The sequence below is a fragment of the Polynucleobacter sp. GWA2_45_21 genome, assembly GCF_001830325.1.
Taxonomy (GTDB): domain Bacteria; phylum Pseudomonadota; class Gammaproteobacteria; order Burkholderiales; family Burkholderiaceae; genus Polynucleobacter.
Genome location: NZ_MHZG01000007.1, coordinates 1 through 57,268 on the forward strand (window position 1 = coordinate 1; position 57,268 = coordinate 57,268).

General features: G+C 46.8%; 54 protein-coding genes and 3 pseudogenes (1 of these 57 cut by a window edge). 36 read left to right on the top strand and 21 right to left on the bottom strand.

The genetic code is table 11. From position 1 onward, the window contains the following. On the bottom strand, positions 1–397 hold a 397-nt coding region (locus A2X74_RS06470), incomplete at its 3' end, for a transposase (RefSeq protein WP_299764964.1). Between the two features lie 111 nt (positions 398–508). After that, positions 509–1,276: a fumarylacetoacetate hydrolase family protein gene (locus tag A2X74_RS06475; RefSeq protein ID WP_293626278.1), complete on the bottom strand. Its 768-nt coding sequence runs from the start codon at positions 1,274–1,276 to the stop codon at positions 509–511. Positions 1,277–1,332: 56 nt separating this feature from the next. Here A2X74_RS06475 and A2X74_RS06480 point away from each other — a divergent pair, with 56 nt between their 5' ends. Continuing rightward, the gene (locus A2X74_RS06480) at positions 1,333–2,268 is read left to right on the top strand and encodes a reductase (RefSeq protein WP_293626280.1); all 936 of its coding nucleotides are present in this window, start codon (positions 1,333–1,335) and stop codon (positions 2,266–2,268) included. Here A2X74_RS06480 and A2X74_RS06485 read toward each other — a convergent pair. After that, positions 2,265–3,269, bottom strand: coding sequence for a polyprenyl synthetase family protein (locus tag A2X74_RS06485; RefSeq protein WP_293626282.1), 1,005 nt, complete (start codon positions 3,267–3,269; stop codon positions 2,265–2,267). The two genes, A2X74_RS06480 and A2X74_RS06485, sit on opposite strands and share 4 nt — an antisense overlap. Positions 3,270–3,344: 75 nt before the next feature. Between A2X74_RS06485 and rplU the strand changes: the two genes are divergently transcribed. The 4 genes and pseudogenes from rplU to proB form a co-directional block, all read left to right on the top strand. Then, positions 3,345–3,656, top strand: a complete 312-nt coding sequence (gene rplU / locus A2X74_RS06490; RefSeq protein ID WP_041484800.1) for a 50S ribosomal protein L21 — start codon at positions 3,345–3,347, stop codon at positions 3,654–3,656. 33 nt (positions 3,657–3,689) lie between these two features. After that, positions 3,690–3,950: a 50S ribosomal protein L27 gene (gene rpmA, locus A2X74_RS06495; protein WP_015420374.1), complete on the top strand. Its 261-nt coding sequence runs from the start codon at positions 3,690–3,692 to the stop codon at positions 3,948–3,950. A gap of 87 nt (positions 3,951–4,037) precedes the next feature. Then, the gene (gene obgE, locus A2X74_RS06500) at positions 4,038–5,132 is read left to right on the top strand and encodes a GTPase ObgE (protein WP_293626291.1); all 1,095 of its coding nucleotides are present in this window, start codon (positions 4,038–4,040) and stop codon (positions 5,130–5,132) included. Between the two features lie 29 nt (positions 5,133–5,161). Continuing rightward, positions 5,162–5,938 (top strand): annotated as a pseudogene (proB, locus tag A2X74_RS06505) (glutamate 5-kinase); the annotation flags it as partial. 31 nt (positions 5,939–5,969) lie between these two features. Here the strand turns inward: proB and A2X74_RS06510 are convergent. Both A2X74_RS06510 and A2X74_RS06515 read right to left on the bottom strand, forming a co-directional pair. Next, positions 5,970–6,536, bottom strand: coding sequence for a CNP1-like family protein (locus A2X74_RS06510; RefSeq protein WP_293626293.1), 567 nt, complete (start codon positions 6,534–6,536; stop codon positions 5,970–5,972). Further along, the gene (locus A2X74_RS06515; protein ID WP_293626295.1) at positions 6,533–7,132 is read right to left on the bottom strand and encodes an RNA pyrophosphohydrolase; all 600 of its coding nucleotides are present in this window, start codon (positions 7,130–7,132) and stop codon (positions 6,533–6,535) included. The genes A2X74_RS06510 and A2X74_RS06515 overlap by 4 nt, the downstream gene beginning before the upstream one ends. A 50-nt stretch (positions 7,133–7,182) precedes the next feature. On the opposite strand from A2X74_RS06515, the gene A2X74_RS06520 reads away from it, so the two are divergent. Continuing rightward, positions 7,183–8,925 carry a proline--tRNA ligase gene (locus tag A2X74_RS06520; RefSeq protein WP_293626297.1) on the top strand — a complete coding sequence of 581 codons (1,743 nt, stop codon included), beginning with the start codon at positions 7,183–7,185 and terminating at the stop codon, positions 8,923–8,925. A gap of 19 nt (positions 8,926–8,944) precedes the next feature. On the opposite strand, the gene ffh is transcribed toward A2X74_RS06520, so the two are convergent. Beyond that, positions 8,945–10,327, bottom strand: a complete 1,383-nt coding sequence (gene ffh / locus A2X74_RS06525; protein WP_293626299.1) for a signal recognition particle protein — start codon at positions 10,325–10,327, stop codon at positions 8,945–8,947. A gap of 20 nt (positions 10,328–10,347) precedes the next feature. On the opposite strand from ffh, the gene ccsA reads away from it, so the two are divergent. The 5 genes and pseudogenes from ccsA (at position 10,348) to A2X74_RS06550 (ending at position 17,271) form a co-directional block, all read left to right on the top strand. Then, positions 10,348–11,196, top strand: a complete 849-nt coding sequence (gene ccsA / locus A2X74_RS06530) for a cytochrome c biogenesis protein CcsA (RefSeq protein ID WP_293626301.1) — start codon at positions 10,348–10,350, stop codon at positions 11,194–11,196. A 4-nt stretch (positions 11,197–11,200) separates the two neighbouring features. Further along, positions 11,201–12,016 carry a 1,6-anhydro-N-acetylmuramyl-L-alanine amidase AmpD gene (ampD, locus tag A2X74_RS06535; protein ID WP_293626303.1) on the top strand — a complete coding sequence of 272 codons (816 nt, stop codon included), beginning with the start codon at positions 11,201–11,203 and terminating at the stop codon, positions 12,014–12,016. A gap of 274 nt (positions 12,017–12,290) precedes the next feature. After that, positions 12,291–15,254, top strand: a complete 2,964-nt coding sequence (locus tag A2X74_RS06540) for a ribonucleoside-diphosphate reductase subunit alpha (protein WP_293626305.1) — start codon at positions 12,291–12,293, stop codon at positions 15,252–15,254. 45 nt (positions 15,255–15,299) lie between these two features. Then, complete coding sequence (locus A2X74_RS06545; protein WP_293626307.1) at positions 15,300–16,487, top strand: ribonucleotide-diphosphate reductase subunit beta; 1,188 nt, start codon at positions 15,300–15,302, stop codon at positions 16,485–16,487. Positions 16,488–16,822: 335 nt separating this feature from the next. Further along, positions 16,823–17,271: pseudogene (locus tag A2X74_RS06550) on the top strand (histone H1-like DNA-binding protein). 81 nt (positions 17,272–17,352) lie between these two features. Here the strand turns inward: A2X74_RS06550 and A2X74_RS06555 are convergent. From A2X74_RS06555 to A2X74_RS06585, 7 genes and pseudogenes are all read right to left on the bottom strand, one after another. Further along, complete coding sequence (locus tag A2X74_RS06555) at positions 17,353–18,312, bottom strand: carbohydrate kinase family protein (protein WP_293626309.1); 960 nt, start codon at positions 18,310–18,312, stop codon at positions 17,353–17,355. Positions 18,313–18,370: 58 nt separating this feature from the next. Continuing rightward, a complete protein-coding gene (locus A2X74_RS06560) occupies positions 18,371–18,943 on the bottom strand; it encodes a DUF3426 domain-containing protein (protein ID WP_293626517.1) in 573 nt (190 codons plus the stop codon). A 54-nt stretch (positions 18,944–18,997) separates the two neighbouring features. Further along, positions 18,998–19,918, bottom strand: a pseudogene (prmA, locus tag A2X74_RS06565) (50S ribosomal protein L11 methyltransferase); the annotation flags it as partial. Positions 19,919–19,945: 27 nt separating this feature from the next. Next, positions 19,946–21,316 carry an acetyl-CoA carboxylase biotin carboxylase subunit gene (gene accC / locus A2X74_RS06570; protein WP_215334274.1) on the bottom strand — a complete coding sequence of 457 codons (1,371 nt, stop codon included), beginning with the start codon at positions 21,314–21,316 and terminating at the stop codon, positions 19,946–19,948. A 52-nt stretch (positions 21,317–21,368) separates the two neighbouring features. After that, on the bottom strand, positions 21,369–21,833 hold the full coding sequence (gene accB / locus A2X74_RS06575; RefSeq protein WP_293626314.1) for an acetyl-CoA carboxylase biotin carboxyl carrier protein: 465 nt from the start codon (positions 21,831–21,833) through the stop codon (positions 21,369–21,371). A 29-nt stretch (positions 21,834–21,862) separates the two neighbouring features. Beyond that, positions 21,863–22,318 (bottom strand): type II 3-dehydroquinate dehydratase, encoded by a 456-nt coding sequence (gene aroQ, locus A2X74_RS06580; protein ID WP_293626316.1) that lies wholly within the window; start codon positions 22,316–22,318, stop codon positions 21,863–21,865. Positions 22,319–22,567: 249 nt separating this feature from the next. Further along, positions 22,568–23,095: a TlpA disulfide reductase family protein gene (locus A2X74_RS06585; RefSeq protein WP_293626319.1), complete on the bottom strand. Its 528-nt coding sequence runs from the start codon at positions 23,093–23,095 to the stop codon at positions 22,568–22,570. Between the two features lie 26 nt (positions 23,096–23,121). Between A2X74_RS06585 and mpl the strand changes: the two genes are divergently transcribed. The 6 genes from mpl to mtgA are packed head-to-tail and all read left to right on the top strand — an operon-like array spanning position 23,122 to position 29,805. Then, positions 23,122–24,528, top strand: coding sequence for a UDP-N-acetylmuramate:L-alanyl-gamma-D-glutamyl-meso-diaminopimelate ligase (mpl, locus tag A2X74_RS06590; protein WP_293626321.1), 1,407 nt, complete (start codon positions 23,122–23,124; stop codon positions 24,526–24,528). Between the two features lie 5 nt (positions 24,529–24,533). Beyond that, complete coding sequence (gene fabG, locus A2X74_RS06595; protein ID WP_293626519.1) at positions 24,534–25,262, top strand: 3-oxoacyl-ACP reductase FabG; 729 nt, start codon at positions 24,534–24,536, stop codon at positions 25,260–25,262. A gap of 2 nt (positions 25,263–25,264) precedes the next feature. Next, complete coding sequence (locus tag A2X74_RS06600) at positions 25,265–27,253, top strand: RNB domain-containing ribonuclease (protein WP_293626323.1); 1,989 nt, start codon at positions 25,265–25,267, stop codon at positions 27,251–27,253. Further along, on the top strand, positions 27,237–28,097 hold the full coding sequence (locus A2X74_RS06605) for a TonB family protein (RefSeq protein WP_293626325.1): 861 nt from the start codon (positions 27,237–27,239) through the stop codon (positions 28,095–28,097). Before A2X74_RS06600 ends, A2X74_RS06605 begins: the two co-directional genes overlap by 17 nt. 41 nt (positions 28,098–28,138) lie before the next feature. Further along, positions 28,139–29,047 (top strand): shikimate dehydrogenase, encoded by a 909-nt coding sequence (aroE, locus tag A2X74_RS06610; protein WP_293626328.1) that lies wholly within the window; start codon positions 28,139–28,141, stop codon positions 29,045–29,047. Between the two features lie 17 nt (positions 29,048–29,064). Then, positions 29,065–29,805, top strand: a complete 741-nt coding sequence (gene mtgA / locus A2X74_RS06615) for a monofunctional biosynthetic peptidoglycan transglycosylase (RefSeq protein WP_293626330.1) — start codon at positions 29,065–29,067, stop codon at positions 29,803–29,805. Between the two features lie 27 nt (positions 29,806–29,832). Here the strand turns inward: mtgA and pyrF are convergent, their stop codons facing one another. Then, positions 29,833–30,678 (bottom strand): orotidine-5'-phosphate decarboxylase, encoded by an 846-nt coding sequence (pyrF, locus tag A2X74_RS06620; RefSeq protein WP_293626332.1) that lies wholly within the window; start codon positions 30,676–30,678, stop codon positions 29,833–29,835. A gap of 74 nt (positions 30,679–30,752) precedes the next feature. Here pyrF and corA point away from each other — a divergent pair, with 74 nt between their 5' ends. Further along, on the top strand, positions 30,753–31,724 hold the full coding sequence (gene corA, locus A2X74_RS06625; protein ID WP_293626334.1) for a magnesium/cobalt transporter CorA: 972 nt from the start codon (positions 30,753–30,755) through the stop codon (positions 31,722–31,724). A gap of 18 nt (positions 31,725–31,742) precedes the next feature. On the opposite strand, the gene A2X74_RS06630 is transcribed toward corA, so the two are convergent. From A2X74_RS06630 to thiL, 3 genes are read right to left on the bottom strand one after another with little or no spacing between them, the layout of a single operon-like run. Continuing rightward, positions 31,743–32,267: a CinA family protein gene (locus A2X74_RS06630; protein WP_293626335.1), complete on the bottom strand. Its 525-nt coding sequence runs from the start codon at positions 32,265–32,267 to the stop codon at positions 31,743–31,745. Then, complete coding sequence (locus tag A2X74_RS06635) at positions 32,264–32,845, bottom strand: phosphatidylglycerophosphatase A (protein ID WP_293626337.1); 582 nt, start codon at positions 32,843–32,845, stop codon at positions 32,264–32,266. The genes A2X74_RS06630 and A2X74_RS06635 overlap by 4 nt, the downstream gene beginning before the upstream one ends. Beyond that, entirely contained in the window at positions 32,842–33,864 is a 1,023-nt protein-coding gene (gene thiL, locus A2X74_RS06640; RefSeq protein ID WP_293626339.1) for a thiamine-phosphate kinase, read from the bottom strand. Before thiL ends, A2X74_RS06635 begins: the two co-directional genes overlap by 4 nt. Before the next feature lie 72 nt (positions 33,865–33,936). On the opposite strand from thiL, the gene A2X74_RS06645 reads away from it, so the two are divergent. Further along, on the top strand, positions 33,937–36,276 hold the full coding sequence (locus A2X74_RS06645; RefSeq protein ID WP_299764985.1) for an NADP-dependent malic enzyme: 2,340 nt from the start codon (positions 33,937–33,939) through the stop codon (positions 36,274–36,276). Between the two features lie 138 nt (positions 36,277–36,414). Next, positions 36,415–37,035 carry a barstar family protein gene (locus tag A2X74_RS06650; RefSeq protein WP_215302474.1) on the top strand — a complete coding sequence of 207 codons (621 nt, stop codon included), beginning with the start codon at positions 36,415–36,417 and terminating at the stop codon, positions 37,033–37,035. Between the two features lie 33 nt (positions 37,036–37,068). Here the strand turns inward: A2X74_RS06650 and A2X74_RS06655 are convergent, their stop codons facing one another. After that, the gene (locus tag A2X74_RS06655) at positions 37,069–37,830 is read right to left on the bottom strand and encodes a 16S rRNA (uracil(1498)-N(3))-methyltransferase (RefSeq protein WP_293626369.1); all 762 of its coding nucleotides are present in this window, start codon (positions 37,828–37,830) and stop codon (positions 37,069–37,071) included. A gap of 43 nt (positions 37,831–37,873) precedes the next feature. Between A2X74_RS06655 and tkt the strand changes: the two genes are divergently transcribed. Continuing rightward, positions 37,874–39,868: a transketolase gene (gene tkt, locus A2X74_RS06660; protein ID WP_293626371.1), complete on the top strand. Its 1,995-nt coding sequence runs from the start codon at positions 37,874–37,876 to the stop codon at positions 39,866–39,868. Positions 39,869–39,928: 60 nt separating this feature from the next. Continuing rightward, entirely contained in the window at positions 39,929–40,957 is a 1,029-nt protein-coding gene (gene gap / locus A2X74_RS06665) for a type I glyceraldehyde-3-phosphate dehydrogenase (RefSeq protein WP_215376785.1), read from the top strand. Between the two features lie 114 nt (positions 40,958–41,071). Here the strand turns inward: gap and fur are convergent, their stop codons facing one another. Next, positions 41,072–41,530, bottom strand: a complete 459-nt coding sequence (gene fur, locus A2X74_RS06670) for a ferric iron uptake transcriptional regulator (protein ID WP_293626521.1) — start codon at positions 41,528–41,530, stop codon at positions 41,072–41,074. 43 nt (positions 41,531–41,573) lie between these two features. On the opposite strand from fur, the gene A2X74_RS06675 reads away from it, so the two are divergent. The 10 genes from A2X74_RS06675 to hemL all read left to right on the top strand — a co-directional run bounded on the left by A2X74_RS06675 (position 41,574) and on the right by hemL (position 52,424). Beyond that, positions 41,574–42,293: an outer membrane protein assembly factor BamE gene (locus tag A2X74_RS06675; protein WP_293626376.1), complete on the top strand. Its 720-nt coding sequence runs from the start codon at positions 41,574–41,576 to the stop codon at positions 42,291–42,293. Positions 42,294–42,360: 67 nt separating this feature from the next. Next, positions 42,361–43,161 carry a 4-hydroxy-tetrahydrodipicolinate reductase gene (dapB, locus tag A2X74_RS06680; RefSeq protein ID WP_293626378.1) on the top strand — a complete coding sequence of 267 codons (801 nt, stop codon included), beginning with the start codon at positions 42,361–42,363 and terminating at the stop codon, positions 43,159–43,161. A gap of 54 nt (positions 43,162–43,215) precedes the next feature. Continuing rightward, the gene (leuS, locus tag A2X74_RS06685; RefSeq protein WP_293626381.1) at positions 43,216–45,888 is read left to right on the top strand and encodes a leucine--tRNA ligase; all 2,673 of its coding nucleotides are present in this window, start codon (positions 43,216–43,218) and stop codon (positions 45,886–45,888) included. Positions 45,889–45,922: 34 nt separating this feature from the next. Next, on the top strand, positions 45,923–46,450 hold the full coding sequence (lptE, locus tag A2X74_RS06690) for an LPS assembly lipoprotein LptE (RefSeq protein WP_293626383.1): 528 nt from the start codon (positions 45,923–45,925) through the stop codon (positions 46,448–46,450). 19 nt (positions 46,451–46,469) lie between these two features. Further along, positions 46,470–47,531 (top strand): DNA polymerase III subunit delta, encoded by a 1,062-nt coding sequence (gene holA / locus A2X74_RS06695; RefSeq protein WP_293626385.1) that lies wholly within the window; start codon positions 46,470–46,472, stop codon positions 47,529–47,531. Between the two features lie 33 nt (positions 47,532–47,564). Further along, positions 47,565–48,851, top strand: coding sequence for a glutamate-5-semialdehyde dehydrogenase (locus A2X74_RS06700; RefSeq protein ID WP_293626387.1), 1,287 nt, complete (start codon positions 47,565–47,567; stop codon positions 48,849–48,851). Between the two features lie 62 nt (positions 48,852–48,913). Then, positions 48,914–49,339, top strand: coding sequence for a CopD family protein (locus tag A2X74_RS06705; RefSeq protein ID WP_293626389.1), 426 nt, complete (start codon positions 48,914–48,916; stop codon positions 49,337–49,339). A 77-nt stretch (positions 49,340–49,416) separates the two neighbouring features. Then, entirely contained in the window at positions 49,417–50,892 is a 1,476-nt protein-coding gene (locus tag A2X74_RS06710; RefSeq protein WP_293626394.1) for a THUMP domain-containing protein, read from the top strand. 14 nt (positions 50,893–50,906) lie between these two features. Next, complete coding sequence (locus tag A2X74_RS06715; protein WP_011902084.1) at positions 50,907–51,077, top strand: rubredoxin; 171 nt, start codon at positions 50,907–50,909, stop codon at positions 51,075–51,077. A 54-nt stretch (positions 51,078–51,131) separates the two neighbouring features. Then, positions 51,132–52,424, top strand: coding sequence for a glutamate-1-semialdehyde 2,1-aminomutase (gene hemL, locus A2X74_RS06720; RefSeq protein WP_293626399.1), 1,293 nt, complete (start codon positions 51,132–51,134; stop codon positions 52,422–52,424). A gap of 35 nt (positions 52,425–52,459) precedes the next feature. Here hemL and A2X74_RS06725 read toward each other — a convergent pair whose 3' ends face one another. Both A2X74_RS06725 and A2X74_RS06730 read right to left on the bottom strand, forming a co-directional pair. Continuing rightward, positions 52,460–53,299: a symmetrical bis(5'-nucleosyl)-tetraphosphatase gene (locus tag A2X74_RS06725; protein ID WP_293626401.1), complete on the bottom strand. Its 840-nt coding sequence runs from the start codon at positions 53,297–53,299 to the stop codon at positions 52,460–52,462. A gap of 36 nt (positions 53,300–53,335) precedes the next feature. Further along, the gene (locus tag A2X74_RS06730) at positions 53,336–54,826 is read right to left on the bottom strand and encodes a deoxyribodipyrimidine photo-lyase (protein ID WP_293626403.1); all 1,491 of its coding nucleotides are present in this window, start codon (positions 54,824–54,826) and stop codon (positions 53,336–53,338) included. Positions 54,827–54,905: 79 nt separating this feature from the next. Between A2X74_RS06730 and A2X74_RS06735 the strand changes: the two genes are divergently transcribed. The 4 genes from A2X74_RS06735 to pyrR form a co-directional block, all read left to right on the top strand. After that, positions 54,906–55,724, top strand: coding sequence for a YdcF family protein (locus tag A2X74_RS06735; protein WP_293626404.1), 819 nt, complete (start codon positions 54,906–54,908; stop codon positions 55,722–55,724). A gap of 159 nt (positions 55,725–55,883) precedes the next feature. After that, a complete protein-coding gene (locus tag A2X74_RS06740) occupies positions 55,884–56,423 on the top strand; it encodes a YqgE/AlgH family protein (RefSeq protein ID WP_293626523.1) in 540 nt (179 codons plus the stop codon). Further along, positions 56,416–56,841: a Holliday junction resolvase RuvX gene (gene ruvX, locus A2X74_RS06745; RefSeq protein ID WP_293626407.1), complete on the top strand. Its 426-nt coding sequence runs from the start codon at positions 56,416–56,418 to the stop codon at positions 56,839–56,841. The genes A2X74_RS06740 and ruvX overlap by 8 nt, the downstream gene beginning before the upstream one ends. A 1-nt stretch (position 56,842) precedes the next feature. After that, positions 56,843–57,268: the 5' portion of a bifunctional pyr operon transcriptional regulator/uracil phosphoribosyltransferase PyrR gene (gene pyrR / locus A2X74_RS06750; RefSeq protein ID WP_293626525.1), read on the top strand. Its footprint extends 81 nt past the window's final position; only the first 426 of its 507 coding nucleotides appear in the window; its start codon is at positions 56,843–56,845; its stop codon lies beyond the right edge, outside the window.

Sequence of the window (57,268 nt, forward strand, 5' to 3'; positions counted from 1 at the left end):
AAGAAGGTTTGGCTAAAAGCGCTTGGATCTCATGACGTTTAGGCATCGATGGGCGTCCCCGAGGTTTGGGTTCTAGGGCTGTAATACCACCTTCATTGTAGAGGCGTTGCCAAACCAAAATGGTACTAGGGGAGGCAATATTAAAGTGGGCGGACGTAGACCGCGGGGATGCGCCGTAGGCCCTCATGTGCTGGAGCACCAATAGTTTGAACTGTGGGGTGTACTGTTGATAACCCCTCTTTTGGAGACCAGATATTCCATGTAGTTTATGGGTCAAAACCCATTTACGGACATCGGTGGTATTAAGGCCGTAATGATTGGCTACCCTCAGGTAGCCTCCATCCCTTAGATAATCATTAACTACTTTTAGCTTGAACTGAGTGCTGTGTTTGCTCATGAAGCTGACCCCTTTGAGTTGGATTGGGTGTCCAACTTTTGTGGGTCAGTTCAAAACATGGTGAGGGTTTTTCTTTTAAAACTTTCATTTTAAATCAACTGATCTGATGATTTATTCGAAGCGATTATCTAGGCGTCCAACCCCATCAATGATGATGCTGACGTTGCTGCCGGGCTTCATTGAGCCAACACCAACAGAAGTGCCGCAGGCAATGATGTCACCAGCTTGCAGTGGGACATCTTGAGAGATCAGGCTAACCAATTTTGCTGGCGGGAAAATCATGTCAGCGATGGGATAGTTTTGACGCTCTTGCTCATTCAAAATAGTTTTAATTGTTAACTTGCTTGGATCTACATCAGTAGTGATGTAAGGGCCAAAGACGCCAAAAGTATTGAAGCTCTTAGAGCGTGTCCACTGTGCATATCCAGGATCGCGATTCAAAATTTCAATTGCAGTGACATCGTTAATGCAGGTGTATCCAAAAATGGCAGCGGCCGCTTGTGTTTCATCCACTTCATGGCATGCTTTGCCGATGACAATCCCGAGCTCACCCTCATAGACAACTTTTCCAGAGTAAGACTTTGGAGTGCGAATGGTTTGATTAGCTGCCAAGAAAGAGTTATTGCCTTTCAGGAAATACAAAGGCTCTGCCGGCACGGCATGCTCAAGTTTGGTAACCAACGCATGAAAGTTATCTACCATGGCAACCATTTTGGATGGAGTGCAGGGGATGTCGATGGTGACATCAGATAGCTTTAATGTCTCGCCAGTAGCTTGGGGATTGTTAAATAGATCGCCGGTGTACACAGCAATCTGATCGCCCTGTACTTGACCTAAACCGGATTTGCCTTGATGTTGAAATCTGAGCCATTGAGCCATAATGAATTCTCCTGATAGTTAATATTTGATAGGCAATATCTTACAGGGATGAATGAATGACTAAGAATTCTGAATTGCAATTTGCACCTGAATTGGATCAGCCAGTTCGTTATATTGAGCGAACCCGTAATTACTATCTAGGTTTGGGGTATGAAACCCCCTATGTTTGGGCGCATTACATGGATGTGGCCTTTACTCCATTGCAAAAGCCACTAAATCAATCGATCCTAGGCCTAGTCACTACAGCAGTTCCCTTTGATGCCAGTAAAGGCCCGCAAGGATCAGGCGCTCCCTATAACGCAGCTGCTAAGTTTTATGACCCCTACACTCGCTCAATTGATGAGGATGCAGACTTGCGTATTGCTCATGTTGGGATTGATAGGCGCAATGCAGACATGCAGGATAGTAATTGCTGGTTCCCATTAGGCGCAGCTAAACGTGCTGTTGTTAACGGACGCATTCAGTCCCTGTCTAAACATTTTTACGGTCTACCCACAAATCGTAGTCAACGCCATACCCTCGAGATTGATGCGCCCTTGATCCTGAGTAAGTTGCGCGAAGACCATGTTGATGTTGCCGTGTTAATTCCGAATTGCCCGATTTGCCATCAGAGCCAAAGTTTATTGGCGCGATATTTGGAGGGGGCTGGCATACCGACAGTCATCATGGGGGCAGCGAAAGATATTGTCGAATATTGCGGTGTGCCCCGTTTGCTCTTTAGTGACTTTCCGCTGGGTAATGCTGCAGCTCTGCCCAATAATATTCAATCGCAAGACTCCAATTTTGAATTGGCTCTTCGCTTATTAGAGGGCGCTCCAGCCGCCCGAACAACGGTGCAATCCCCTTTGGTTTGGGCTTCAGACCCTTCATGGAAATTGGATTATTCCAATCTAGAAAGGCTTAGCGCAGAGGAGATTAAGCGCTTGCGTGATGAGGCGGAAAAAGCGCGCATTACTGCACGCGATATCAGGGTAAAAAGTGTTGGCGCCTAGGTTTGCCTAGACAAAGAGTATTTGCACAAGGCATGTAGTGCGGTTGTCGCCTCATTTTGGGGAAAGTCTTTGAGGCATTCGAGTGCAAGATTTACTTCTCGCTTCGCAGCCGCTTGGGTGTAATCTAAGGCACCAGAATTTTGAACTGCACTCAGAATCTGTTGAAAGACGTCATCAGGCAAGTCTTGATTTTGTTCGATTGCCGCTCGAACTAGTAGGCGCTCTTCAGTGCTGCCATTTTCCAGAAGATAGATGAGTGGGAGCGTTGGCTTCCCTTCTCTCAAATCATCCCCAGCATTCTTACCCATTTGTGAGGCATCTGCGGTGTAATCCAAAAGGTCATCCATTAACTGGAAGGCGGTGCCAATATGACGGCCAAAAGCAGCGGCCTGCTCTCGGTAAGCATCTGAAGCTTTTGCCAAAATTGCCCCAAGCTCAGTAGAGGCCTCAAATAATTTAGCTGTTTTATAGCGAATCACCCGTAAATAGCTCTCTTCGTCTACTTCGGGGTCATTCATATTGAGAAGCTGTAAAACTTCGCCCTCGGCAATCGTATTGGTTGCATCAGACAGGATTTCCATCACCCGCAGATCATTGGGCCCAACCATCATCTGAAAGGCCCTGGAATACAAAAAATCGCCCACCAGCACGCTGGCAGCATTGCCAAAAGCAGCATTGGCAGTCTCACGACCCCTTCTCAGGGTCGATTCGTCGACAACATCATCATGGAGTAGGGTGGCTGTGTGGATAAATTCCACTACGGCCGCCAGTTCTAGGGCATGGGGGGTTTCTTTACCATTAGCTAAGGCTTTGCTGACTAGGAGCAAAAGGGCGGGTCGAACCCGTTTTCCGCCTGCCTGGATGATATAAGTGGAGATTTGGTCAATTAAGGCGACTTTTGAGGCTAGTCGCAGGCGAATAACTTCATCTAAGGCCTTGAAATCTAAGGCGATTGGGGCCAGAATTTGGCTTAATTCATTGGTTTTGACAGTGCTCGTCATGCAAGATATAATAATGGGCTTAGCTCATCCAGGGTGGATTAGCTTAAATGTAGATATTAATTGAGGTTTCAAACCATGTACGCGGTCATAAAAACCGGTGGCAAACAGTATAAAGTTGCTGCAGGCGAAAAATTGAAAATAGAACAGATACCAGCGGAAATCGGCAGCGAAATCACTCTTGACCAAGTCTTAGCCGTAGGCGAAGGCGCTTCACTCAAATTGGGTGATCCATTGGTTAATGGTGCAGCTGTGATGGCCACTGTCGTCTCCCAGGGACGTCACGATAAAGTGACAATCTTTAAGATGCGCCGTCGCAAGCATTATCAAAAGCACCAAGGCCATCGTCAGAATTACACAGAAATTCTGATTAACACGATCAAAGCCTAATTTAGGCTAACGGCTAAATAGCAGGAGAAAGATATGGCACAGAAAAAAGGCGGCGGCTCGACACGAAATGGCCGCGACTCAGAATCGAAACGCTTAGGCGTTAAAGTTTTTGGCGGCGAGCAAATCAACGCTGGCAGCATCATCATTCGTCAACGTGGTACACGAGTACATCCGGGTATGAACGTTGGTATTGGTAAAGATCACACTTTGTTTGCCTTAGTTGACGGACAAGTGGAATTTGGCGTTAAGGGTGCTTTGAAGAAGGCCCAGGTTTCAGTTCTTCCGCGTTCATAAGACGCCTGACTGAGACACGTTTGATTCAGATTTATTCCGAATTTAACTCTTAGGAACAGGCCTCGCTAAGCGAGGCCTTTTTTATTCATGAAATTTATAGACGAAGCTCGTATTGAAGTCATAGCTGGCCAAGGTGGCGCCGGGAGTGCCTCCATGCGCCGCGAAAAGTTTATCGAATTCGGTGGACCCGATGGTGGCGATGGCGGTAAAGGCGGAAGCGTATGGGCAACCGCAGATCGCAACATCAACACTTTGATTGACTATCGTTACGCTAAAACGCACACCGCAAAAAATGGTGAGCCTGGACGTGGCGCTGATTGCTATGGTCGCGCAGGTGACGATATTGAGTTGCGCATGCCAGTAGGCACCATCATTTCTGATTACGAAACTGGTGAACCAATTGCTGACTTAACCAACCACGGTGAGCGCCTTTGTTTGGCGCAAGGCGGTGTTGGTGGCTGGGGAAACATTCACTTTAAGAGTAGTACAAACCGCGCTCCTCGCCAAAAGACGAATGGCAAAGAGGGCGAGCGTCGCAAGCTCAAACTGGAATTAAAAGTATTGGCTGACGTAGGTTTGCTGGGTATGCCGAATGCCGGAAAATCGACTTTGATTACGGCTGTATCTAATGCACGTCCAAAGATTGCAGACTATCCATTTACAACGTTGCACCCCAATTTAGGTGTGGTGCGTGTTGGTGCTGAGCGTAGCTTTGTAATTGCTGATATTCCTGGATTGATTGAAGGTGCTGCAGAAGGTGCTGGCTTGGGTCACCGCTTCTTAAGACACTTACAACGTACTGGTGTGTTGTTACATTTAGTAGATATTGCACCATTTGATGAGAATATTGATCCAGTGGCAGATGCTGTTGCTATCGTGAATGAATTGCGTAAGTACGACGAAGCTTTGGTTGAAAAGCCGCGCTGGTTAGTGCTGAACAAAGTCGACATGATTCCCGAGGAAGATCGCAAAAAAGTGGTTGCGGACTTTATTAAACGCTTTAAGTGGAAGGGTCCTGTTTTTGAGATCTCCGCTTTAACGGGTTTGGGCTGCGATAAGCTGTGCTATTCATTGCAAGATTATTTAGACTCTATTCGCAAGGATAGGGATGATGAGGATGAGCGCGCTGCGGATCCTCGTTATCAAGAGCAAGTTCAGCCAGAAGATAAAGCACCAGATTAATTAGCAGTCATTTGAGATCCGTACTTTATATGAACACTCAGAAAGCGAAACGAATCGTAGTGAAGGTAGGTTCAAGTCTAGTCACCAATAATGGTGAGGGCTTGGATCGTGCCGCAATCGGCATGTGGGCAGAGCAAATGGCCGCCTTGCTGGCTGCTGGGCATGAGGTGTTGATGGTCAGTTCCGGTGCAATTGCTGAAGGCATGCAACGTCTTGGTTGGAGTAAGCGTCCGCAGGAAATTCATCAACTACAAGCTGCAGCTGCAGTTGGTCAGATGGGTTTGGTGCAGGTCTATGAAAGTTGTTTTGCGCGCTTTAATTTACGTAGCGCACAAGTGTTGCTGACGAATGCAGACTTGGCGCATGCTGAACGCAATGCAAATGCCAAAGCGACTTTAGACACTTTGCTAAAGCTAGGCGTTGTTCCCATCATCAATGAAAACGACACCGTAGTTACCGATGAAATTAAATTTGGTGATAACGATAGCTTGGCTGCTTTAGTGACCAACTTAATTCATGCAGACTTATTAGTGATCTTGACTGATCAAGGTGGATTGTTTACTGCTGATCCACGTCAAGACGCCTCTGCCACTCTTTTGAGTGATGCTACTGCCGGCGATCCAGCTTTAGAAAAGATGGCTGGTGGTGCCGCAAGCGAGCTGAGTAAGGGTGGTATGTTGACCAAAGTGTTGGCTGCGAAAGTTGCAGCTCAAACAGGTGCTGCAACCGTCATTGCCTCTGGGCGCGAGCCTCAGGTTCTTACCCGCCTACTGAATGGTGAAAAAATTGGTACCTGCCTGACCGCTGCTTGAGTATCAAAACCCAATCATTACTCTTCTAATTAATCACGCCAAATGAATTGGTGGGCTTTGTCCCGCCAGTAAATCCATTGGGATTCAGTGACTGAATAACATTTTTTATGTTCTTCTCTTGACTGTTAAAGTTGCAGAATGCACCTTGCGCCAATGCAGCTTGATAACGATTTGGTGTGTGGTCTTTGATTGGGTTCCAGCTGGAAAGGGGATTTTCTTTCCAGACATTGGATTCAAAGGTGCCATAGAGGCGCCATTGGAATGAGTCACAACGAATGCCTTCGTATTGAATTTGGCTGTTGCCATTAGGGCTCGTCAAAATAACGATGTATCTAGTAATGCCATCGTTCCCAATCAAAATGGAGTTGGTGTCGACTGCAAATTTAAAAATTGTCTGCTGTGAGACGTAAAAAGGTTGAATAGTTGCTTTATTAGGAGGATTCAGCGGCATTGCTGTTGTACCCTCTTTAAAAACCATCGGCGCAAAAGGATCAACACCACTCTCTAGGGGGTCACCAGCGCAGCCCGCTAAGGCTAAACCCAAAGTCAGGCTGAGGGTAGAAAGTCGAAGACTGCGAATAGAGAGTTTCATGATGGCTTATCAGTAGGTTTTGCTTCTTTGGACTCATCTTCTTGACCCCCATATAGGGATTGAAGTAAATCGAGCGGAGAGCCCCAAGCAAGTTGTTGCATGCGTATGCCACGAGACAAATAGCGTGCAAGCTCGGAAAGGGCTAATTGATAGACCTCGCGTTTGAAGTCAATTACGGTGTCTAGTTGAATCCAAAAAGGAACCCACCGCCAAGCATCAAATTCTGGATGTTCTGAAGCGCGCAGATGAATATCGCTGTCTAAGCCGACTAGGCGCAGCAAAAACCAGATTTGTTTTTGACCTCGATAGCTGGCTCGATGGGTTTTGGAGGCATGTTGACGACGCAGGAACTCCTCTGGGACGTCGTAACGAAGCCAGTCCCTGGTCCGTCCAATAATTTGGACATGTTCTGGCAGCAAGCCCACTTCCTCATGCAATTCGCGGTACATGGCCTGCTCTGGGCTCTCACCATGCTGAATCCCGCCCTGCGGGAACTGCCACGAATGCTGCCCAACGCGTTTTCCCCAGAAAACCTCGTTATGGCTGTTGAGGAGGACTATGCCGACATTGGGTCGATACCCTTCACGGTCAAGCATGAGATCGTGCCTCAAATCCTTTAAAATCAACGATTTGATTATATCCATACATGAAAGCTTCACAGTCATTTCTCGCCACGCTAAAAGAAGCCCCTTCCGACGCTGAGGTGGTTTCGCACAAACTCATGGTGCGTGCCGGTTTAATCCGCAAGCTCAATGCTGGCATCTACAACTATTTACCTTTGGGATTGAAGTCCATTCGCAAGGTGGAGAACATCATCCGCGAAGAAATGAATCGCGCTGGTGCAATCGAATTGCTAATGCCAATGATTCAGCCTGCAGAGTTATGGCAAGAGACTGGGCGCTGGGAAAAGATGGGCCCAGAGTTACTCCGTATTAAAGATCGCCATGACCGTGACTTTTTAATTCAACCAACCTCCGAAGAGGTAGTGACTGATTTAGCGCGTAACGAAATCAAGAGTTACAAGCAGTTGCCGGTTAACTTCTATCAAATTCAGACGAAGTTTCGTGATGAGCGTCGACCACGTTTTGGAATCATGCGTGGTCGTGAGTTCAGCATGAAAGATGCCTACTCCTTTGATCGCGATGCCGAGGGCTTGAAGAAGTCTTATCAAATCATGTTCGATGCTTACACTCGCATCTTCAAGCGTATGGGCTTGAAATTCCGCGCAGTAACAGCGGATAACGGTGCTATTGGTGGATCAGGTAGTCAAGAGTTTCATGTGATTGCTGATACCGGTGAAGACGCAATCGTATATTGCCCAAATTCTGATTACGCTGCCAACCTTGAGGCTGCAGAATCAGTCTCGTTAATTGCGGCGCGTGCTGCTGCAACTCAGGCACTGACTAAAGTTGCGACACCAAATCAAACAAACTGCGCTGATGTAGCCAAGTTTTTAAACTTGCCACTAGAGCAGACTGTGAAGTCATTATTGTTTGCTGCTGATCAGGAAGAGGGCCCAGCTAAATTATTTATGGTGCTGGTGCGTGGTGATCATGAGCTCAATGAAATCAAGGCAAGCAAGATTCCTGGCATGGCGGAGTCACGCTTTGCAAGTGAAGCTGAAATCAAGCAAGCCTGTAATGCTCCAGCAGGCTACTTAGGCCCTGTTGGAATTGCTGCTGATGTAACCGTGGTTGCAGATCGTACCGTGGCTAATATGTCTGACTTTGTATGTGGTGCTAATGATGCCGGTCATCACTTAACCGGTGTGAACTGGGGTCGTGATTTACCAGAGCCTTTGGTAATGGATTTGCGTAATGCTGTAGTGGGAGATCCCTCTCCTGACGGTAAAGGTGTTGTTGATATTTGTCGCGGTATTGAAGTGGGCCATGTGTTTCAATTGGGCACACGCTATTCTGAGGCGATGGGTTGTACTTACTTGGATCAGCAAGGCAAAGCGCAGCCAATGGTGATGGGTTGTTATGGCATTGGTGTTACGCGTTTGCTAGGCGCTGCAATCGAGCAGGGTAATGATGAGCGCGGAATTATTTGGCCGATTTCAATGGCACCATTTGAAGTGGTGATCTGTCCAATGGGCTATGACAAATCCGAAGCTGTCAAAGTTGCTGCCGATCAATTACACGATGAGTTACTAGCTGCAGGTGTAGATGTGGTGCTCGATGATCGTGGAGAGAGGCCGGGCGCGATGTTTGCCGACTGGGAATTAATTGGCGTCCCATTCCGCGTGGTGATTGGTGATCGTGGCTTGGCAGATGCACAAGTGGAATTTAAAGGTCGCACTGATGCTGAATCAGAAAACATTCCACTGTCAGAAATTAAAGCAAAAGTGATTACTGCGGTTGATGCTGCTAAGAAACTTGTTTCTTAAATTCAAGCGTTTATAGCTGTTATTTTTTAAAGAGCCCGCCAAGTCCTTTGGCGGCTCCTTTTGCAGTCATGGATGCCATGGTGCGTGCCATCTTGCCGCCCTTAAACTGCTTCATCATGGTTTGCATTTGCTCAAACTGTGCCAGCAGCCGATTGACTTCTTGAACTTCCACACCCGCACCAGCCGCAATGCGACGTTTACGGGTGGCTTTTAGTAACTCTGGTTTTGCACGCTCTTTTGGTGTCATGCTGTCGATGATGCCGCGCATGCGTCGTGTTTGTTTATCAGCAGCACTTAAATTGGTTTTGGAGGCCGCTTGTGCCATATGGCTTGGTAACTTATCCATCAAGCTAGCCATGCCCCCCATCTGCTGCATTTGCACCAGTTGATCTCTGAAGTCACCCAGATCAAACCCGCCTTTAGAAATCTTAGTTGCTAATTTTTCTGCTTTGGCAACATCAACGTTTTGTTGGGCTTGCTCAACCAGGGCAAGAATATCGCCCATACCCAAAATACGACTTGCCATTCTCTCGGCATCAAATGCTTCGAGGCCATCCATCTTTTCGGCAACGCCAATGAATTTGAGTGGCACCCCAGTAACCTGACGCACTGAAAGTGCAGCACCACCACGTGAGTCACCATCGAGCTTGGTGAGGATTACACCAGTGAGTGGGAGTGCTTCATGGAATGCTTTAGCTGTGTTGACAGCATCTTGACCCAACATCGCATCAACCACAAACAGTGTCTCGATCGGATTGAGGTTCGCGTGCAAGGTTTTGATTTCTTGCATGAGTGCTTCATCAATACCAAGACGACCTGCTGTATCGACTAAGAGCACATCAAAATAATGACGGCGTGCCCAATCAAGGGCTGCAGCAGCGATTTCACTTGGCTTTTGATTGACATTGCTTGGAAAAAATTCAGCCCCAACTTGTTTGCTAACGGTCTCTAATTGCTCGATAGCTGCAGGACGATAGACGTCACAGGAGACGGTGAGTACTTTCTTTCTCTTCTTTTCTTGAAGGAACTTGGCTAATTTACCTACTGAGGTAGTTTTACCGGCACCCTGCAAGCCTGCCATCAAGATCACAGCCGGAGGTTGAGTGGCTAAATTGAGTTCACCACTTTGCGAAGTATCCCCACGCATGACTTGGGTTAGTTCGCGCTGTACAACTCCTACTAAAGCTTGGCCCGGGCTGAGGCTTCCAACCACGTCTTCACCAAGGGCTTTAAATTTGATTTGCTCTAGTAAAGATTTAACGACCGGAAGCGCAACGTCCGCTTCCAGCAAGGCCAGGCGGATCTCGCGCAGCATCTCTGCGGTGTTTGCTTCAGTAAGGCGGGCTTGTCCCCGCATTGTTTTAACAACACGAGATAGGCGGTCGGTGAGATTCTCTAGCATTTATCGATTAGACTTTCCAGATGGATATTTTAGGTTACTCAGGCTCCGGATGGCTCCCATCTGCACTTTATTTACTTCTTTTGGTCTTTTTAGGTTCGCGGCCAAAGGGAAAAATTGAATCTCCAGCTTTTACGGGCTTGGTTCAGGCATTCATCCTATTGATTTTGCTGGTGCACGGAATTCAGTTACATGACTCGGTCTTTACGCCAGAGGGATTTGTATTTGGTTTTGCCCAGGATTTGTCGTTAATCGCTTGGGTTGGTCTTGCTTTTTACTGGTTCCAGTCTTGGTTTTTACCGATCTCTAGCTTGCGCTGGATGGTTTTGTGTTTTGCATTGATCTGTTCTGCATTGCCTGCCATCTTCTCGGGCACCTTGATTTCTCCAAAAGCTGTCTCTGATCCTTGGTTTAAGGGGCACTTTATTGTTGCCACTATTTCAGTTGGACTATTGAGCTTGGCTGCGATGCATGCCATGTTGATGAGTATTCAGGATCGAGCGCTGCATCGTCAGTTGGCCATCATCCCGAATAGTCGGATAGCGCATTGGCTAGAGGATTTGCCGCCCCTAATGACAATGGAAAGCTTGCTTTTTAATTTACTCTATGTGGGTGTTGCGCTGCTGACCTTGACTGTATTTTCTGGTCTGCTCTTCTCGCAAACATTATTTGGTAAACCACTTGTTTTTGATCACAAAACTATCTTTGCGTTGATCTCCTGGCTTTTATTTTCTGGCCTCCTAATAGCGCGTTGGCGCGTGGGTTTACGGGGTCGCGTCGCTGTTCGTTGGGTCTTGAGCGCTTATACAGCCTTGCTTCTCGCCTATGTGGGCAGTAGATTTGTTTTGGAAGTAATTCTTCAAAGAGCATGACATTTTGATTAAGTGGCTTCTACTATTTATTGGCGCAGGTGCTTTGTACCTTTGGATAAAAGGTAAAAAACAAACAAAGCTCAATAGGGATGAGGCCGCCAAGATCAAGGCTGAGCGCAGCAAGGTGGCTGAGCCAGAGGTGATTGTGCAGTGCCGTCATTGTTCAGTTCACCTTCCAAAATCTGAAGCAATCCAGCAGGAGAATCGCTTCTATTGCTCGCAACAACACCTCGACAGCATGGATGATCAGGGCTGGCTGGGTTCTGCTGCCTGGCGAATTTCACCCAATCAAGATGTGCGACCAGCGGGTATTGCGCCGGATTTGGTGGTGATTCATCACATCAGTTTGCCACCTGGCGGTTTTGTGGATCGAAGCTCGACCCAATTTATTGTGGATTTTTTCCAGAATAAATTGGATTCTTCATTACACCCTTACTTTGAAGAAATTGCTGATCAAAAGGTATCCAGTCATTTCTTAATTTCTCGTCGTGGTGAGGTGTATCAGTTTGTCTCCACCCAAAAGAAAGCCTGGCATGCTGGCGTTTCATCCTTTTTAGGGCGTGAAAAATGCAACGATTTTTCAATTGGGATTGAATTAGAGGGTGATGGTGAGCATCCTTTTGAGGAAATTCAGTACCAAGCACTAGCCAAATTAACCACCCAGCTACAAGGGATTTATCCGGACCTTAGATTTGCTGGGCACAGTGATATTGCGCCAGGCCGAAAAACAGACCCCGGCATTCAATTTGATTGGCAAAAGTTTCAAACAAAAGCCAACATTCCCATCGATAAATTACCCTTCAGATTGCAATCCCGCTAGGCTTAATAATTGGTATGTGAGCACACGCTCACTTTCTCGCCCTTTGCCTAAAAAGGGGTAAAAATTACGCACCAAAATGAACCCTAATTTCTTGAAAAGATAGGGAAAAATACTTATAAATATTCATCAGAAATACCTTACTAATTTCCGAATATTTCCCTATACTTAGTGTCAAATGCAGTTCGAGACACTAGATGTAGTGTTTGAATACAGCAATACCCTATTGTTTTTTAACGATTTTTTGCCCAAATAACTATATATAAGCAGGAGAAATATGACATATGCCAACCCCCAGACAGCAGGACAGACTGCCGGCACAAATAATCCAGGAATGAATCCTTCAGAAGCCATGAATCAAGCCCCATCTGCCGGCTTTGTAGCTGGTGGTGTTGGTGGTGGTCAAGCCACTCAATTGTCTGATTACAAAATTATTCGCCGTAATGGCTCGGTGGTGGCATTTGAGCCATCCAAAATCGCTATTGCGGTTACAAAAGCATTTTTAGCGGTTAATGGCGGTCAGGGTGCCGCTTCTGCACGTGTTCGTGAGCAAGTAGAGCAATTAACGCACGCAGTAGTCCGTGCCTTGTTGCGTAGTCGCCCAAATGGCGGCACTTTCCATATTGAAGATATTCAAGATCAAGTTGAGTTGGCATTGATGCGTAGCGGTGAGCACAACGTTGCTCGCGCCTATGTTCTTTATCGTGAAAAGCGTAATCAAGAGCGTGCAACACAACAAGGTATTGCACAAGAGACTCAGACTGCAACTCAAGCTGGTGAGTCTGGAATCAAGGTAACTGACAACGGTGTTGAGAAGTGGTTGGATATGGCTGCCTTGCGCACCATTATTGAGGCGGCATGCGAAGGTCTTGGTAACAACATTGATGCAACTCCAATCATTACTGAAACCATTAAGAATTTGTACGATGGCGTACCAATGGCTCAGGTGTACGACTCTGCAATTTTGGCCTCGCGCACATTGATTGAAAAAGATCCTGCATATAGCCAGGTAACTGCACGTATCTTGATGCATGTGATTCGTAAAGAAATTTTGGGTCGAGAAGTATTGCAAGGCGATATGCAAGCTGAGTACAGCACTTACTTTGCCAAGTACATCAACGAAGGTATTTCTGCTGAGTTGTTAGATCCACGCATGCGTGAGTTTGATCTCCCGCGTTTGGCTGCAGCCCTAAACGCTAGCCGCGACTTGCAGTTCAACTACCTTGGCTTACAAACTTTGTATGACCGTTACTTCTTGCACATTGAAGACCGTCGTATCGAAATGCCACAGGCTTTCTTCATGCGCGTTGCAATGGGCTTGTCTTTGAATGAGTTGGATCGTGAGCGTCGTGCTATCGAGTTCTATGAAATTCTCTCTACATTCGATTTCATGTCCAGCACACCAACTTTGTTTAACTCAGCGACAACACGTCCTCAGTTATCAAGCTGCTATTTGACAACGGTGGATGATGACCTGGATGGTATTTACGAAGCTCTGAAAGAGAATGCACTCTTGTCTAAGTTTGCTGGTGGTTTAGGTAACGACTGGACAAACGTGCGTGCCTTGGGAAGTCACATCAAAGGCACTAATGGTAAGTCACAAGGTGTTGTGCCATTCTTAAAGGTAGTGAACGACACAGCGGTTGCAGTGAACCAAGGTGGTAAGCGTAAGGGTGCAGTTTGTGCTTACCTAGAGACATGGCATTTGGATATTGAAGAGTTCCTCGAGTTGCGTAAGAACACCGGTGATGACCGTCGCCGTACGCATGACATGAATACTTCTAACTGGATTCCGGACTTGTTCATGAAGCGTGTAATGGAGGGTGGTGAGTGGACATTGTTCTCACCATCAAATACGCCTGACTTGCATGACAAGTTTGGTAAAGCTTTTGAAGAGGCCTATGTTGCCTATGAGAAAAAAGCAGATGCTGGTGAATTGAAACCATTCCGTCGCATTCCTGCGCAACAATTGTGGCGCAAGATGTTGGGTATGTTGTTTGAAACTGGTCACCCATGGATCACATTTAAAGATCCTTGCAACATTCGCAGTCCACAGCAACACATCGGCGTAGTTCACTCTTCAAACTTGTGTACAGAAATTACTCTGAACACAAACGAGAGCGAAATCGCGGTATGTAACTTAGGTTCTGTGAACTTGACAGCGCATATGACTACCGATGCGTCCGGCAAGATGATCTTGGATCACGAGAAGCTGCAGAAAACAATTCGCACTGCAATGCGCATGCTGGATAACGTGATTGATATCAACTACTACGCTGTTGCTAAAGCACGTAACTCCAACTTGAAGCATCGTCCAGTGGGTATGGGCATCATGGGCTTCCAGGATTGCTTGCATATGCAACGCATTCCTTACGCTAGCGATGAAGCGGTGAAGTTTGCAGATTCCTCAATGGAAGCAGTTTGCTACTACGCTTATCAAGCATCTAATGAGTTGGCTGAAGAGCGCGGCGTTTACAGCACATACAAAGGATCGCTGTGGGATCGCGGCATTCTTCCGCAGGACTCAGTAGCCTTGTTGGCAGCAGAGCGTGGTGGTTACCTTGAGGTAGATAGCTCTTCCACTATGAACTGGGATGGTTTGCGTGCCCGCATCAAGCAGCACGGCATGCGCAACTCCAACTGTGTGGCAATTGCGCCGACCGCAACGATTTCTAACATCATTGGTGTTTCAGCTTGTATCGAGCCTACATTCCAGAACTTGTTCGTGAAATCTAACCTGTCAGGCGAGTTCACTGTAGTAAACGAGTATTTGGTGCGTGATTTGAAGGATCGCGGCCTCTGGGATGAAGTGATGATTGCAGACTTGAAGTACTTCGACGGCACTTTGTCTAAGATTGACCGCGTTCCACAAGATTTGCGTGACTTGTACGCTACAGCATTCGAAGTGGAGCCAAGTTGGTTGGTTGAAGCTGCCTCACGTCGTCAGAAGTGGATCGACCAGGCGCAGTCACTCAATATTTACATGGGTGGCGCATCAGGCAAGAAGTTGGATGACACCTACAAGTTGGCATGGTTGCGTGGCTTGAAGACCACTTATTACCTCCGCACAATGGCTGCAACGCACGTTGAGAAGTCAACTGTTGCAAGTGGACAGTTAAATGCTGTGTCCAGTGGTGGCGGTGTAAATGGTACGGATGCTTCCGCACAAGAAGCTGACGGCCCAGTTTGCACAATGCGCCCAGGTGATGCTGGCTTTGAAGAATGTGAAGCATGTCAGTAAGCTATTTGCTAACTGATCTAGAAAAATAAGAATTAGGAGAGAGTTATGTTGAATTGGGAAGAAGAAGTTGCTCCTGCGCTAGCAAAAGCAGGATTAGCACCGCAGCCGGTGGTGGCGGAGCAACAACGTCCGCAACCAGACCAAGTTGCAATTGCCGCACCTCAAGATGTTGCACCTGCACCTATGCAAGCCGCTTCATTGACTGGTGGTGCAGCTTTGCGTGTTAATGCCGCCGATAAGCGCGTGATTAATGCCAAGACTGACGTAAATCAGCTTGTTCCATTTAAATATAAGTGGGCCTGGGAGAAATACCTCGCTGGTTGCGCAAACCATTGGATGCCACAAGAGATCAATATGAATCGCGATATCGCGCTTTGGAAGGATCCAAATGGTTTAACTGAAGATGAGCGTCGCATTATTAAGCGCAATCTCGGTTTCTTCACTACGGCGGATTCTTTAGCGGCAAACAACATTGTTTTGGGTACTTATCGCCACATTACCGCTCCAGAATGCCGTCAATATCTATTGCGCCAGGCGTTTGAGGAAGCAATTCATACGCATGCGTACCAATATATTGTGGAATCTTTGGGCTTAGACCAGAGCGAAATCTTCAATGCGTATAACGAAATTGAGTCAATTCGCGCTAAAGATGAGTTCCTGATTCCTTATATCGATGTGTTGACTAACCCCAATTTCAAAACTGGAACATTAGAAACTGACCAAACTTTGCTGCGATCACTCATTGTTTTTGCTTGCGTGATGGAAGGTTTGTTCTTTTATGTTGGTTTTACGCAAATACTTGCAATGGGTCGTCAAAACAAAATGACTGGCGCTGCTGAGCAGTATCAATACATCCTTCGCGATGAGTCTATGCACTGCAATTTTGGTATCGATTTAATTAATCAAATCAAGCTGGAGAACCCGCAGTTATGGACTTCTGCGTTCAAAGATGAGATCAAATCGATCTTTGAAAAAGCAGTGGAATTAGAGTACCGTTATGCAGAAGATACGATGCCTCGCGGGGTGCTCGGATTGAACGCGCCGATGTTCAAAGGTTACCTAAGATACATCTGTAATCGCAGATGTTTGCAAATAGGACTTGACGCGATGTTCCCAAATGAAGAGAATCCATTCCCATGGATGTCAGAAATGATTGATCTGAAAAAAGAGAGAAACTTTTTTGAGACACGCGTTATTGAGTATCAAACTGGCGGTGCGCTAAGTTGGGAATAAGTAGTTAATTAAAAAGCGCATAGCCGGCTAAATAGGAGATTAGACGGTTGGATAGTTTTAAAAGTCAGCAAAACCAGACTCAAGTCCGAAAACCCTTATTAAAGGGTGTCTGGTCTACTCTCTCTATTTTTTCCAGCAAATTGAAGAAGCCGTTGTCCTTTGGGGCCACGGCTTTTTTTCCAGGATTCATTAGCGTGCAGCACTTAGCATCAAGCCGCGCGCCGATGAATGGCTCGCTCGTCGGCTCCAAATGGTTGCAAAACCAGGCGGAAATGAATAGGTCGGGTCTTCTTAATCGGTAGTTTGTACTAATCCTCACGTGAAGGAGCATTACTATGGCAATCGCCAAGAAAAAAGTTGCTGCAAAGAAACCAGCTGCAAAGAAAAAAGTAGCTGCTAAGAAGCCTGCTGCTAAAAAAGTAGCTGCTAAGAAACCAGCTGCAAAGAAAAAAGTAGCTGCTAAGAAGCCTGCTGCTAAAAAAGTAGCTGCTAAGAAGCCTGCTGCTAAAAAAGTAGCTAAGAAGAAGCCAGCTGCTAAAAAAGCTGCTGCTAAGAAGCCTGCTGCTAAAAAAGTAGCTAAGAAGCGTCCTGCTGCTAAAAAAGCTGCTGCTAAGAAGCCTGCTGCTAAAAAAGTAGCTCGTAAAGTAGCAAAAAAAAAGTAAGTAAGCCTGCTGCGAAGAAAGCGGGCAAAGCTGTAAAAAAGCCCGTGGCTAAGAAAGTTGCTGCTTCAACCACGTTGAATCCAGCTGCTGCCTGGCCCTTCCCAACTGGCACACGCCCATAAGCTCTGCTTATAGATGTGTGAAGTTCAAAGGGATCTCTCGCGAGATCCCTTTTTTATTGCTGCTTTATGGAATTAGTAGTTTTAGAGTGCAAATCCAAAGGCAGATTTGAATTGAGCGGCGATTTGATCTTTACTCATTTGGTGATTTTGTGGTCCCTGATGAGTAATTTTGATTGAACCCATCAGACTGGCTAAGCGGCCAGTGGTTTCCCAATCCATGCCATTTTCCAGTCCAAATAGCAATCCGCCTCGGAATGCATCGCCGCAACCTGTTGGGTCGACCACTTTGGCTGCCGGTACAGGCGGGATGGCGATACATTTGCCTTCAAAGTAGATATCTGCACCTTCTGCACCTTTAGTCACAATCAAGGCTTTCACTCTTTCAGCGACTTTTGCCAAACTCAAGCCCGTTCTTTGAGAAAGCATTTCTCCTTCATAGTCATTGACGGCAAGATAGCTGGCAATATCTACGAGTTCTAGAAGTTCTGGGCCATTGAACATCGGCAGGCCTTGGCCTGGATCAAATACAAATGGAATGCCCGCTTCAGCTAGCTGATGACAATGCTCCCACATACCTTGGCGACCATCTGGGGCAACAATCCCGAACTTTGCTACGCCTTTGGCGTTCTTACTACGTTCAGCCACTACTGCGGAAACTTGATTTAGATGAGATTCACCCATAGCGCCAGGGTGAAAAGCAGTAATTTGATTATTAGCTTGATCGGTTGTGATCATCGCTTGAGCAGTAAACGCCTGCTCAATCTGGCGAATATGCGTCGTATCAATTTTGAGTTGCTTAAGACGATCAAAGTAAGGGGCTGCATCACCACCGACTGTTGCCATGATGATGGGGTCACCACCCAGCAGACTGAGGTTATAGGCAATATTGCCTGCACAACCACCAAATTCACGGCGCATTGTAGGAACTAGGAAGGCGACGTTGAGGATATGAATCTGCTCTGGCAGGATTTGATCGGCAAATTTGCCTTCAAAGTTCATGATGGTGTCGTAAGCGATGGAACCGCAGATCAAGCTAGACATAAATGATTACTTTCTAATAAAAAATCAATTGAGATGAGTATGGAATAGTGTTTGCAGCCTATTTTTCAGGATAAAAAATTCTGACACGATAGCCTGCGGCATTTTGTGGAAGAGAAATCAGCAATTCGGAAGAAAAGATTTCGCCGGAAGGAGCGCCTTGATCCAAAAAATCTGGGTGTGACTCTTGCCAAGCATTTGGCAACCACTCTTGTGGAGAAAATTGAATCGTTTTGATCTCCGATTCCTCTGCATCAGTAAGCGCAATTTCTAAATTGGGGAATAAAACAGGTAGTGCAAGACGATTTTGTAATTCAACTTGCAATACAGATTGATTTAAATCGTTTTTAAGGCCCTCTCGTGCGTTTTCAGGCGAAAGAGTGACTGAAGTTATTTTCCAGGCAGCAAAATCGCTTACAGAGCGATTTACGCACCCTAGTGCGCGACATAATTGCTCATCCAATTTCTGTAGAAGAGAAAATGCACTGCTTGCTATCTGAGAAGAGCTGCCATCAACACGCGTTGCTAATGCTGGCAGTAAAGAATTTCTAGAGAGATGCTCACCAAAAATAATGAGCAAGAGGAAAAAAAGACCAAGAAGGATTAATTTAAGACTTTTTTTTTGAGCCGGCACCGAAGTGTCTGTATTTTTGGCAGTCAAACTTGCTTTACCACCTTGCGAAGGTAGCGTGCCATGCAGGCAGACCCAGCCTTCACTTTCTTTCCAGACGGAAAGAGTTAACCACTGGCTATAAGTTGCAATGACTTCCTCTGCTTGACGAGCTAGCACTCCTGACAGCACAATTTTTCCACCCGGGCGCATCTTATTTACTAAGGCTGGCGCTAAAACTTGTAGCGGATTAGCCAAAATATTAGCCATCACGATGTCGTATTTAGTTTCTGCAGCAAGTTCTGGTGCGTTTTCATTCGGCAAAACAAAGCGGATCACCGTATTGTTAATTTCTGCATTGCTGCGCGCTGCAACCATGGCTTGTGGATCAATGTCGGTACCAACAACGGGATTGCAACCCAGTTTTGCGGCAGCGATTGCCAGAATTCCAGATCCGCAACCGTAATCGAGCAAGCTTTGGTTCTGTAATTGCGTGTTTTGTTCAAGCCAAAGCAGGCAAAGGTGTGTGGTTGGGTGGCTGCCCGTGCCAAACGCTAGGCCTGGGTCTACCGCCAAGCAAATTGCGTTGGGGTCAGTAGGCGCCTCATGCCAGGAAGGCACTACCCAAATGCGCTCGCCAATCTGAATCGGAGCAAATTGACTCTGAGTTAAGCGCACCCAGTCCTGCTCCTCAACGATCTTTTGTTGTGGAGCGGGAAGATTAAATCCCGCTTCCTTGAGAGATGCGAGGAGCTCGGGAATGAAATTCACTGCATCTGAGTCATCTAGCTCAGGATTAAAGAGCGCAGTTACTGCAGAGCGGTCCCAAGCTTGAACTTCTGGAGAGAGACCTGGTTCACCATACAGCGGGTTTTCATCGTAGCCACCCGCAGCATCGTCTTCAACAGTGACGGAGAGTGCGCCGACTTCCAGCAAGGCATCACCCAAAGGCTCAGCAATTTCCGCCGGTACCGTGAAAACGAGTTCACGATAGGACATGCTTACTCCAAATCGACATCACTTGACCTAAGACTTCGGGTTGCCGCGACTAGCAGCTTGCTCTTCGAGGCGATGCTCTAGATAGTGAATGCTGGTGCCGCCTTCCATGAAGTTCGGATCGAGCATGAGTTCGCGATGCAGTGGCACATTGGTCGTAATCCCGTCAATCACCATCTCAGAAAGCGCGATTTGCATACGACGAATTGCTTGTTCACGAGTATTGCCGTAAGAAATCAGCTTACCGATCATTGAATCGTAATTGGAGGGCACCACATAACCGCTGTATGCGTGAGAGTCGACACGAATTCCGGGGCCGCCTGGCATATGGAATGAACCAATTTTGCCTGGGCTTGGTGTGAACTTAAATGGATCTTCCGCATTAAGACGACATTCAATGGCATGACCACGGAAAACGATGTCTTTCTGGCGATAGCTGAGTTTTAAGCCAGCAGCGATACGAATTTGTTCTTGAACGATATCAACGCCAGTAATCATTTCAGTGACTGGATGCTCAACTTGAACGCGGGTATTCATCTCAATGAAGAAGAATTCACCATCTTCGTACAAGAATTCGAACGTACCGGCACCGCGGTAACCAATTTTTCTACAGGCTTCAGCACAACGCTCGCCAATTTTGGCAATCAAGCGACGATCAATGCCAGGTGCCGGAGCTTCTTCAATCACTTTTTGGTGGCGACGTTGCATTGAGCAATCACGCTCACCTAACCAAATAGCATTGCCATGGGTATCAGCCAAAATCTGAATCTCTACGTGGCGAGGTTTCTCTAAAAACTTCTCCATATAGACTTCTGGGTTGCCGAAAGCGCGACCAGCCTCTTCTTTAGTCATATTGACGGCGTTCAGAAGGGCGGCTTCCGTATGCACTACACGCATACCGCGACCACCACCACCGCCTGCAGCTTTAATGATGACAGGGTAACCAACACGTTTGGCGGTAGTAATAATTTCTTTTGGGTTGTCTGGCAATGCACCTTCAGATCCAGGAACGCAAGGTACACCTGCTTTAATCATGGCGCGTTTTGCTGAAACTTTATCGCCCATCAGGCGAATGGAAGCGGCAGTTGGGCCAATGAATGCAAAACCGGATTTCTCAACGCGTTCAGCAAAGTCGGCATTCTCAGAGAGGAAACCATAGCCTGGGTGAATTGCCTCAGCATCGGTTACTTCCGCTGCTGAAATAATGGCAGGCATATTGAGGTAGCTCAATGGCGATGGGGCAGGTCCAATGCAGACGGCTTCGTCTGCAAGCTTCACGTATTTAGCTTCTTTGTCTGCGGTCGAGTAGACCACTACAGTTTTAATTCCCAACTCGCGACATGCGCGTTGGATACGGAGAGCAATTTCTCCGCGATTGGCAATCAGAATCTTATCGAACATGTCGGCTCTGAGTTAAGTAACGGTGGATTGGAATAGATCTAGGAGAGATCTATTAAGCGATGATGAATAGCGGCTGATCAAACTCAACACCTTGGCCGTTTTCACACAGAATTTGCTTGATAACACCGGCTTGCTCGGATTCGATCTCGTTGAGGAGCTTCATCGCTTCAATAATGCACAGTGTTTGACCCACTTTAACCGTATCGCCGACTTTGACAAAGTCTGGAGACTCAGGATTTGGGGCGCGATAGAAAGTTCCCACCATTGGTGAGCGTGCTACAAAACCAGTTTCAGCAGGCGCTTCTTCGGCAGTAGGTGCAGCAGCTGCTGGTGCTGCAGCAGGAGCAGCTTGCATTGCCTGAACTGGTGCTGGATTAGCGTAAACCACTTGACCGGCAGGGGCTGGAGATCCGGCATTCACAATGCGAACACGATCTTCACCTTCATTTACTTCTAATTCAGAAATGCCTGATTCAGAAACGAGGTCGATTAGGGTTTTTAGTTTTCTCAGGTCCATGGAAAGGCTTCCTCTCTTGAAATTCTTAATTAATCTTTATTTTGTAAACGTGCGATTGCTGCTTGTAAGGCCAACTCATATCCAATCGCCCCTAGTCCGCAAATCACGCCAGTGGCGATATCGGATAGGTAGGAGTGTTTGCGGAATTCTTCACGCTGATGAATGTTGGATAGATGAACTTCTGTAAATGGGATAGCAACACCAGCTAGCGCATCACGCAGCGCAACGCTGGTGTGGGTAAAAGCACCTGGATTGATGATGATGAAATCAATCCCCTCTTGTTTGGCTTTTTGAACTCGGTCAATCAGCTCGCCTTCATGATTGCTCTGGAAGGTGGACAGGTCGACGGAGTTAGCTTTGGCGATTTTGCCAAGCTTGGTATGTATATCTTCTAAGGTAGTTTTGCCGTAAACCTCTGGCTCACGGGTGCCCAATAAATTGAGATTAGGACCTTGAATAACGAGAATTGAAGTATTTTTCGACATAAATCGATATATTTAGAGGCAGTTAGGTTTAATTACGTTAATAAAGCATTTCTCTAAAACTGCTTACTTCATGAAGAATTCGCCTCATCAAGCACGGGGAAAGTATACCCCTAGAACCAGAGAGCAGGTCCAAAAAATGATCTAAAAACTAGCTATTTTTTATGATTTTAAGAGCAGATATTGCAAAATTCGGGTAAAAAATACCCGACTCATGCCTAAATTGCAGTCAATAAATGTATTTAAAATATCTTATAAAGCTGATTTAATTGCTTTTCTGAGCTCTTCTTCGCTTATCTTCCCTAATTTGCTGCTAGTAGACTTGCCTTGAGCATTAATGATGATGGTGTATGGAAGGGCGCCTTGGCTATTTCCCATTTGCTTAGATAGATTGCTGCCTTCTAGTCCGCCAATCACAATGGGGTAGGAAACTGGGGTCATTTCTAGGAATTGACGAATATTAGAGGGTGAATCGATGCCAATGCCGACAAATAAGACATTTTGATCCTTGAACTCTCCTTGTAATGCATCCAAAGCAGGCATTTCTTCAACGCAAGGAGGGCACCAGGAGGCCCAAAAGTTCACAACTAGGACCTTTCCTTGCCATTGCGCTGTATCGACTGTTTTGCCATCAGGCGTTTGCCATGGGTTGGCAAAAAAGGCTTTGATAGAAGGATCGCTTGCTAAGCTGGTTTTGTAAATCCATTGCGAAGTCAATACTCCTGCAAGCAGGGCTACGAGACTAATTCCGGCGATGCTAATCCATTGTCTGCGGTTCATTGCTGCTCCTTAGCTAAAATTCCCCAATGCATATTCATATCTTGGGCATTTGCGGTACTTTCATGGGCGGCATTGCCGCAATCGCTCGGCAGGCCGGACATCGCGTTACTGGCTGTGATGCCAATGTGTATCCACCAATGAGCACGCAACTTGAGGCGCAGGGTATTGAGCTCATTGAGGGATTTTCGCCCGATCAATTATTACAGTTTGAGACGATGCCAGATTTATTTGTGATCGGCAACGTCGTTTCACGTGGCAATCCGCTGATGGAGGCCATTCTCAACCAAGGGCTTCCTTACACATCTGGACCCCAATGGCTAGGTGAGCAAGTATTGTTTGATAGGCATGTATTGGCTGTTGCCGGTACGCACGGTAAAACAACGACCTCTGCCATGTTGGCTTGGATTTTGGAATTTAATGACTACAAGCCAGGTTATTTAATTGGTGGAGTGCCATTGAATTTCACGGTATCGGCCCGTCTAGGCGAAAGCAAATACTTTGTGATCGAAGCAGATGAATACGACACTGCTTTTTTTGATAAACGCAGTAAGTTTGTTCACTATCGTCCTCGCACCGCTTTATTAAATAATCTGGAGTTTGATCACGCCGATATCTTTGCTGATCTGGCTGCAATCGAGACGCAGTTTCATCATTTAGTCCGCACGGTGCCGGGTAACGGTCTCGTTGTGGTGAATGGTGAAGAGCCTGCTCTAGAGAGGGTTATTGCAAGAGGTGCTTGGGCGCCTGTTGAAAAGTTTGGCCAAGATAAAAATAATGCCTGGTCATTAATTTCGCAAGCGGCAGATGGCTTCATTGTTCTGCAGGATGGTAAAGAGGTTGCAACGGTGACCTGGGCCCCAGACTCTGGTGTCATGGGTCGACATAATCAACTCAATGCATTGGCAGCGATTGCTTCTGCAAACCATATTGGCATTTCTCCAGCTGATGCGGCACGTGCTCTTGCTGAGTTTAAGAATGTGAAACGTCGCTTAGAAACGATTGGCGTAGCAAATGAGGTGACGGTCTACGATGATTTTGCGCATCACCCAACTGCAATTATTACTACAGTAGATGGCTTGCGTCGTCGGGTAGGGCAGTCTCGAATTTTGGCAGTATTAGAGCCGCGTTCTAATACGATGAAACTCGGCGTCATGAAAGCGCAACTACCCAATAGTCTCGAGGCGGCCGATAAGGTGTTTGCTTATGGCGCCAGCACTGGTAAAGATTCTTTGGGTTGGGATTTAAACGAAGTTTTAGCTCCATTAAATGCCAAAGAAAATGATCGTGCCTTGGCCTTTGATGATTTAAGCGCTTTGGTGGATGCAGTGGCAAAAGAAGCAAAGCCTGGCGATCACATTTTGGTGATGAGTAATGGCGGTTTTGGTGGCGTGCATCAAAAAATATTGACCGCAATACAAGAGAAAGCAAAGTAATGAGTATGAGACTAAAAGATAAAGTAGCCATCATTACTGGGGCCGCAAAAGGGATTGGCTTTGCAACGGCACAGCGTTTTGCACAAGAGGGTGCAAAAGTCATGATTACGGATGTGAACCCTGATGCAGTGAAGGCTGCAGTTGATCTCATTCCAGGATCTGAAGCCTATGTCATGAACGTGACTGATCGCGCAAGCGTTGAAGCCGCTGTTGATCAAATCATGCAGCGTCACGGACGAATTGATATCTTGATTAATAATGCTGGCATCACCCAAGATGCACGCTTGGTCAAAATGACTGAAGCACAATTTGATGCGGTGATTGATGTCAATTTGAAGGGTGTGTTCAATTGCACGCAATTAGTAGTTCCACACATGTTGGAGGCGGGCAAAGGTGCCGTCGTTAATGCTTCCAGTGTTGTCGGCATCTATGGAAATTTTGGCCAGACAAATTATTCCGCCACGAAATTTGGTGTCATTGGTTTTACTAAAACTTGGGCTCGTGAACTGGGTGCAAAAGGTATTCGGGTAAATGCAGTATGCCCAGGATTTATTGCTACTGAGATGGTCAAAGCCATGCCAGAAAACATTCTGAAGGATATTGAAAGGCGCAGCTGGCTTGGTCGCTTAGGCACTCCTGAAGAAATGGCGAATGTGTATTTATTCTTGGCGAGCGATGAAGCCAGTTATGTCAATGGCGTAGCACTTGAGGCCAGCGGCGGGATTTCTCTCTAGGCATGCATCTTTTATATGAAGAGGGTGGTGACATCAAGGTCGCCACAGTCCAGTCTGCCTCGGGCGCTGGAGATGCTGAATCTTGGCAGGCGACGAGCCTGTCCGGGAAAAAGATCAAACTAAAGGCCAAAGAAGTTTGGCTACGTTTTGAAAAGCCAGAGCCACAAGCTTTAATGGATGAGGCAAATACTTTATCTCAAGAGATTGATTTGCAGTTCTTATGGGACTGCGCCCCCGATGAAGAGTTTGGTTTGGTAGATGTTGCCCAAGAATACTTTGGTGCTCAAGCAAGTATTCCGCAACAAACTGCATTAGCAATTGCCTTACAAGGCGCACCGGTTTTTTTCCGCCGCAAAGGTCGCGGACGTTTTCAGCGAGCGCCGCTAGAGCAATTGCAGGCTGGTTTGGCTGCGCTCGAGCGTAAGCAAAAAGAATTAGAGCAGCAGGCTGCTTGGCAAAAGGAGCTGGTGGCTGGCGTGTTTCCAGAGACGCTCAAGTCTCAAGCAAATCAACTATTGTTTTCTCCGGATAAAAATACCTCAGCTTACAAAGCATTAATTGCTGCATGCACTGAGTCAGGAGAATCTCCTGCCCAATTGATGATCCGCTGCGGTGCGATTGATTCACCTTTGCAATATCACCAAGGCATGTTCTTAAAGGCGCATTTCCCGCAGGGTGCAGCACATGACCAAAGTTTGGCGGTTGATCAAGCTGCATTAGATGCGGCAATTTCAGAATTACCTTTAGCTGAAGTGACTGCCTTCTCGATTGATGACTCAGGTACTACTGAAATTGATGACGCTTTATCGGTGACTGCGCTTGAGGGTGGCGGGCATCGTGTTGGTATTCATATTGCAGCACCTGGTTTGGTGATTGCTAAGGATGATCCTTTAGATAAGGTCGCACGCACGCGTATGTCTACGGTGTATTTTCCTGGCGACAAGATCACGATGTTGCCAGATACGGTGATTGCCCAGTTCTCATTAGATGAGGGTGCTGCTCGCCCAGCTTTATCGATTTATGTGGATATTGATGCGGCTGGAGTCTTGGATAAAGAGACTCTGCAGTTACGTGCTGAGATGGTTCCGATGGGAGCAAATTTGCGCTTAGAGAATCTGGAGCATCTAGTAACGGAAGAAAGCCTAGTTGATGAATCAGCTGACTATGCTTATCGTCAAGAGCTCAGCGTGTTGTGGGCCGCAGCAAAGTTATTGCATGCAGGGCGCCAAGAGCAGCGCGTAGCCAATGGATTGCGTGCTGAGCAATTAGGAGTTTTGGATCCTAACGCTTTTGCGAGAGACTTTCATTTTCAAATCAAGGAAGTGGATAGTGCGCAGCGAGTCGAGATTACCCCCCGTCAGCGCGGCTCCATCCTGGACACCATCGTTGCTGAGTGGATGATTTATTGCAATAGTGCTTCAGGACGTTTGTTGGCAGATCATGGGATACCTGGTTTGTTCCGAACTCAAAAGGGTTGGGGTCCTTTACGTACTCGCATGCAGACAACCCCTGGCCCTCATGAAGGATTGGGTTTGGAGTATTACGCTTGGTGCACATCACCATTGCGCCGCTATTCAGATTTAGTCAATCAGTGGCAGTTAATTGCTATTGCCAAGCATGGCATCACAGCCAAGATGGTGGCACCATTTCCGCCGCGAGATGCTGCCCTAATGGGTATTGCTGCCGACTTTGAAGCTTGCTATTCAGCCTACGGTGAATACCAGGACCGTCTTGAGAAATATTGGTGCTTGCGTTGGGTTGCTCAGGACGAAGTTCCGAGGCAAGTCTTTGTGAGACATCTCAAAGAAGGTATGTCGCGCGTTGAGCCTGTTCCATTGCATTTGCCGGTTCCAGAGTTGGCCACACATCCTCGTATGACTCGGGCTGAAGTGAGTATTGCTGACGTAGATCTTCTGCAGCTTACTGCGGGAGTTCGCGTGCTGCATATTGAAACACCAGAAGTACCTGAGAGTGATGCAAGTCCCGCCTAAATTTGCTCAGTTAGTAGAGCGCTTAGATGGCAGTTGGCGCCGTTACCCATTTGGCTATGCGTTGGGTCTCTCGATTCTGGCTCACCTCATTTTCTTGTCTTTTCGCTGGGGTATTGGTGAAATAGAAAATCGTCGTTTAAATACGCCTCTGAGCGTTGTTTTGGTAAATGCCAGTAATCAGGTGGCGCCCAAGCAGGCCAATAAGTTGGCTCAGGCAGATTTGCATGGAGGTGGTAACACCCCCAATCAAGATGCCAGCGCATTACACCGAGCAAGACTTGGTGCGGATGCTCGCCTTGAAGTTTTGGAGAAACAACAAAAACAAATGCTGGCTAAGCTCGAAGCAGATCAAGCCCTATCAGGCGGTCGTAAAAGTGGCGATGAAAAAAAAGCAGCATCCCAACTGAACTCTTTAGAGGCTGAGCTGGCCAAGCGTTTGCAGGTCAATGGGCGCGAACCTCGCCGTAAGGTCTTGACTGGTGCAAGTACTAAGGCGGTTGTCTTTGCACAGTATTACGATGCCATGCGTCAAAAGATTGAGGCCTATGGAAGTACATTTTTCCCACGAGCTAATGGTCGACCTTTATATGGCAGTTTGGTGATTGTGGTGAGTGTCGATGCCCAAGGGCGGATTGCTAACAATGCCCAAGGTAAAGATGGCTTGAGCATTGGGCGCAGCTCTGGTAACCCTGAGTTAGATCGCCAGGCCTTAGCAATCGTTCGTGCTTCTGCCCCCTTTGGAGTTTTCCCTGCAGAAATGCGCAATCAAATTGATATCTTGGACTGGGTTTCTACTTTTGATTTCACGAGAGATGGATCTGATCGCTTAGATCTGCGCCCTTAATTAAGTAGGCATTAGTCAATTTCGCTTATCCTGTAGTCACTATGAGTCAAGCCACTTCCGCTGAATTGCATACCGATCCAACCCAATTTCCTGGTCTGGATGTCTATGCGGTTGCTGGCAACCCGATCTCGCACAGTAAATCTCCTGCTATTCATAAACGATTTGCTGAACAGTCAAATCAAAAAATGCACTATGGTCGTTTGCAGCCTGCGCTTGATCAATTCAAAACTGCTGCGCAAGCCTTCTTTGCTGCTGGTGGTAAGGGCATGAATGTCACTGTTCCATTTAAGTTGGATGCACAAGCACTTGCAGATGTATTAACACCGCGTGCACAGCTTGCTGGTGCTGTAAATACTTTATGTATTCAAGATGGAAAAATCTTTGGTGACAATACCGATGGTGCTGGTTTAGTCAGAGACCTATTGGCACAGGGTATCCAGATTAAGGGCTCCCGAATTCTGTTGTTGGGCGCAGGTGGCGCCTCGCGCGGAGTGCTTGGCCCGTTGCTAGAGCACTCGCCGAAAGAATTAATGATTGCCAATCGATCTAATGTCAAGGCTGATGAATTGATTCACTTGTTTGGTAGCTTGGCTAGCTCAGTGGGTGTTGCACTACAAGCAGTTTCTTTAAGTGATCTTGAAGATGCTGTTAAGACTACATCTCCTTTTGATCTCATCATTAATGCCACTGCTGCCGGCCTATCCGATGCATCGCCGATTAGTGATGCGGCAGCAAGCAATATTTTTACCCCACGATCATTTGCTTATGACATGGTCTATGGTAAAGCCACTGCTTTCATGCAACAGGCATTACATCGTGGCGCGCGAGTCAGTGATGGCTTAGGTATGTTGGTAGAGCAGGCCGCTGACGCTTTCTTAATTTGGCGAGGTCCCGAGCTTGCTGATGCGATTGATCCTCGTGCTGTATTGGCAGAACTCCGTACTTCCTAGTTTCTAGCTGAGCTTTGATGCGCTGGCTTTATTACCTTCTGAAATGTTTACTTGCTGGCTTTGTTGCCATGCAAATGTACTTTGTCATTCAGATTGGAATCTGGGCAACGCTGGATCCAAGTAGTACTGCATTTCAGAGGGCAGAGCGTTGGCGGCTTTGCGGTTTGCATTGGTCTTGCCCGGTGCAGTCAAAATGGGTTCCTTACGACAAAATATCGAACAACCTGAAGCGCGCTGTTTTGGTTAGTGAAGATGACATCTTTTTTCAGCATATGGGCGTGCGAGTGGAGGATATGCAAAAAGCATGGGCTAAAAATTCACAGCTCAATCAACCAGGCGGTAAATCTAAAACTGCTTTACGTGGCGGCTCCACAATCACGCAGCAACTAGCCAAGAACCTTTTCCTTTCTTCCGAACAGAATTATTTTCGCAAGGCACAGGAGTTGATTATTGCTGGCCTACTTGAGGTAATGTTGTCTAAACAGAGGATGTTTGAAATCTATCTGAATTCAGTGGAGTGGGGTGAGGGCATCTTCGGTATCGGTGCTGCTTCTCAGCATTACTATGGAATAAAGCCAGCATCACTTGATCGTGAGCAGGCTGCAGCCTTAGCCTCTGCATTGCCAGCGCCGAAGTGTTTCGACAAAGCGCAGTACTGTCGCAAAGCCAATATTCACTTCCCTACACGGCAAGACTTTATTTTAGAAAATATGGACAGAGTGGCTCTAACGCCCACTCCAAAACCAAAGACGCGTTAGGGCTGCTGTACGTTAGCCCAACTTCTTTTATTTGCTGGCTGCAGCTCTTAATGCATTTCTAGTGGTGATGGCCACTTTTCTAGCTGCTTCTGCAAAATCATTCCCTGAGCTTGCATACAGGATTGCTCTGGAAGAGTTAATCATCATGCCCGTGCCTGGTTTATTGGGGATGCTGCCAGCCTTTACCGTGGCATCGATATCGCCGCCTTGAGCACCAATACCTGGAATGAGTAATGGCATCTCGCCCACAATTCCTCTCACCTTGGCAATTTCTTCTGGGAAGGTTGCTCCAACTACAAGGCTGATTTGGCCAGAGGCATTCCATTGTTGTGCGGCGAGTTTGGCAACACGCAGGTAAAGCGGTTCGCCATTGGGAGCCACATTCAAGAACTGAAGGTCAGAGCCTCCAGGATTTGAGGTGCGGCATAAAACAATCACACCCTTGCCGGCGTGTTTTAGGTAAGGCTCGATCGTGTCAAAGCCCATGTAAGGGTTCACGGTCACCGCATCTGCACCGTAGCGCTCAAAAGCCTCCAAGGCATAGTGGTCGGCAGTACTGCCGATATCACCACGCTTGGAATCCAAGATGACTGGAATATGGGGGTATTTATCTTTAAGGTATCGAGTCAGCTTTTCTAGTTGGGCTTCAGCTCTTTGGGAGGCAAAGTAGGCGAACTGGGGCTTAAAGGAGCAGACGGTATCTGCGGTGGCATCAGCGATCTCGCGGCAGAACTCAAAAATCCCCTCAGGCTTACCCTGAAATACAGCAGGTAGGCGCTTAGGATCTGGATCGAAGCCCACACACAACATGCTGCCTTGGGAAGCCCATGCAGACTGGAGTTGTTGGGTAAAGGTATTTGGGCTTGAGTTCATTGGGATTGGGCTTATTTTAGTGAAACTGTCATGATCTATAGGATAAACTAGCGACCATTCCTTAGGAGTTCACCATGATCAACTTGTTCGTCCTGCAAAATGGCCGCCTCTCTCAAGAGCAAGTGGAAGATCGCAATGAATTGTTGCAATACTCCAACCCTATCTGGATTGACGTCGTTGACCCTGAAGAAGAGGAGCTCCTATGGATTAAAGAGGCTTTTGGCGTTCTTTTGCCTGAATTAGATGATTTGGGTGACTTGGAAGCTTCTGCGCGTTATTTCGAGGCAGATGACGGCCACCTCCATATTCGTACTGATTTCCTATTGGATGAAGAAGAAACTTCTCGCAACGTGCGAGTCGCTTTCGTAATGACCAAGCAAGTGTTGTTCTCAATTCATGATGAAGATTTACCGGTGTTCCGCTTGGTGCGCTTGCGCGCGCGTTTGCGTCCAGGATCAGTTAGTAATGCAAAAGACGTTTTACTCGACCTGTACTCCACTGATGCGGAGTATTCTGCTGACGCATTAGAGGAGGTTTATGAAAACCTCGAACAAGCAGGTAAGCGCGTTCTGCAGGATGACATCACTGATAACGATGCAGAAGAAGTGCTCGAAACAATTGCTAAGGAAGAAGATACCAACGGACGTATTCGTCGTAATGTGATGGATACCCGCCGTGCATTGTCATTCTTAATGCGTAGCAAATTATTATCCGATGAGCAGCAAGAAGAGGCGCGTCAGATTTTGCGAGATATTGATTCACTAGAAAACCATACTGCGTTCTTGTTCGATAAGATCAACTTCTTGATGGATGCGACAGTCGGTTTTATTAACTTGAACCAAAGTAAGATCATCAAGATCTTCTCGGTGGTATCTGTTGCTTTGATGCCGCCGACTTTATTGGCGAGCGTGTGGGGCATGAACTTCCGCTACATGCCCGAGCTAGAAGAGACTTGGGGTTATCCAGTCGCCATTCTCTCTATGGTGATTTCAGCGATGATTCCATTGGGCTACTTCCGCCATAAGGGCTGGCTAAGCTCCCGCTAATTCTGTAGTGCTGCCTTATTAGGCGTTTTTAGGTTTAAGCAATTCCAGAAATTGAGAGAGTGCAAAATCACGCGCTTGTTCTCGTACGATTTGACGATCACCATTGAAGTGCTTTGTCAGTGTGGCGGTATTGATGACACCATCTCCAATACTCTCTTTAATTGCCCAGCCAAAGCAGACGGTGCCAACTGGTTTTTCAGGTGAGCCGCCTGTTGGGCCAGCGATGCCAGTAATGGAGATAGCGGCATTGACATTGGCATTGTGAAGCGCCCCTTCAGCCATGGCTTTAGCAACCTGCTCGCTGACTGCACCAAACGAGTCGATCATCTCTGCTGGAACGTCTAAACATTCAGATTTCGCAGCATTGCTATAGGTGATATAGCCTCTCTCAAGCCAATCGCTCGAGCCTGCTAAATCCGTCAGGGTTGCGCAGACAAGACCGCCAGTGCAGGATTCAGCTAAGGCAATTTTCCAGCCTCGACTTACTAAAGTCAGTGCAACCGCTCTCGCTAGTTCATGTTGGGGGTCGTTATTATTTTTCATGAGATGTAGCTCAATCCAATATGTAAGAGTGTGATGGTGAGTAAGGTGAAAAATGCTGCAGCTAAATCATCGGCAATGATTCCGAAGCCACGCCAAAGTATTAAACCAAAACTGGAAGGGGTGGAATTATCACCATTCTCTAATTGCTTAAAGTGACGATCAATCATTCCGATCGGTCCTGGCTTGACGGCATCAAAAAATCGGAAGAGTGCAAATGCCACAATTTGCACCCCTAGGCTTGCCGGCATGATAAAAATCAGTACGAGCCAAAAAGCGACAACTTCATCCCACACAATCCCGCCAAAATCCTTTTTGCCTAGCTCTTCGCTGACTTGTCCGCAGATCCAGCAACCCAGCGCAATTCCTACCCCAACGATCCACAACCAAGCTTCGGTTGATAGAAAGTACTCACCTATCAAGAAGGCGGCCCAAGCCCAGAGCGTTCCTGCGGTACCGGGTGCAAAGGGCGCTAGGCCGCTGCCCATCCCGAATGCAAGGGCGCGACTAGGTTTACTGAATACCCATTTGAAGCTTGGAGAAAATGTGGAGGAGTCAGGTGTATTCAATTGGAGGTTCATGCAAAGTGATCAAAGGATTTCAGCAGTAAATTGGCTTCTTGACTGCTTAATGCTTTTCCATCCCTATCAATGATGTGTATCTCGGGTGCTGAGTGTTGCATGGATTTGATGCTACCAATTTGAGTCAGCGGAAGATTGAGGTCTGCGCTTATTTTGGCAATGACATCCCGTTTACTGCTTGGAGCGGTAAAGCACAGCTCGTAATCATCGCCACCACTTGCAGCAAATTGGTTTTGGATCACCTGCGATTGCTTGAGTAGTGTGCTGGATTTTGGAATTCTGTCTAAGAAGATTTCAGCACTTTTGCCTGACTCTTTAAGGATGTGTTTGAGATCACCCAACAGGCCATCAGAGATATCTAAAGCGGAATTGGCGACTTCTCTCAAGGCAAGACCTAAATTCACTCTTGGGGCGGGTTGATGCATGCGTGCCTCAATAAGCACTAAATCTTCTTTAGATAATTCAATTTCATGACGCAGTGCAGCAAGAGTAAGTCTTGCATCGCCAACAGTCCCTGAAACCCAAATGTCGTCACCATCCATTGCCCCCGATCTGCGAATAGCTTTTTCCTTCGGAATGGCACCAAAGGCAGTGATGCAAAGATTCAGCGGTCCGGCAGTAGTATCGCCACCAATGAGTGGGCAGGAATAGGTATTTGCAATGGCAAATAAACCCTTGCTAAAGGCCTCTAACCAGGCCGGATTGGGCTCAGGTAATGCCAGTGCTAGAGTGAAGCCTACAGGCTTGGCGCCCATGGCTGCAAGGTCTGAGAGGTTGACTGCTAGGGCTTTCCAGCCCAACCACTCAGGGTTTGCATCCGGGAAAAAGTGCCTTCCGCTGACCAACATATCGCTGGTAATTGCCAGATCTTCAGCGGGGTCGGTTTTGAGTAGAGCGCAATCATCACCAATCCCGAGCGTGACTGAGCCAGGATTGCTGGCAAGCATGAGTTCTGACTGCGTTTTAAAGAAGCGCTGAATCAGGTCAAATTCGCCAAGTGAGGAAGTTTGAGATTGCATGCCCCATTTTATGGCTCTTGGGAATCTTTCATCCGAGAGGAATAGAATTAGAAGCTTGAATAAGTCTGATTGATGAGTGAACTGATGAGTAAACCAAGCAATAGCAGTAAAGAACAACAAATAGCAGATTTAAGAGCAGCAGCTCTTCACTATCACGAGTTTCCTGTTCCTGGAAAAATCGAAATTGCTCCAACGAAGCAGTTAACCAATCAGCGAGACCTTGCTTTGGCTTACACCCCAGGGGTTGCTGCTGCGTGTGAAGAAATTGCCAAAGATCCTGCCAATGCATTCCGTTACACAGCGCGCGGCAATTTAGTCGGCGTGATTACAAACGGCACTGCAGTATTGGGATTAGGAAATATTGGCCCATTGGCAAGTAAGCCGGTGATGGAAGGTAAAGCAGTCCTCTTTAAGAAATTTGCTGGTATTGATGTTTTCGATATCGAAGTGAATGAAAACGATCCAGATAAATTGGTTGAAATCATTGCAGCACTTGAACCTACTTTTGGCGGTATCAATTTAGAAGATATCAAGGCTCCAGATTGTTTTGTAGTTGAGCGTAAATTACAAGCGCGCATGAAGATTCCAGTCTTCCATGATGATCAGCATGGAACAGCGATTGTGGTTGCTGCTGCAATTCTGAATGGCTTGAAAGTCGTTGGCAAAGATGTGGGTAATGTGAAATTAGTTACCTCAGGTGCTGGCGCTGCTGCATTAGCTTGCTTGGATTTGCTGGTTGATCTTGGTATTCCACGTAAAAATATTTGGGTTACTGACTTAGCTGGCGTTGCATACAAAGGCCGCACTGAATTAATGGATCCAGAGAAAGAGCCATTCTGCCAAGAAACTGATTTGCGCACTTTGGATCAAGTGATTGAGGGTGCTGATATTTTCTTGGGCCTCTCGGCTGGTGGTGTGCTCAAGCAATCCATGGTGAAAAAGATGGCGGATAAGCCATTGATATATGCCTTAGCAAATCCAACCCCAGAGATTCTTCCTGAAGAAGTCAAAGAAGTTCGTCCCGATGCAGTGATGGCAACAGGCCGCACTGATTACCCAAATCAAGTCAATAACGTATTGTGCTTTCCATTCATCTTCCGAGGCGCATTAGACGTTGGTGCAACTACGATTACACGTGGCATGGAAGTCGCGGCGGTTAAGGCTGTAGCGGAGTTGGCGCAAGCTGAGCAAAGCGAAGTGGTGACCTCTGTATACGGTATTGAGAACTTGTCTTTTGGACCAGAGTATTTAATTCCGAAACCATTTGATCCACGTTTGATTACGGTTATCGCCCCAGCAGTTGCTAAGGCAGCAATGGATGATGGTGTTGCTCAACGTCCGATTAAAGACTTTGATGCTTACCGTAATCAGTTACAACAATTTGTGTACCACTCTGGCACTTTGATGAAGCCGCTGTTTAGTATTGCTAAACGCGTGCCTGCAGCTCAAAAACGTATCGTATTTGCCGAAGGTGAAGATGAGCGCGTATTGCGCGCTGTGCAAATCATTACCGATGAGCATCTTGCTACCCCAATCTTAATTGGTAGACCAGCAGTGATCGAGCATCGTATCGGTAAGTTTGGTTTACGTATTAAGTCCGGTGAAGATTTTGAGATTGTGAATCCAGAGAGTGATCCACGCTATCGTGATTTCTGGCAAACCTATTTGGGTTTGACTGAGCGCAAGGGTGTTACCGAATCTTTCGCTAAGCTAGAAATGCGTCGTCGCAATAGTTTGATTGGATCGATCATGATTAGCAAAGGCATGGCTGATGGCATGATTTGCGGAACGGTCGGTAATTCAGCAACGCATTTGAAGTATATCGATGAGGTAGTTGGTCGCGAGCCTGGTGCTAATGTTTATGGTGCAATGTCTGGTTTGATTTTGCCGGGTCGCCAAGTATTTTTGGTCGACACTCATGTCAATGTTGATCCAACTGCAGAACAATTAGCTGAATTGACATTGATGGCTGCAAGTGAGATGCGCAAATTAGGTCTAGCACCTAAAGTTGCACTCCTGTCCCATTCCAACTTTGGTTCAAGCAGCGCTCCATCCGCTATCAAAATGCGTGAAGTGTTGGCTTTGATTCAAAAAGCAGATCCTGAATTAGAGATAGATGGTGAGATGCATGGTGATAGCGCTTTGGATGAAACTATTCGTGCCAGCGCAGTGACTTCATCCCCGTTAAAAGGTGATGCCAACTTGCTCGTGTTGCCAAATATTGATGCCGCCAATATTTCTTACAACTTGTTAAAGACTGCTGCTGGTAACGGTATTGCAATCGGCCCATTGTTACTAGGTGCCGCTAAGCCGATTCATATTTTGACGCCATCGGCTACTGTGCGCCGTATCGTCAATGTCACCACTTTGGCGGTAGTTGAGGCGGCAAGTAACGCTAGAGGTGTGGCTTAAGGCGTAAATGCAGTCTTTTATTTATGTTAGTTAGCAATAACTAACATAAATAATTATTATATAAATCAATGGTTTATATAAAATGTGCTGTAATTGGGCTTGATTTGATGGCGTGTTAAGGGTAACCTAGCACCCATCATGAATAATCGCTCTGAAAACGGCACTACAGTAAGCTTCGACGAACACAGTCGCGCTGAAAGTTGGGATAGCAACGATCGACTTGAAACTGAGTCATCTGCTGCCAATATCTATGCTGAGGGTGGTTTATCTCGTTTACAAACCTATGCAGCAAATCAAGTTTCGGGGAAAAAAGTGACAGCTTCTTGGCGTGCCGCTTTGGCCGTTCGCGATGCCGGACCGCCGGCAATGTTGCGCAGTGTGCGCCCTAATATCGTGCAATCTATTCGTGCTTTCCGCACTCCTGACCTCCAGGAGGCGGCTACTGAGCTTGGTCAACACTTCATTTACGCCAATTGTGCAAATGCAATGACTAAAGGCGAAGTGTTGGAAGCGATTGCTATTGCCTATACATTTACCAAGCAACAAGCGAAGAATTTCGATCCTTTATTGGATGCTTTGACGACTACGGTTGACAAGTCTGGTCCACAGCCAGGTTTCGTAGTGGTTCTTGAAGGCTTGCCTTGCACTCAGAAGTTTGACAAAGAAGCTCGCGAGACCCTGTTAGATGTGTTCCGTGATGCTGTGGACTTCTGGTCTGAGCGCCGCACACCTTATCGCGTGTTTTACTCTTTTGCTTAAAGCGGTAAATCCATAAAACAGCACAAATCGCCTCTACTTGAGGCGATTTTGCATTTCTGGGTCCCAAATGCTGTGAACGGTAGTGATTGCCACAATTCCAGCGGTCTCAGTTCGCAATACTCGATCACCTAAAGAGACGATCTGATATCCAGCAGCCAGAGCTTGAGCCTCTTCTTCTGGAGAATGACCACCTTCGGGCCCAATCATCAAAATAACATCCTGGGGCGGACTTTCAATTAATACTGAATACAGGCTTTTGTCGGTATCTGGGCTTAAAAGTAGTTTAAGTGTGGCTTTTTGTGGCTTTTGTAGATAACTTTCAAAACTTTGCACGGGCTCTACAGAAGCTAAAACTGTACGATCACATTGCTCACAGGCCGCCTGAACAATGCCCTCCCAGTGGAGGAGGCGTTTTTGAGCCCGCTCAGCATCGCTGGAGCGAGTTAATTTGATGACTGAGCGCTCACACTGCAGTGGCGCAATGACTTGAGCACCCGTCTCTATAGCCTTTTCAACCACCCAGTCCATCTTGTCGCCGCCAGCAAGGCCTTGGGCCAAGGTGATGGCGTAAGGACTCTCACGATGAGTATCTAAACGAATATCACTCAACTCTGCTTCCCCAGATTTATTGCCCAAGAAAAGGAGTTTTGCCTGAGCAACTTGGCCTTTGCCATCGAAGATTGGGAAGAATTCACCAACTTGGATGCGGCGTACCCGTAAATGATGGGCGAGCTCAGGGGTGAGGGTATTTGGCTTTTGGGTTTCCCATGGCCCGGGAAGATAAAATTGAGGCATTACTGAAATATAGCTAATTAATTTCCTAGAGACCCAATTTACGATGTCAAACCTTCAAATTCGTATGGCAAATGCCATTCGTGCTTTATCCATGGATGCAGTTCAACAAGCCAATTCTGGTCACCCTGGAATGCCAATGGGTATGGCTGATATTGCAGTCGGTCTTTGGAATGAGCATTTGCAACATAACCCAACAGATCCACATTGGATGAATCGCGATCGCTTTGTTTTATCAAACGGTCATGGTTCTATGTTGTTGTATTCCTTATTGCATTTAACTGGTTATGACTTGCCGATGAGCGAGTTAAAAAATTTCCGTCAGTTGCACAGTAAAACTGCTGGCCATCCTGAGTATGGAATTACGCCCGGTGTAGAAACCACTACTGGTCCTTTGGGTCAGGGAATTTCTAATGCAGTTGGTATGGCGCTTGCTGAAAAATTATTAGCGCAAGAATTTAATCGCCCAGGTCATGACATCGTTAATCACTACACCTATGTATTTTTAGGTGATGGTTGTTTGATGGAAGGCATTAGTCATGAAGTCTGTTCATTAGCCGGCACACTCAAGCTCAATAAATTGATTGCGCTATGGGATGACAACGGCATCTCGATTGATGGCAAAGTCGTTTCTTGGTTTAACGAAGACACACCAAAGCGTTTTGAAGCTTATGGCTGGAATGTGATTCGTGATGTGGACGGGCATGACGCAGAGGCCGTATCAAGTGCAATTGCTAAAGCTAAGAAGAGTGATAAGCCGACATTGATTTGTTGCAAGACAGCGATTGGTCAGGGCTCGCCAAACATGGCTGGTAGCGATAAGGTGCATGGCTCCCCATTGGGCGCGGCAGAAATTGCAGCAACTCGTGTTGCCTTGAACTGGCCATATGCACCGTTTGAAATTCCGAAAGATATTTATGAGGCTTGGGATTTCAAGAAACGCGGTCAAGCTGCTGAGCATGAGTGGAATAAAGAATTCCAGGCCTACAAAAATAAATACCCAGAACTGGCTTCTGAATTACAGCGTCGTATGCAAGGCGGCTTATCTAAAGACTTCTCTAAAACTTTAGATGCTTACTTAAAGACTTGTGAAACTAAAGCAGAAACCATTGCTACTCGTAAGGCAAGTCAGAATGCCATCGAAGCATTGGCACCAGCCTTGCCAGAGTTTATGGGCGGCTCTGCTGACTTAACAGGTTCTAACTTAACTAACTGGTCTTCATGTAAAGCTGTGCGTGCTGATCAGTGGGGTAACCACATCAACTACGGTGTTCGTGAATTTGGTATGAGTGCCATCATGAACGGAATCGCTTTGCATGGCGGCTATATTCCATTCGGCGGCACCTTCCTAACCTTCTCGGATTACAGTCGCAATGCCTTGCGCATGGCTGCATTGATGAAGTTGCGCAGCATCTTTGTCTTTACGCATGACTCGATTGGCTTGGGTGAAGATGGCCCAACACACCAGTCAGTGGAGCATGTAGCGAGCTTGCGCCTCATCCCAAATTTGATGGTTTGGCGTCCATGCGATACCACGGAGAGTGCAGTTGCCTGGGGTGCCGCGATTGAGCGTAAGCATGGCCCTAGTGCTTTGATCTTCAGTCGTCAAAACTGCCCATTTGTATCGCGTAATAGCCAACAAGTAAAAGACATTGCACGCGGTGGATATGTTTTGCGTGATCCAAAGAAATCCAAAATCGATGCAGTAATTATTGCTACCGGATCTGAAATTGCTTTGGCATTACAAACTGCAGAGCGTTTAGAGGGTGAAGGCTTTGGCATTCGTGTGGTGTCAATTCCATCAACAACGGTATTTGATCAACAAGATGCTGCTTACAAAGCAAAAGTCTTGCCAGCTGATATTCCGCGCATTGCTGTTGAAGCTGGGGTGAGTGATTTCTGGTGGAAGTATGGTTGTGCAGCTGTGCACGGTGTTGATACCTTTGGTGAGTCAGCGCCAGCGCCAGTGCTTTATGAATATTTTGGCTTGACTGTGGATCAGATCGCTAAAACAGTAAAGCAATGCATTGCAAAGAAATAAAAAAGATCAAAAGCAAATAAATTATCTGTTTAAGAATTCAAAATTAGCAAGGGGAATGGAATGACAATTCGTGTCGCAATTAACGGTTATGGTCGCATTGGTCGTATGGTCTTGCGTGCTTTGTATGAAGATCAAGTCAATGGCAAGCCAAGACGTGATATCAAAATCGTGGCGATTAATGCGATGGGTGATATCGATATCAATGCGCACTTGACGCAATATGATTCTGCGCACGGTCGTTTTCCTGCCGAAGTAAAAGTAGACGGCGATTGCATGGTGGTTAATGGTGATCGTATCAAGATGTTCTCAACCCGTAATCCTTTGGAAACCCCATGGGGTGAGTTGGGTGTGGACTTGGTGCTCGAGTGCTCCGGCAAATTCACTTCAAAAGAAAAAGCCATGGTGCACATCTCTCAGGGCGCGAAGAAAGTATTGATTTCTGCTCCCGGTGAAAAAGATGTGGATGCCACGATTGTTTACGGCGTTAACCAGCAAGTGCTCAAGCCAAGCGATGTCGTGGTTTCTAACGCGAGCTGCACGACTAACTGTTTAGCGCCGTTGGTTAAGCCATTGCTAGAAAAGATTGGTATCGAGTCTGGCTTGATGACTACGATCCATGCATTTACCAATGATCAGGTTCTGACTGACGTGTATCACAAGGATATGCGCCGTGCGCGTTCTGCTGTGAGCAGCATGATTCCAACTAAGACCGGTGCGGCAAAAGCGGTTGGCTTGGTATTGCCAGCTTTGGCAGGGCGCTTTGACGGTTTTGCAATGCGCGTGCCCGTCATTAACGTTTCTGTTGTGGATTTAACCTTTGCTGCTAGCCGCGCTACTAGCGTGGATGAAGTGAACTCTATTCTCAAAACAGCGAGTGAGGGTGAGTTGAAGGGTATTTTGGGTTTCAATACCTTACCTTTGGTTTCCATCGACTTCAATCACGATCCACGCCCCAGTATTTATGACGCTTCCCAGACTCGCGTGTCGGCAGATGGCAAGTTGGTCAAAGTCTTGGCTTGGTACGACAACGAGTGGGGCTATTCAGTCCAAATGCTCAATGCTGCTGAAGCATTGATGGCCGTAAAGTAAGTAATTGATGAGGTTTTAAGGCTAAAAGTACTTAAAATCTTGTTTTTGATGTAAAAAAGACCTCAATTGAGGTCTTTTTTCATTATCTGTAGATAAAATCTAAATAAATTAGGTTTAAGTCTTGGTTTTATTGCGGCAATTCTTCTTTTGGCAGTGCCCATACATGGCTAAAGAGTGCTCCTGGAGCTTAAAACCCAGGTTTTTGGCGATATCACGTTGTCTTTTCTCGATGGCCTCATCGACAAACTCTTCTACATGGCCGCAATCGAGGCAGACCAAGTGGTCATGGTGCTGCCCCTCATTGAGCTCATAAATGGCCCTACCATCGCCTTTGCTGGACTCAAAATGACTGCGGAGCAAGAGCCCTGCTTGCTCAAACTGGGTCAGTACCCGGTATACCGTGGCCAAACCAATTTCTTTATCTTCCTTAGCTAGGGCCATAAAGACATCTTCAGCACTAAAGTGGGTCCCACCGTTCTGGTGAAAGAAGTCCAATATTTTCATCCGTGGACCGGTCGCTTTGAGGCCAATATCGCGTAAATCTGCTGGAGTCGGGTTTTGGTTCATATTCATAGGTTTGGGAGCTAAAATCAATGTCTTAATGATACGGCCTGCCATGCAAAATTGCCTTCAAGTTTTTACCCGTTTATTGAACTCCATGTTTGGGGTTTTTGGCCTTGCTCGGTCAGGATTAGTTATTGCCTCTATTGGTGCGGTAATGATCGCTACTGGCTGCACTAGCGCCGTAGATGAAACCCAACGTGCCTGGATGAATAAAGTCTTTAGGCCTTATGTCCCTGATGTTGTGCAGGGCAACTTTATTTCTAGTGAGCAATACGCGAAATTACAAGTGGGCCAGAGTCGAGAGCAGGTCCGTCAAATTTTGGGAACACCTTTGCTAGCAAGTTATTTCCATGCCAATCGCTGGGACTATGTTTTTGAATTTAAGCGTTCGGGTCAGCAAATTAGTAAAGAGCGGCGCGTCACCGTATTTTTTGAGGGCGATAAGCTAGTGAAGTTTCAGGGTGACGCTTTGCCAACAGAGGTTGAGCTAGTTGCTGAGATCGATGGCTATGCAAAAACCAAGCGCTCCTTCTGGGATGTTGTGACCGGATCGAACAAGCCTCCAGTAACACCGCCTTTGCAACAGCCAGAGTTGCTAGTGCCTAGCCCCACGAATAATTTGCCAGCTGGTGCTGCAGTTCCTGCGGCTCCTGCTAGTAGTTCTTTTTGGGACTTTTTTAGCTTCTCAAAAAAATCACCAGACGCTCAGCCGGTGCCTCAACAATTAGGCCCTGGCGATCTCAACGTTCCGCAGGCTAGTGAAGTTAAGTAAAGATAAGTTGTGTTGATGTCGAGTGATTTCTTTCGACAACCTTGAATAAGAAACGAAGATACAAATGATGAAAATCGCAATTGCTGGTGCAACCGGCCGTATGGGGAAAATGTTGATCGAGGCTGTGCTCAATTGCTCAGATGCTGAGTTGGTTGGCGCCTTAGAGCATGAGTCTTGCCCGCTACTAGGTGAAGATGCTGGCGCGTTCTTGGGTAAAAAAACTGGCGTAGCCATTACATCGGATATCTCAAAGGCTTTAACAGGCGCTGAATTCTTAATTGATTTCACTCGCCCAGAAGGCACGATGGCGCATTTGGCTGTAGCGCAAAAGACGGGTAGCAAAATGATTATCGGCACAACTGGTCTTAGCCCAGAGCAAATCGATAGCCTGAAAAAAGCATCCGCAAATTTAGCCATCGTATTTGCGCCAAACATGAGTGTAGGCGTGAATGCCACATTCAAATTATTAGAAATTGCGGCAAAGATGTTGAACGAAGGTTACGACATCGAAATCATCGAAGCGCATCATCGTCATAAGGTAGATGCACCATCTGGTACTGCATTGAGAATGGGTGAAGTGATTGCCGATGCCCTTGGTGAGAAGTTAGACGATGTTGCTGTATATGCCCGCGAAGGTCACACCGGCGAGCGTAAGGCAGGCTCAATTGGTTTTGCCACTATTCGTGGTGGAGATATTGTGGGTGATCACACCGTCCTATTTGCAGGCGAGGGCGAACGCATTGAAATCAGCCATAAGTCTTCTAGCCGCCAGTCCTATGCACAAGGTTCCTTACGTGCTGCACGCTTCTTACAGAGTCAGAATTCTGGTTTGTATGATATGCAAGATGTTCTTGGTCTGCGCAAGTAACTCACCAAATACGATCACCATTAATTAAAGAATAGAAGAAAAGAGTTGTATTGAATGAGTAAGGATTACGATCACCGCAGTATTGAAGCTGCAGCGCGAGCTGATTGGGAAAGTGCACAAGCTTATAAGGTAGCCGAGAACGCAGTAGATGCTTCTGGTAAGCCAAGACCAAAATACTACGCCTGCTCCATGTTGCCTTATCCATCAGGTAAGTTGCATATGGGCCACGTTCGTAACTATACGATTAACGATGTAATGGCGCGACAATTGCGCATGCAGGGCTATAACGTACTTATGCCGATGGGTTGGGATGCGTTTGGTATGCCTGCTGAAAATGCTGCCATTCAGAATAAAGTGCCACCAGCTAAATGGACCTACGACAACATTGCTTATATGAAAAAGCAAATGGCAGCGATGGGTCTAGCAATTGATTGGTCGCGCGAAGTGGCTACTTGCAGTCCTGATTACTATCGTTGGAATCAATGGCTCTTTTTGAAAATGCTTGAAAAGGGCATTGCTTATCGCAAGACTCAAGTCGTGAATTGGGATCCAATCGATCAAACAGTATTGGCTAATGAGCAGGTGATTGATGGGCGCGGTTGGCGTTCAGGCGCCTTAGTGGAGAAGCGTGAGATTCCTGGTTACTACTTCAACATTACGGCCTATGCAGAGCAACTGCTGACTGGTTTAGATGGTCTGGGTTGGCCTGAGCGCGTCAAGATCATGCAGCAGAATTGGATTGGCAAAAGTCGTGGTGTCCGTTTTGCGTTCAAGCACGAGATTACTGATGCAAATGGTAATTTTGTTCAAGATGGTCAGTTGTATGTATTCACAACGCGTGCTGACACCATCATGGGTGTTACTTTCTGTGCAGTTGCGGCAGAGCATCCATTGGCAACATTAGCGGCAACCAATAATCCTGAGTTGGCAGCATTTATTGAGAAATGCAAAACCGGGAGCGTGATCGAAGCTGACCTCGCTACTCAAGAAAAAGAAGGCATGTTCACAGGTTTATACGTGACGCATCCACTCACCAATGAACCTGTCCCAGTCTGGGTGGGTAACTATGTGTTGATGTCCTATGGTGATGGTGCTGTCATGGGCGTTCCTGCGCATGATGAGCGAGATTTTGCCTTTGCACTGAAGTATGACTTACCGATTAAGCAAGTGATTGCTTTGCGTACTCAATCGGATATGTTCAACACTAGCCACTGGCAAGATTGGTACGCCCAGAAGGATGACGTCGTTTGTTTAAACAGCGGCAAGTACGATGGTCTATCGCATGAAGAGGCTGTTGATGCGGTGGCAAAAGATTTAGAGCAAATGGGTATTGGTGAAATCAAAACTACTTACCGTTTGCGAGATTGGGGTATCTCTCGTCAGCGTTATTGGGGTACGCCAATTCCGATTATTCATTGTGGCGATCAGCACAATCCTGGTTGCGGTGCTGTGCCAGTACCTGAAGCAGATTTACCAGTAGTACTGCCCGAAGATTGCGTGCCAGATGGCAGCGGTAATCCGCTCAATAAGCGTGCCGACTTCCTTAATGTGAAGTGTCCACAATGTGGCAAGCCCGCACGTCGTGAGACTGACACCATGGATACCTTTGTGGATTCTTCTTGGTACTTCATGCGTTACACCGGTCCAGATGCAAAGACGATGGTCGATGCGCGTAATGAATACTGGATGCCAATGGATCAGTACATTGGCGGTATTGAGCATGCGATTTTGCATTTGCTCTATGCACGCTTCTGGACTAAGGTCATGCGTGATCTCAATCTCATTACTTTTGATGAGCCGTTCCAGAACTTGCTAACGCAAGGCATGGTGCTCAATGAGACGTATTACTCTGAAGAAGCATCTGGTAAAAAGACTTGGTTAAATCCATTGGATGTAGAGCTCCAGCTAGATGACAAAGGCCGCCCTCAAAGCGCCAAGTTGAAAGGCGATGCTTCTGGCACATCAGTAATTATTGGTGGCATTGAGAAGATGTCTAAGAGTAAGAATAACGGCGTTGATCCCCAAGCCTTAATTGATCAATACGGTGCTGATACTGCGCGTTTATTTGTGATGTTTGCTGCCCCTCCTGAGCAACAGCTCGAGTGGTCTAGTGCCGGTGTAGAGGGTGCATCGCGTTTCTTGCGCCGTGTATGGATGTATACCAGCAGTCAAGCTGATGCAATCCGCGCTGCCTCTGAAGTATTGCCAAGTGATTTAAATGACGCAGAAAAAGAATTGCGTCGGGAAGTACATACCATTCTGAAGCAAGCTAACTTTGACTATCAGCGTCGTCAGTACAACACCGTAGTTTCTGCGGCAATGAAGATGCTGAACGTCTTAGAACCTGTGAAATTAGGCGATAAGACTACAGTGAGACCCGCTGTATTGCGTGAATGCTTGAGTATTCTGATTCGGGTACTTTACCCAGTGGTACCTCACTTAACGCATGCCCTCTGGAATGAGGTTGGTTGCGATCAATCTTTTGGCACGCTATTAGATGCGCCATGGCCTGCAGTAGATGAAGCTGCGCTGATTCAAACTGAGTTGACCATCATGTTGCAAATTAATGGCAAGTTACGTGGGGATATTCGTGTGCCTGCGGATGCCACTAAAGAGCAAATTGAGGCTTTGGCATTACAAAGCGAGCCTGCGGTGAAGGCGTTAAATGGTGCTGCACCTAAAAAGGTGATCGTGGTGCCAGGTCGCTTAATCAATATTGTTGCTTAGATTGCTAACGATTTTTTGAATAGAAACTAAACACATGCGCGTAAATCAACTTCGACGTACTCTGCTTGGGTTTCTGGCTCTAGCTCCAGTCAGCGGTCTGATCGCCTGTGGCTATCGTTTGCGTGGCATGGTTGATTTACCGTTTAAGGTAATCGCAATTACTGGTAGCCCATCACCACCTCTAAGAGCCGATCTACAGACAGCCATTTTGACGGGTACTGATGCAAAGATTGCAATCAATCCCAAAGACGCCGATCTGATTCTGGAAATCACTAGCGATCTGAATGGTCGTGAGATCTTGGCTTATAACTCGAATGGTCAAGTCTCTGCCTATCGTTTAAATATACGAGTTGGGTTTAGGGCGTATGACAATGCTGGGGCAGATATCGTGCCTGAAGCGGAGATCTACATGACGCGAGACATGGACTTCTCGGTATCGACCGTTTTAGCGACCGATGTCCAGATGCAGCAATTTCTATCTTTAATGCGTAGAGATTTAGCGGTTCAGATTTTGCGTCGTGTTTCTGCTTCTGCTCGAGCACCACAGGCTCGAAGCTTTTAAAGAATGACGAGCAAATCGCATGGTTAAGAGCGATGCCTTGCAGGTTCATTTGAAGTCACTTAATTCGGCGGCTTCATTAAGGCCTCTGTATATATTTAGCGGGGATGAGCCTTTACTGATGATGGAGGCTATGGATCAGTTGCGCGCCACGGCTAAAAAAATGGGCTATACCGATCGAGAAGTTTTATTGCAAGAGCGTGGGTTTGATTGGAGTGCTTTATTAAGTGCTGGCCAAACCATGTCTTTATTTGGCGATAAGCGCTGGGTGGAGTTGCGCATCCCAACCGGCAAACCTGGCCGTGATGGTGCTGATGCGCTTAAGCAGTTCTCTACCCAAATCGAGTCTCAGCCAGTTGGACCCGAGGGGCCGGATACGATTTTTTGCATCATCCTGCCTAAATTGGATGGTAAAACTAAAACCTCTGCTTGGTTTACTGCTTTGGATGAAGCGGGTATGGCGATTCAGTTGGATTCCTTGGATCGCAGTCAATTGCCGCAATGGATTGCGGGGCGACTAAAGAAGCAGGGTCAAGAAGTGCAGTCAGGCCCAGAGGGGCAACGTGCTTTAGCCTTCATTGCTGAGCAGGTAGAGGGTAACCTCATCGCCGCTCATCAAGAAATTCAGAAGCTGGGTTTATTGCATCCTGCTGGCGTGCTTACCGAGGAACAAATTCGGTCAGCAATCTTGAAGGTGGCTCGCTATAACGTCTTTGAATTAACTGAAGCGATGTTGGCTGGCGATCTGCCGCGCCTGAATCGCATGTTAGATGGTCTCAAGGGTGAGGGTGAACCTTTGGTCTTGATTCTGTGGAGCGTAACTGAAGAGCTTCGGATACTATCGAAACTGAAGGCAGCAAGCGATGCTGGTGAGTCTGTGCAGAATTTGATGCGCGCTAACCGGATCTGGGGCAATAAAGAGCGTTTATATCCTATGGCTCTAAAACGGGTGCAGCCTTTAAAGTTGCGCAGAGCAATGCAGGTTGCTGCAGGTTTAGATCGTCAGGCCAAAGGATTGCATGCGGCGGAATTACCGGCAGATCCTTGGGATGGTTTGCGTTTAGTGGGCAATCTATTGCGCTAGATAAAACAATATTAAATTTGACATAGTAAATATATGAGTAATTCAAAAAATACCATTCAGCAAATGATGCAAGATATTGGCCGACGTGCTCGTCAGGCATCACGCGCGATGGCGCGGGCATCCAGCGAACAGAAAAATAAAGCCTTATTGCGAATCGCCAAGTTGGTTCGTGAGCGCGCTGAAGAAATTCAGCGTGTGAATGCGCTTGATGTTGCTCGCGCAAAAACCAATGGGCAAGACGCCGCCTTTATTGACCGTCTCACCATGACTCCCAAGACGATTGAGTCTATGGCATTGGGTTTGGAACAAATTGTTTCTCTGGAAGATCCGATTGGAAAAATAACACCATTACAAAAACAGGCCTCTGGTATTGAACTCGGTCAGATGCGTGTTCCACTCGGTGTGATTGGCATTATTTATGAGTCTCGTCCTAATGTGACAATTGATGCTGCGGCGCTTTGTCTTAAATCTGGCAATGCTGTCATTTTGCGTGGTGGTTCGGAAGCAATTGATTCGAATGCGTTATTGGCGCAATTGATTCAAGAAGGTTTGGATGCCGCTAATTTACCTATGGATGCAGTGCAAGTTGTGACAACCACAGATCGTGCCGCTGTCGGTGAAATGATCACCATGACTGAATACATTGATGTGATCGTGCCGCGCGGTGGCAAAAGTTTGATCGCCCGTTTAATGGCAGAGGCACGCGTACCAATGATTAAGCATTTGGATGGAATTTGTCATACCTATATTGATGCTGATGCAGATATCGCGATGGCAATTAAGGTTTGCGATAACGCCAAGACCCAGCGCTATGCCCCTTGTAATGCAATGGAAACACTCTTGGTCAACAAAACCATTGCACCTCAAGTCTTGCCAGCGCTCTGTAAGATCTACCAAGACAAGGGTGTGGAGTTGCGTGTTGATGAGCAAACCCGAAACACGCTGGAGGCTGCAGGATTCAAGAATCTAATTAATGCGGTTGAAGAGGATTGGCAAACAGAGTATTTGGCGCCAATTTTGTCGATTAAGACTGTTGCCGATATGGATGAGGCAATGGGCCATATCGAGCAATACGGTAGTAAACATACCGATGCCATCATTACCAACAACCAGGCCCAAGCAAATCGTTTCTTGCGCGAAGTCGATAGTGCTAGCGTGATGGTCAATGCCAGTACCCGTTTTGCGGATGGTTTTGAATATGGTCTTGGTGCTGAGATTGGCATTTCCAATGACAAATTACATGCTCGTGGCCCTGTGGGCTTGGATGGTTTGACCTCACTCAAATACATCGTCATGGGTCATGGCGAAATTCGTACTTAAATGCGTACTTAATCAATCCCGATTAAAGAACGATAAAAAATACCTAACGGAGACTATTCAACATGGGTAATGCATATTTATGGACTAAGACGCTTCATATTGTCTTGATTGCCTCTTGGTTCGCAGGCTTGTTTTATCTCCCACGTATTTTTGTGAACCTAGCGGATGAGAAAAATCCTGAAGTCTATGCACGTCTTCTCGGCATGGCTGATCGCCTCTTTCGTTTCATGACTATTTTGGCAGTACCTGCAGTCTTTTTGGGCCTGACACTTTGGCTGCACTTCAAGATTGGTGCTGGTGACGTTTGGATGCATGCCAAAATTTTCTTTGTCATCCTGGTTATTGGTTATCACCATGCATGCTGGAGCCTACTCAAAAAGTTCCGCAATGGTGTTAATACCCGCTCTGGAGTTTGGTATCGCTGGTTTAACGAAGTGCCCGTCATTCTTCTATTGATCGTGACGGCTGTAGTCGTGATTAAGCCTTAGAGCCGAACAACAGACAACTGTTAACTGTTTAATTGTTTTTATTATTTTTTCTTTACCCTTTTTAGATTGCTAGCCCCATGAGATTTTTTGTTGTTTGTCCAGGTGGATTAGAAGTACCTCTTGCACAAGAGCTAGCAAGTATTGCGCAGCGCCCTGACTGTAAAGCTCTGGGCGCTTGGGTGATTGATCCAACGCCGACGAGTCCAACGGGTGGAGTAGGCTTGGCTGCCCCTATCTCTGCAGCGATGGCATTGAACTTACATTCACGGATTGCAAGCCGCGTCTTGCTGCAAATGGCGGAATCACCCTATCGTCAAGAAGAGGATTTGTATAAGCTGGCGAGTGGTTTGGCTTGGGAGGAGTGGTTCTCATCTAAGCAAACTTTGCGGGTGGATGTGACTGCTCATCGCTCCCCATTGAAGAGTCTGAATTTCGCAACCTTGAAAATTAAGGATGCGATTGTGGATCGCTTGCGTGATGTGACTGGCGACCGTCCTAGTATTGATACTGCGTTTCCGGATGTGCGTGTCCAGGCCCATCTAACGGCCACTCATGCCACGATCTATTTGGATACTTCTGGCGAGGCCTTATTTAAACGCGGCTGGCGTGATGAAAAAGGCGACGCTCCTTTAAAAGAAAATCTTGCAGCAGGCATTCTGTCAATTACTGGTTGGAAACCCTCCCAAACTTTATTTGATCCGATGTGCGGTAGCGGTACCTTTTTGATTGAGGCTGCACAAATGGCCTTGGCTATTCCGCCGGGAGCGATTCGGGCGGGAATGTATGGCGATGATGCAAAGCCTAGTCGCTTGGCTTATCGTCCATTGGTCACCTCAACCCACGGCTTTGGCTTTCAAAGACTCAAGCCTTTTAACGAGGCTGCTGAGCAAAAACGCTGGGGCTCTCTGAAAGATGCTGCACATGCTGAAATGATGGAAAAGCGTAAGCGGTTCCCAGCTTCAGAATCTTTGGGGATTAGTGGTGGCGATATTAATGAGCGCCTAGTGGCCATGTTTAAAGGTAATTGGCAGCGCGCTCAATTGCCTGGCCTACCAGTCACTCGTCAGATTGATGCCTTGGCTAGCAAGCCACCATCGAATATTAAAGAGGGTGTCATGCTCTTGAATCCGCCTTATGGTGAGCGCTTAGTCATCAAAGGTGGGAGAGGGCAGGATCGTGCTGCAGACGGTGATATGGAGCGTGACTCCTATGAGCAAGCTGAAGAGCCAGAAGATCGCTATGCCTTTAATCTGGAAACAGGCCGTCAGAGTGCTAAACGTTCTAGTCGTGAATCTCTCAAAAAGTTACAAGCTCAAGAAGAGCAAGACCCTAAGTTTGTCGAGTTCTTGAGACAGTTCGGCCAACATCTCAAGGATACATTTGGTGGTTGGAATGTCTTTGTACTCACAGCGGACATGGCCTTACCAGGGCAGTTGCGTATTAAGGAATCTAAGCGCACTCCTTTATTTAACGGCCCTCTGGAGTGCAGGTTGTTTAAGTTTGAGATGCATCAAAAACGCGATGCGGCAGCAGATTTAAAACTAAAAAATTGATAAGGAAGACGGCGATGGAATTTAAAACATACATGTGTTTAATTTGCGGTTGGGTTTATGACGAAGCTGCTGGTTTGCCTGAAGAAGGCATTGCACCAGGAACGCTTTGGAAAGACGTCCCCATGAACTGGACTTGTCCTGAGTGCGGTGCACGCAAAGAAGACTTTGAAATGATGGCGATCTAATCGCCCCAAATTAATCAATTACTAAAAATACTTTAGCGAAAGTAGGGCAGCATCTTGGGACAAAACGACATCTTATTTGAGCGTGCGCAAAAGACTATTCCGGGCGGGGTGAACTCGCCAGTACGAGCTTTTCGTCAGGTGGGTGGTACCCCCCGTTTTGTCGCTAAAGCTAAAGGCCCTTATTTCTGGGATGCCGAAGGTACGCGCTACATTGATTTGATTATGTCTTGGGGCCCCATGATTGCAGGTCATGCGAATCCAGAAGTGGTTGAAGCAGTAAAGCAGGCCGCAGAAACTAGCTTTAGCTACGGCGCTCCTACCGAAGGTGAAATTGAATTAGCAGAACGCATCTGCCAGTTAGTCCCTAGTATTGAGCAGGTGCGTATGGTTTCAAGTGGGACTGAAGCAACGATGAGTGCTTTGCGTCTCGCGCGTGGTTATACCGGTCGTGACCTCATTATTAAATTTGAAGGCTGTTATCACGGACATGCGGATAGTTTGTTAGTTAAGGCCGGTTCTGGCCTCTTGACCTTTGCGGATTCAACCCAAAACGCACCGTCATCTGGCGGTGTTCCTCATGATCTAGTAAAACATACGCTGGTGTTGCCATATAACGATGTAGCAGCGTTGAGGGAAGTTTTTCAGAAGCAGGGCGATCAAGTTGCGGCGGTGATTATTGAACCTTTTGCTGGCAATATGAATCTGATTAAACCTTCAAAAGAATTTTTATCGACTCTTCGCCAGCTTACAAGTCAGCATGGCAGTGTATTGATTTACGACGAAGTAATGACTGGCTTCAGGGTCGCATTAGGTGGAGCCCAATCCCTTCAAGGCATTACTCCTGACCTCACTTGTCTTGGTAAGGTGATGGGTGGCGGTATGCCGATGGCTGCCTTTGGCGGTAAAAAAGAAATCATGTCTAAGCTCGCTCCGCTGGGTAACGTATATCAGGCAGGCACCTTGTCAGGAAACCCAGTAGCAGTAGCTGCAGGCTTAAAGACCTTGGAGATTATTTCCAGAGAAGGTTTCTATGAGTGCTTGACTGGCCAAACTGAAAAGCTCATGGCAGGTTTAAAGCTCGCTGCTGACGAAGCAGGTGTGCCCTTCGCTGTGGATAGTGTTGGTGGTATGTTCGGCTTCTATTTTGCGAATGAAGTCCCAACTTCTTTTGAATCAGTGACTAAAACTGATATCGAGGCGTTTAAGAAATTCTTCCACTTGATGCTGGATCAAGGTGTTTACCTTGCACCATCCGCTTATGAAGCTGGATTTACCTCTATTGCTCATGACAATGCAGTTCTGGAAGAGATTATTGCTGCAGCAAAATCTGCATTTAAGAAGCTGTAAGAGAATTTACTTAAGTACTAATGTAGGTAGTCGGATTACATTCTGAGTGGATGGTCATAGCCATCCACTTGAATTATTCTGAGATCCTTGTTGGGCTTTCCTGAGCCTGGAATTTCCATGGCTGTGAGTTTTCCACCCCAGACGCAGCCGGTATCTAGTCCAATTACATTCTCGTGTCGCAGTAGTCCTAGAGTGGACCAGTGTCCGAAGTAAATAAGGGAGTCTTGCGTTTTTCGTTTGGGGGTTTTGAACCAGGGGATATAACCTTTGGGACCATCCTCAAAACCTTCTTTGCTCTCGAATTCCATCGTGCCGGAGGGAGTGCAAAAGCGAATGCGAGTTAGTGCATTAGTAATGACGCGTAAACGCTCATAACCTTTAAGGGAGTTACTCCACTTAGTTGGAGTGTTGCCATACATATTTGCCAAAAAATCTTTATAGGATTTTTTGCGGAGCGCTTTTTCTACTTCTTGTGCGCATTCAATAGTTTGCTGTAGATCCCACTGAGGCAGAACCCCTGCATGAACAGTTACAACTTTTCCATTGCTGAGAGCCATCGGTCGATGTCTTAACCAATGAATCAATTCGGCTCTATCGGGAGCGTCAAGAATAGGTTGAACGGTATCTAACCCCTTAGTCTTGCGGATGCCAGCATCTACCGCAAGTAAATGGAGATCATGATTTCCTAGGATACACTCGATGCGTTTGTCTTCTTGTAATTGCTTGAGGTAGCGCAAAGCACCTAAAGAGTCTGGGCCGCGATTGACGAGATCTCCCAAAAAAATCATCTTTGATTGAGTCGGAATTTTTTTGACGAGCGCCTTTAACGAGGGTGCACACCCTTGAATATCACCGACGGCATAAATCTTGCTCATACTCTATCTTAAAGCGGAACGAACTAAAGCTCGTGATTAAGTTGCAGAATCCTCAGAAGTCACTTTTTTAACTACGCTATAGCGCACCAAAGTCTTTTTACGTGCTTCATCATGATTCACGATGGGAAGGGGGTAGTCACGACCCAGCAGAATGCCGGCAGCTTCCAGTTCAATATGACCGGCTTCCCAAGGCGCATGAACAGACTTCCTGGAAAGCTTGTCCAGTTGAGGTAAGTAGCGACGGATAAATTTTCCCTCGGGATCAAATTTCTGGGATTGGGTGATTGGATTAAAGATGCGGAAATAGGGTTGCGCATCGCATCCCGAAGAAGAGGCCCATTGCCAGCCACCATTATTGGAAGATAGCTCAAAGTCATTGAGGTGTTTTGCAAAATACATCTCACCCCAGCGCCAATCAATTCCTAGATCTTTAGTCAGAAAGCTGGCTACCACCATCCGTAAGCGGTTATGCATATATCCGCTTTGATTCAGTTGATGCATGGCTGCATCTACCAATGGATAACCTGTTTTTCCATCACACCAGGCTTTGAATAACTTCTTGGCAGTGGCACCGCTTTCCCATTCGATATTGTCATAGTCAGGCTTGAAGGCTGCGCCTTCAGCAAGGCGTGGATGATTGGCCAAAATCATGAAATAAAAATCACGCCAGATCAACTCGCTTAACCAAATCGTCGCACCCATACTGCCAGCAAGCATGCGGCGATGAGCCTCGCGCACTAAACCCCTAATGGAGAGCATGCCAAAGCGCAGATGGGTGGATAGATAACTCACACCCTTAATCGCAGGGAAATCTCGGCCAATTTGATATTGATCTATGCGGTGGAGGAAATCCTCTAAGAAGCTTTGGCCACCTTCAGATCCTGGTGGTAGATAGGTTTCAATACCTGTTGGGCTAAAGCCCATAGACTCTAGTGATGGGAGAGGGGATTCCAAAGTGCTTGGGATGGCTGCGAATTGCCCTTTTTTGGGTGTGCAGTCATAGGCCGCAATATCTTTTTCTTGTAGCGTCTTGAGCCAATTATTTTTGTATGGCGTGAAGATTGAGAACACCGTATTGGAATTGGTGAGAATTTCTTTCTTCTCAAAGATGACTTGATCCTTGAAGGTCTCCAATTCAATACCGAGCTTCTCTAATGATTTTGCAACAGAGGCATCGCGCGCAATTGCTGATGGCTCATAGTCGTGATTGGTGTAAACGGTATTAACACCCAATGTCTCCGCAATCTTCGGAATGCAGATAGTGGGCTTACCAAACTGAACAATCAGTCCGCCGCCCTGTTTGCGCAACTGTGCATCGATTTGTTGTAAGCCCTGCCAAATGAAATCGACGCGTCGATCGTGCGTTAAAGCACCGCTCGCCTGATCATCGACCTTCAGCGGTTCAAGGATCTCAGTATCGAAGATGAAGGTCATCCAGACCTGGGTGTTATTGGTAAGGGCGTGGTGAAGCGCTGCATTGTCATAGAGACGCAGGTCGCGACGGAGCCAAACGAGAGCTTTTTGCATAGCCCCTATATTAGGGCTTATTGAAGACCTTCGCTGGGCTTGCGAGTAATATCCTGCTTATTAAATAGACTGATAGCTAATGGATACATTATTTTTCATATTTTCAAAAGTGGTGCAGTTTTGCATTGAGCCACTTAATTGGTTGATTGTTTTTGTAGTACTCAGCCTGTTATTTCTGAGTCTTAGAAAAACCCATTTGTGCAAACGATTCTTGCTACTCGCTTTGGCAGACTTATTGCTGGTTGGATGGTTGCCCACTTCTGAAGTCCTTTTAAGAACTCTCGAAGATAGCGTGCCCAAGGTTCAGCTTGCGCAGATGTCAGAGGCGGACTTTGGTGGGATCATTATTTTGGGCGGTGCCATTGAGGGCGGCGAGATTGCAGTGGATCGTGGTGAGATATCAATCTATTCCTCGGCTGAGCGTGTCACCAAAGCCTTTGAGCTTATTCGTAAGTATCCCGATCTCCCTTTTATTTTTAGCGGCTTCTCCGGGCGCCTCTCTCCCAAGGGCATTTCAGAGGCGGATGCCTTCAAACAGCTGGTAGCGGAGCAGGGTTTGCCAGATAAAAACGCCCATTATGAAAATCAATCTCGTAATACTTATGAAAATGTCATATTGATGAGGCCCATGATCTTGGACTTGGGAGCTAAAGCTGCCAAAGAGGCTGATGCATCCCCAAAACCTTGGCTACTGATTACTTCGGCATCACATATGTATAGGTCGGTAAAGATTTTCCAAAAACAGGGGGTTGAGGTGATTCCGGTTCCAGTGGACTACCAAACTAGTAGCCAGCTACGCTGGGGTAAGTTTGACCTGGAGGATGGTGTGCAAAACTGGAATAAGGCGATGCATGAAGGGATTGGGCTTTTAGCCTATTGGATTACTGGAAAGATCTAGCTCAGGCGGGGGAATTCGGTAAAATAAACCCACATGAATATGGCTAAAAAAGCCCCTGTGGGTCAAGCTACAACGCCCGCCCAGACTACCCAAGCTTCTGCTATTGGGTCCTCAATTGCTTACTCTGCTGATCATCTAGCAAACCAATTTTTAATTGCCATGCCAGGGATGGTTGACCCCAATTTTGCGGGTTCTGTCATTTATCTTTTTGAGCATACCGAGCGGGGTGCCATGGGATTGGTGATCAATCGCCCGACCGAGCTTGATATGGGTGCCTTATTTGAAAAAATTGAGGTCAAGCTGGAAGCTGAGCCAGTATCGGTTCAGCCGGTCTATTTTGGCGGCCCAGTGCAAATTGAGCGCGGCTTTGTCTTGCATGAGCCCACTACGGAGGTGGCTTACAGCTCTTCCTTGGCGGTTCCGGGCGGTCTAACCATGACTACATCTAAGGATGTGCTTGAGGCGGTGGCAGCCGGTTCTGGGCCGAGTAAATTCTTGATGACTTTGGGTTATGCGGGTTGGAGCGCTGGACAGCTTGAAGAAGAGATTACTCTTAATGGTTGGATAAACGTGCCCCTGTCCCAGCAACAAATGATTGAAATTATTTTTAATACGCCTTCTAGCCAGCGCTATGAAAGGACGATGAGCCTTTTGGGATTTGACCCCTCTCATTTATCGGGTGAGGCAGGGCATGCCTAAGGGTGCCAAGATGGATAAGGGGCTCACCATCATGGCTTTTGACTATGGCACACGGCGTATTGGTGTTGCTGTTGGCAATACTCTGACTAAAGCCGGTCAGCCTTTGAAGATGATTGCGGAGCCATCCGAGGATGTGCGTTTTAGAGCTATTCAGACTCTCATTAAAGAGTGGCAACCGAATAGCTTGGTGGTGGGCCTGCCATGCCATCCTGACGGTACTGAGCATGAAATGAGTGCTAAGGCCCGTCGCTTTGGTAATCAGTTGAACGGACGTTTTCAGTTGCCGGTGGAGTGGGTGGATGAGCGTTATACCTCGGCGGTTTTGGAGGGTGAGCCTGATATGCGAGACAATTTGGATGCCGAGTCTGCGGCCTTGATTTTGGAGCAGTATTTTCTTGAGAAGAATTGGATTAGTTGAGATGAATGCAGAGCAGTCCTATCTGAAATTACTAGAGACTTTGAGTCAGCGAAAAAAGGCTGGTGACTCATTTGATTTGGCTGGTCTTGCAATGGGTGGTGCTTGGATCGCAGAACGCTTGGCAAAGGATCTCAATTTATCTCACTATGGCGTGATTAATGTGGCATTTCATCGGGATGATTATGCTGAGAAGGGGATGACTGCACTACGCACTGCCAGCACCATGTCTACCCATCTTCCTTTTGAGGTCAATGGCGCAAACATTATTTTGATCGACGATGTTTTGCTGACTGGTCGTACAGTTCGTGCAGCACTCAATGAGTTATTTGATTTTGGTAGGCCGGCAAAGGTGGAGCTAATGGTTTTAGCTGATCGTGACGATCGAGAATTGCCCATAGCGGCTGACTTTGTGGGAGAGCGAGTGACC

Excerpts from the sequence above, each read along its gene's own strand:
- ruvX (WP_293626407.1), top strand. The coding sequence starts at position 56,416 with ATGCCTAAGGGTGCCAAGATGGATAAGGGGCTCACCATCATGGCTTTT.
- A2X74_RS06740 (WP_293626523.1), top strand. The coding sequence starts at position 55,884 with ATGCCAGGGATGGTTGACCCCAATTTTGCGGGTTCTGTCATTTATCTT.
- A2X74_RS06480 (WP_293626280.1), top strand. The coding sequence starts at position 1,333 with ATGACTAAGAATTCTGAATTGCAATTTGCACCTGAATTGGATCAGCCA.
- A2X74_RS06515 (WP_293626295.1), bottom strand. The coding sequence starts at position 7,132 with ATGCTTGACCGTGAAGGGTATCGACCCAATGTCGGCATAGTCCTCCTC.
- A2X74_RS06725 (WP_293626401.1), bottom strand. The coding sequence starts at position 53,299 with ATGAGCAAGATTTATGCCGTCGGTGATATTCAAGGGTGTGCACCCTCG.
- A2X74_RS06675 (WP_293626376.1), top strand. The coding sequence starts at position 41,574 with ATGCAAAATTGCCTTCAAGTTTTTACCCGTTTATTGAACTCCATGTTT.
- A2X74_RS06705 (WP_293626389.1), top strand. The coding sequence starts at position 48,914 with ATGGGTAATGCATATTTATGGACTAAGACGCTTCATATTGTCTTGATT.
- mpl (WP_293626321.1), top strand. The coding sequence starts at position 23,122 with ATGCATATTCATATCTTGGGCATTTGCGGTACTTTCATGGGCGGCATT.
- accB (WP_293626314.1), bottom strand. The coding sequence starts at position 21,833 with ATGGACCTGAGAAAACTAAAAACCCTAATCGACCTCGTTTCTGAATCA.
- A2X74_RS06585 (WP_293626319.1), bottom strand. The coding sequence starts at position 23,095 with ATGAACCGCAGACAATGGATTAGCATCGCCGGAATTAGTCTCGTAGCC.
- A2X74_RS06520 (WP_293626297.1), top strand. The coding sequence starts at position 7,183 with ATGAAAGCTTCACAGTCATTTCTCGCCACGCTAAAAGAAGCCCCTTCC.
- leuS (WP_293626381.1), top strand. The coding sequence starts at position 43,216 with ATGAGTAAGGATTACGATCACCGCAGTATTGAAGCTGCAGCGCGAGCT.
- fabG (WP_293626519.1), top strand. The coding sequence starts at position 24,534 with ATGAGACTAAAAGATAAAGTAGCCATCATTACTGGGGCCGCAAAAGGG.
- lptE (WP_293626383.1), top strand. The coding sequence starts at position 45,923 with ATGCGCGTAAATCAACTTCGACGTACTCTGCTTGGGTTTCTGGCTCTA.
- mtgA (WP_293626330.1), top strand. The coding sequence starts at position 29,065 with ATGCGCTGGCTTTATTACCTTCTGAAATGTTTACTTGCTGGCTTTGTT.
- A2X74_RS06700 (WP_293626387.1), top strand. The coding sequence starts at position 47,565 with ATGAGTAATTCAAAAAATACCATTCAGCAAATGATGCAAGATATTGGC.
- A2X74_RS06600 (WP_293626323.1), top strand. The coding sequence starts at position 25,265 with ATGCATCTTTTATATGAAGAGGGTGGTGACATCAAGGTCGCCACAGTC.
- A2X74_RS06715 (WP_011902084.1), top strand. The coding sequence starts at position 50,907 with ATGGAATTTAAAACATACATGTGTTTAATTTGCGGTTGGGTTTATGAC.
- rplU (WP_041484800.1), top strand. The coding sequence starts at position 3,345 with ATGTACGCGGTCATAAAAACCGGTGGCAAACAGTATAAAGTTGCTGCA.
- holA (WP_293626385.1), top strand. The coding sequence starts at position 46,470 with ATGGTTAAGAGCGATGCCTTGCAGGTTCATTTGAAGTCACTTAATTCG.
- rpmA (WP_015420374.1), top strand. The coding sequence starts at position 3,690 with ATGGCACAGAAAAAAGGCGGCGGCTCGACACGAAATGGCCGCGACTCA.
- A2X74_RS06510 (WP_293626293.1), bottom strand. The coding sequence starts at position 6,536 with ATGAAACTCTCTATTCGCAGTCTTCGACTTTCTACCCTCAGCCTGACT.
- thiL (WP_293626339.1), bottom strand. The coding sequence starts at position 33,864 with ATGCAATCTCAAACTTCCTCACTTGGCGAATTTGACCTGATTCAGCGC.
- A2X74_RS06605 (WP_293626325.1), top strand. The coding sequence starts at position 27,237 with ATGCAAGTCCCGCCTAAATTTGCTCAGTTAGTAGAGCGCTTAGATGGC.
- A2X74_RS06645 (WP_299764985.1), top strand. The coding sequence starts at position 33,937 with ATGAGTGAACTGATGAGTAAACCAAGCAATAGCAGTAAAGAACAACAA.
- A2X74_RS06650 (WP_215302474.1), top strand. The coding sequence starts at position 36,415 with ATGAATAATCGCTCTGAAAACGGCACTACAGTAAGCTTCGACGAACAC.
- A2X74_RS06630 (WP_293626335.1), bottom strand. The coding sequence starts at position 32,267 with ATGAAAAATAATAACGACCCCCAACATGAACTAGCGAGAGCGGTTGCA.
- tkt (WP_293626371.1), top strand. The coding sequence starts at position 37,874 with ATGTCAAACCTTCAAATTCGTATGGCAAATGCCATTCGTGCTTTATCC.
- A2X74_RS06730 (WP_293626403.1), bottom strand. The coding sequence starts at position 54,826 with ATGCAAAAAGCTCTCGTTTGGCTCCGTCGCGACCTGCGTCTCTATGAC.
- pyrF (WP_293626332.1), bottom strand. The coding sequence starts at position 30,678 with ATGAACTCAAGCCCAAATACCTTTACCCAACAACTCCAGTCTGCATGG.
- A2X74_RS06710 (WP_293626394.1), top strand. The coding sequence starts at position 49,417 with ATGAGATTTTTTGTTGTTTGTCCAGGTGGATTAGAAGTACCTCTTGCA.
- gap (WP_215376785.1), top strand. The coding sequence starts at position 39,929 with ATGACAATTCGTGTCGCAATTAACGGTTATGGTCGCATTGGTCGTATG.
- corA (WP_293626334.1), top strand. The coding sequence starts at position 30,753 with ATGATCAACTTGTTCGTCCTGCAAAATGGCCGCCTCTCTCAAGAGCAA.
- obgE (WP_293626291.1), top strand. The coding sequence starts at position 4,038 with ATGAAATTTATAGACGAAGCTCGTATTGAAGTCATAGCTGGCCAAGGT.
- ffh (WP_293626299.1), bottom strand. The coding sequence starts at position 10,327 with ATGCTAGAGAATCTCACCGACCGCCTATCTCGTGTTGTTAAAACAATG.
- ccsA (WP_293626301.1), top strand. The coding sequence starts at position 10,348 with ATGGATATTTTAGGTTACTCAGGCTCCGGATGGCTCCCATCTGCACTT.
- fur (WP_293626521.1), bottom strand. The coding sequence starts at position 41,530 with ATGAATATGAACCAAAACCCGACTCCAGCAGATTTACGCGATATTGGC.
- A2X74_RS06475 (WP_293626278.1), bottom strand. The coding sequence starts at position 1,276 with ATGGCTCAATGGCTCAGATTTCAACATCAAGGCAAATCCGGTTTAGGT.
- dapB (WP_293626378.1), top strand. The coding sequence starts at position 42,361 with ATGAAAATCGCAATTGCTGGTGCAACCGGCCGTATGGGGAAAATGTTG.
- aroQ (WP_293626316.1), bottom strand. The coding sequence starts at position 22,318 with ATGTCGAAAAATACTTCAATTCTCGTTATTCAAGGTCCTAATCTCAAT.
- A2X74_RS06635 (WP_293626337.1), bottom strand. The coding sequence starts at position 32,845 with ATGAACCTCCAATTGAATACACCTGACTCCTCCACATTTTCTCCAAGC.
- A2X74_RS06555 (WP_293626309.1), bottom strand. The coding sequence starts at position 18,312 with ATGTCTAGCTTGATCTGCGGTTCCATCGCTTACGACACCATCATGAAC.
- A2X74_RS06485 (WP_293626282.1), bottom strand. The coding sequence starts at position 3,269 with ATGACGAGCACTGTCAAAACCAATGAATTAAGCCAAATTCTGGCCCCA.
- A2X74_RS06655 (WP_293626369.1), bottom strand. The coding sequence starts at position 37,830 with ATGCCTCAATTTTATCTTCCCGGGCCATGGGAAACCCAAAAGCCAAAT.
- A2X74_RS06540 (WP_293626305.1), top strand. The coding sequence starts at position 12,291 with ATGACATATGCCAACCCCCAGACAGCAGGACAGACTGCCGGCACAAAT.
- accC (WP_215334274.1), bottom strand. The coding sequence starts at position 21,316 with ATGTTCGATAAGATTCTGATTGCCAATCGCGGAGAAATTGCTCTCCGT.
- aroE (WP_293626328.1), top strand. The coding sequence starts at position 28,139 with ATGAGTCAAGCCACTTCCGCTGAATTGCATACCGATCCAACCCAATTT.
- A2X74_RS06545 (WP_293626307.1), top strand. The coding sequence starts at position 15,300 with ATGTTGAATTGGGAAGAAGAAGTTGCTCCTGCGCTAGCAAAAGCAGGA.
- A2X74_RS06735 (WP_293626404.1), top strand. The coding sequence starts at position 54,906 with ATGGATACATTATTTTTCATATTTTCAAAAGTGGTGCAGTTTTGCATT.